We start from the raw sequence: 54168 nt of genomic DNA, 5'->3' as shown, positions 1-54168 counted from the left end.
CGACTAAGATCAAAAGCTAAAGCCAAAGCCAAAGCCAAAGCAGAGCAGAGCAGAGCAGCAGCCTCCTTCCACATTCAGGCCCTAAGCAGCTTCATAGCCTTGTCGGGTCTGTTCGATCTCTTTGATCAGCCCATCAATACGCGCCAGCCGCGCACGGTTGTCATGATCCCAAGGATGAAACCCAGGCTTGAAGTAGTGCAACCACGGCCGCAGCATCCGTGGGAAAACGCCTTTTGGGCCGTACAGAAATTTAAGCATGCGCCACGAACCTTTCCAGAATCCGACGGACTTGCGGTCAGCAATCAGCAGCCGTACATGGAAGTCCAGCACCACCAGCCAGAAGAATACCGTGGTGGTGAGCATGGTGCCGGTGCGCAGCAAGTAGCGCTTGGGCCCAGGCTTGATCACGGTGTTCCACACGTCAAAGGCGACGGCCTTGTGTTCGGTTTCTTCCAGGGCGTGCCAGTACCACATCTGTTGGTAGCCCTTGAGTGAGTCGCCGAAGCGCGTGGGGTCGCTCAGCAGGATCTCGGCCAGCATCGCCGTGTAATGCTCGAGGGCAATGGTGATCGCCAGGTTGAACGACGGCGCGAAGTGTTTCTTTTGCAGGTCGAGGATGAACTTGAGCCGGCGGTCCAGGGTGTGTGCCGGTAGTCCCGCGGCTTGCAGCAGATCGTTGTAGGCCACGTGTTCACGGCTGTGCATGGCCTCCTGGCCGATAAAGCCCTGGATCTCTTTCTTCAACGCGGGATCGTCGATGCGGTTGCGGTAGTGCCGCACGCTGTCCATGAAAAACAATTCGCCCTGGGGAAACAGCAGCGACAACGCGTTGAAGAAATGCGTAATGAACGGGCCTTGTTCGTGCCAGTCGGTGATGCGCTCGGCGGGCAGGGCAAAACGGATATCGCGACGGATAGGCAACATAGTGCGTGCTCCTGTTCAGGGACGGGGCTCGTCGTTGGGTTCAAACACCGGCGTGCGTGGCTTGGGTGCCATGCGCTTGCTGGCGAACACCACCAGCGCCTGGTAGGCGGCCGGCAGGCAGCGGGCGAGCAGGTCGAGGAAGTACGCGTCGCGGCCGATCAGCACGCGGCGCTTGTTTTTACGCACGCCTTGCAGGATGACTTTGGCGGCCTGGTCGGCATCGGTGATAAACAGTTTTTCGAAGTCAGCGCGGGCCTGCTGTTCGCTGTGGATCAAAAAGCCCGTCATGTTCGCGTCGATACGGCTGCTGCGGCAGATATCGGTACGAATACCGCCGGGGTGCACGCACGTGGCCGACACACCGCAGCGCTGCATATCCAGTTCCTGGCGCAAGGACTCGGTGAAGCCGCGCACGGCAAACTTGGTGGCGTTGTAACCGCTCATGCCGGGTTGGGCGAACAGGCCGAATACGCTGGAGGTGTTGATTACATGGCCGTCACCGGAGGCTTTCAAATAGGGCAGGAACGCCTTGGTGCCATAGACCACACCCCAGAAGTTGATGCCGACAATCCATTCCAGATCGGCGTAGTCCACGCCTTCGACCGTGCTCGACAGCGCCACGCCGGCATTGTTGAACACCAGATTGACCTGGCCGTGATCGGCGGCGCAGCGTGCGGCCCAGGCGTCCATGGCCTGGCGGTCGGAGACGTCCAGCACTTGGGTGGTGACCGTGACCGGCGACAGGGTCGACGTCTTGATCAGCGCCAGGGTCTGCTCCAGGCCCTGGCTGTTCTTGTCCGCCAATGCCAGGTGGCAACCCTCCCGCGCCAACGCCAGGGCCAAGGCACGGCCCATGCCGGACGCCGCGCCGGTGATTGCCGCCACGCGGCCGTTGAATGACTTCATGACAGGCTGCCTTCTGCAGAGGGGAGGGACGTCGCAAGCGACTCGGCGGGTGCATTGACCGGCAGCAGGTTGGCCACGTAGTCCTTGAGCGCAAACTGCCGGGTGACTTGCTTGAAGCGCCAGGTCGAACCCGGCCACAGCGTGGTGTTCTTGCCGGTGCGCGGGTCGAGGTACCAGCTCTGGCAACCGCCGGTGTTCCAGATGGTGCGCTTGAGCTTGTCTTGCAACTGCTGGTTGTAGGTGTGCTCGACCGCCGGCTTGACATCGACGGTTGCGATTCGATGGCGCTGCATCTGCTTGAGCGCATCGAGGATGTAGGTCACTTGCGCCTCGATCATCAGGATCATCGAGTTATGCCCCAGGCCGGTGTTGGGCCCGACGATCAGGAACAGGTTGGGATATCCCGGCACCGTGGTGCCCTTGTAGGCATGGGCGCCGTCACGCCAGGTGTCCATCAGGTCCACGCCACCACGGCCGATGATGCAGTCGCGGGGCAGGGGGTCGGTGGCCTGGAACCCGGTGCCGAAGATCAGGCAGTCGGCCGGGTGCTTGATGCCGTCGGCCGTGACCACACCGTCGGCTTCCACACGCGACACAGGGTTGGTCACCACGTCGACATTGCTGCGGGCCAGCGCCGGGTAGTAGTCATTGGAGATCAGCACGCGCTTGCAGCCGATGGTGTAGTTGGGCGTGAGGGTCTTGCGCAGGGACGGGCGGGCCACTTGTTTATGCAAATGCCGCTGGGCGATTTTCTGCACCATTTTCATCAGCCGTGGGTGCAGGGCAAACCCCACCACACGACCTTCCAGCGCCCAGTAAAACGCTCCGCGCAGCAAGCGCTGGGTAAACGGTAGATGGTTGAACAGCCAGCGCTCCGTAGACGAAATCGCTCGGTCGGGCTTGGGCATAATCCACGGCGGGGTGCGCTGGAACAGGTCCAGATGGGCTACCTGTGGCGCAATCTTCGGCACGAACTGGATGGCGCTGGCCCCCGTGCCAATCACCGCCACCCGCTTGCCTTTGAGGGAATACCCGTGGTTCCACTGTTGGGAGTGAAAGCGCTCGCCCTTGAAGCTGTCCAGGCCCGGAATATCCGGCAGAGCGGGGCGCGAAAGACCTCCCATCCCCGACACCAGCACCCGTGCGCTGACCTGGCGGCCATTGCTGAACGTCAGCTGCCAACGTTGCAGCGGCTCATCGAACACTGCCCGTACCAAGCCCATGCCGAAGCGCAGGTAGGGCGCCAGCTTGAAGCGCTCGGCGCATTGCTCCAGGTAGGCACGGATTTCCGCTTGCGGCGCGAACTGGCGCGTCCAGTCGGGGTTCGGTGCAAAGGAAAACGAATACACATGGGACTGCACATCGCAGGCGCACCCCGGGTAGTGGTTGTCCCGCCAGGTGCCGCCAAGGCTGTCGGCCTGTTCGGCGATAAAGAAGTCGGTGAGCCCGGCCTCCTTGAGCTTGATGGCCATGCACAAGCCGGCAAAGCCTGAGCCGATGATGGCGATATCGATTGAATCACTCTGGACATTCATAGGCGAATTCCCGTGCTCCTGTTTTTGTTGTGTCTTTTAGATAGAACACCATTGCAAAGGAAAAATGAATTAATTATTTTAAAAAAGATTTTAAATAATCTACCTGAAAATATCGCCTACGCTAGTCACTGGCTCCTCATGTGCGACTTGTCCGACGGACGAGCAAGTCAACACACGTAGTTTAGGTCCAGGGGTGGACGATGGCTGAGGTCTGGACCAATACCGGTCGGGCCGACAGCAGCAGGGAAGCAGAGGACCGAGCTATGGCTGTCGAATGGGTTGTCGCTGCGGGTGTGTTTGTAGGCGTGAGCGCGGTGTTATGGGCCTTCAGTGCCTGGATGACACAGCGCATCGAAACGGCTGTTCCGATCAACGGGCGCTTTCTGGAGGTCGATGGCGAGCGCTTTCATTATGTAGAAGAAGGCAAAGGCCCACCGCTGGTGATGATTCACGGGCTGATGGGCAGCAATCGCAACCTGACCTATGGTTTGTCCGGGCCGTTGAGTGAACACTTTCGGGTGATCACGATTGATCGGCCGGGCTCGGGTTACTCCACACGCCATGCTGGCACGGCGGCGGGTCTGCCGAGTCAGGCGCGCCAGATCGCCGGGCTGATCAAGGCTCTGGATCTGGATCGGCCACTGGTCCTGGGGCATTCCCTCGGTGGGGCGATTGCCCTGGCGTTGGCCCTTGACCATCCCGATTCGGTGTCCGGTTTGGTGCTGGTGGCACCGCTGACCCATCCCCAACGCATGTTGCCGCTGGTGTTCCTGTCATTGGCGGTGCGCCCAGGGTGGTTGCGCCGTTGGGTGGCTCACACGTTGACCATGCCCATTGGGCTGTTGACCAAGGGGGCGGTGGTCAAGGGCGTCTTCGCCCCCGACACGCCGCCAGCAGACTTCGCCACGCGCGGCGGTGGCTTGCTCGGCATGCGCCCCGACAACTTCTATGCAGCCTCCACGGAAATCAACCAGGTCAACGATCACCTGCCGGACATGGTCAAGCGCTACCCGCAACTGACCTTGCCCATCGGGCTGATCTATGGCGCGCGCGATCACGTGCTGGATTTTCGCAAGCATGGCCAGGCGCTGGCCGACCGGGTGCCAGGCTTGAAGCTGCAATTGGTGGAAGGGCGCGGGCATATGCTGCCGATCACCGCCACAGCGCGTGTGATGGAGGTGGTGCAGCAGGTCGCCAAGCGTGCCCGGGTGCCGGAAAACGCTGCGGTGTTGCCTCTGCCCGTTGCCGTTGCAAGCAAATAATTGTGCGACACACAGTGCGGTTCAGCGGCGTCGATGCTTGCTTTAGACACCTGACCAAACGGCTGAAAAACAGACTGTCCGGTCACGTGAGAAAGTCTTTAAAAAACTAGTTGACGACCTAACGATTCCGCGTTATTTATTTAAAAAAATATTTCAATAAATGTTTTGAAATGCTTTTTGAAATGCCTAAGAGCGAATAAAAATGAAAAAAACGTCTTTTATCGCATGGTTGATTTCCTGGGGCATCCAACGCTCCTCGAACCTGTTTTCTCTGTCCCTTTCCACTCGCCTCGTTCGGAGGCTGCCATGAACCAGACTCTGGCAGCTCCGGGTGTATGGACCGACGGCAAACGCCACCTGTGGTGGTTGGGCATCCTGCCACTGGCTACCCCTCTATTGTCCGGCGCCCTCGCCATCACCACCGGCATCCAGCAACTGTGGTGGGTGGGTGTACTGGTGATCTTCGGCCTTATCCCACTGATCGACGGCTTGCTCGGTGAAGACGTGAGCAACCCACCGGAATCCGCCGTCAGCAACCTGGAGTCCCAGCGCTACTACCGCTGGATCGTCTACACCGGCGTGCTGTTCGTGATCTCCTCGGTGGTGATCACCGGTTGGCTCGCCGCAGGGGGCATAGACTGGATCATTCAGGGTGGCCTGGTACAAGCCGCCGCTCATCTCGACCCGTCCAGCTGGTTGTCCCACGCCGCCAGCTACATCACGGCCCGCACTCAGCTGCATGGCGAACCGAGCTGGTTCACATACCTGGGCATGGCCATGGCCACCGGTGCCGCCACTGGCATTGCGATCAACACCGCCCATGAGCTGGGCCACAAACCCAACCCGTTGGAAGTGTTCCTCGCCAAGGTCACCCTGGCACCGACCTTCTACGGGCACTTCTACACCGAACATAACCGTGGTCACCACGTGCGCGTCGCCACACCGGAAGATCCGGCCAGCTCGCGTCTGGGGGAAAGCTTCTGGGCCTTCCTGCCGCGTTCGGTGTGGTTCAGTGCGCGTTCGGCCTGGAACCTGGAGCGCGAACGTCTGCGCAAACTCGGTCTGCCGGCCTGGCACTGGAAGAACAGCGTACTCAGCGCGTGGATGTATAGCGTGGTGCTGTGGGGCGCGATGATCGCCTGGTTGGGGGCGGCAGTGATTCCGTTCCTGATTATCCAGGGCATCTACGGCTTCTCATTGCTGGAAGTGGTGAACTACGTCGAACACTACGGCCTTAAACGCCAGAAGTTGCCCAATGGCCGGTATGAACGTTGCTCGCCACGTCATTCCTGGAACAGCAATCGGATTGTCACCAATATCTTCCTGTTCCAACTGCAACGGCACTCCGATCACCATGCCAACCCAACGCGCAGTTATCAGTCGTTGCGCCACTTTGATGAGTCGCCGCAACTTCCCTACGGCTACGCAAGCATGATTGTCTGGGCCTATGTGCCGTACTTGTGGCGACGTCGCATGGACCACCGTGTATTGAATCACTACGCCGGGGATATCACCCTGACCAATCTTCAACCGTCACAACGCTTGAAGTATCTGGAGAAATACAGCGGCAGTGCCAAGCCGTTCTGATTTGAACTAACACGTTGGTTGGCGTACTCGGGGTCTGTGTATCGCGCAGGTTTTTATCGCCCCGAGTTTGCCCAGAAAGTTGCACGAAAGTGGTTTGACCCAAACAACAATAATTTCAAGGGAAGGACGTACACCATGCAAACACCTGCCAAGTTCACCACCCATATCGTATTGGCTGCACTGGGTCTTATTGCCTACCACCAGGCCCAGGCCGCGCGCATCGAACCGGCCGGCAGCGCCTTCACGGCCCAAGGCCCCATCAGCTTTTCCAAGGGCGCGTTGATCAGCGCTGACTGCACCATCAAGGTCGCCGGCAAGGTGGCGGCGGATGGTTCGTCGGTGAATGTCGACAAAGTCGAGTTTGACGGCGGCCTCAAGTGCAGCCGTGTCGAAGCCACCAACTTGCCGTGGATCCTGGTCGCTAAAGACACCAAGAGCGGTTCCATGTCGAAGATCAGCGTAGATGTACACGCCTTCGGCCTGGGCGGTAAGTGCGGCCCTTCAACGGCTGACGGTACTTGGGATAACGCCACCGGCAAGTTGGAAGCGGCGAATGTACCGATTGGCGAAGACTGCAAGATCAAGACGGTGTCGATCAAGATGCCGCCTAACTTCAAAGTTGTTGAGTAAGTAGCAGATGTTGTTGTGGTAATTGAATTTGAGATTTGGCTGGAAAGGGATGTTCTGCTTGTTTCACCGTGACTTCTCGATCATGGCCATTACCCCTGGCGAAAAGACTTCGCCTTAACATGTGAGGAAAAACAATGAAAAGCCTTAAAACCCTCGTTTGTGCAACCTCGTTCGCTCTTTGCTTTGGCGCCGTTTCGATGGCGAATGCTGCAACTATCGCACCTGCCGGTGCAGGGTTCAGCACGGCCGGTTCTATCACTGTGACGTCGCCTGCGTCTTTGAACCTGCCCGTCACTTGCAACATTGTATTCACCGGGACTGTCGCGGCTGACGGCTCTGGCGCGTCGATCACTGGCGCTACCGTCAGCGGTTCCAACGCACTCTGCGGTGTACCTGTTCTGCAGGGCCTGCCTTGGGCGCTCAACGTGGCCAGCGGTGGTCCTAACGACTTCACCGGCACTGTTTCGGGCGTGAAATTCAAAATCCTGTCTGACTGTACCGCCACCCCTGTGACCATCGCTGTGGGCTGGAACAACAGCACCAACACGCTGAGCGTACCCAGTGCACAAACCGTGGGTTCCTGCAAAATCACTGCTCTGACCGCAGTGCCAAACCCAGCCTTCACCGTAACTCCATAAGCGGCTTCAAGCGCTTGACGTGATGATCACACGTTGCAAAACCAAGTGCCTCCCGTGAGGCACTTGTCGTGGCAGGCCTGGTTGGGACGACTGACCATGGTGAATAAAAACAATAAGGAGTGGACCATGACTAATAAAAAGCAGCAGGGGCGCACGTTACTGAGTCTGGCGATTCTCAGCGGTCTCATGACGGCTGCTGGGCACGCGCAAGCTGGCGGTTTTGCCACCCCGACCTTTGGTGCCCCAGGCTGGGGGCGAGCGTTCGGCGGGGGATCGCTGTTCCAGAATGACCCGTCCGCGGCTTACAACAACCCGGCCGGCATGGCCTTTATCGACCGTACGATTTCCCAGTTCACCGTCGACTACGCGCGCATCAATATCAAATACAAAGGTACTGCCAAAGACTACGCCGGCAATGATCCTGTCAGTGTCGATCCAACGACCTTGAATTCCACGCCGCGTACCGGGGATGGCGGGCAGGGCGGCTTCACTGCTTGGTTGCCGACCGGCTTCCTGGTCATGCCGATCAACGACCGTTTCGCCTTTGGCCTGAGCCAGGTGGTGCCGATGGGTGCGCGTACCACTTGGGATGAAGACTGGATCGGTCGGGATTTTGCGGTCGACACACGCATTGAAACGGTGGGCGTCACCGGCTCGTTGTCGTTCAAAGTCAATGATGAATTCTCGGTGGGTGCCGGTGCGATTGTTCAGCACACCAAGGGTTTCGTGAGCCAGAACATCGATTTGTACGCCGCTGCCGCACTGTCTCCAACCATTGGTATCCCGTTCCCTTCCGGCGTAGGCAGTTCGTTGATGCGGGTCAAGGTCGACAATACCTCCGTCGGCTGGTTTGCCGGTGTCGTGTGGAAACCTACCGAGTTCGATACCCTGGGCCTGAACTACCACGCAAAAATCAAGAACAAGCTCGAAGGCAAATACAGCATCTACGCCGACGAGGCCAACAAGGCGCTGATCGACGGTGGCCTGCCTGCGCTCGCGTACCCAGGGTTGAACCTCAACTCCAATGGTGCCAACGCTTCCACACAGCTTGATATTCCCGCCAACGCCTCCGTCGACTGGGTACACCAGTTCAACGATCGCCTGACCCTGGGCGCCAGTGTTACCTGGACTCAATGGTCGTCTTTCAAGGCGCTGACGTTGAAATCCGACGGCTCGCAGATTGTTTCGATTCCTTACAACTACAAGGATGCCTGGATGGTGTCGTTGGGCGGCGACTACAAGTTTACCGACGACTTCACGTTCCGCGCCGGTGTTGCAACTGACCAGACGCCTACGCGCAACTCCACGCGTGACCCACGTATCCCGGACGGTGATCGGATCTTCGCCTCCCTCGGCTTCGGCTATAACATCCGTGCCATTCCTGGGTTGAGCATTGATGGTGCCTATTCGCGGCAGTTTGTCGAAAAGGCCAAGCTGCGTACGCACAACCAGGATCGCCTGGGTGGGGCAACGCTGGATGGCAAGGCCGATGCCAAGGGCGAAGTGGTGAGCTTGTCCGCCACGTACGCGTTCTGATTCACCGTTTGGCCGTCGACGGGTCGCCTGCGCGACCTGTTTCGGTCGTGATTTGAGAGTGGAAACGGCTGACCTGCTCAGCCAATTTTTTCGCCTACTGATTAAATAAAAATTTCAAAACAAAATTTGAATTTGCGTTCCCAAGTTTGTAGTGTGGCTTAGGCCGTACCCTGAATCGAGTCGAGGTATCCCATGGTTATCTGGTTATTGGCGGGTTTCGCAGCAGCGATTGCCCTGGCGTATCGACAAGCCGCTGCCACCCTGTGGTTGGGCGTTGGCCTGGTGTGGCTGGCAGCGGGTTACCTGTTTAATGTGGTAGCCGCTGTCGGTGTCACGGTCGCCGCAGTGCTGGTGATTGCGCCGGCGTTATTGATGACCCTCAAGCCCTTGCGCCGGGCCGTGTTGACCAGCAAGGCCCTGGGCCTGTTTCGTACGATCATGCCGGCGATGTCCGACACCGAGCGTGCCGCAATCGAGTCGGGCACCGTGTGGTGGGACGCCGAGCTGTTCAGCGGCAAACCCGACTGGGAGCGCCTGTTGCAAGCGGCCCCGGCCAGTCTTAGTGCCGAAGAACAAGCCTTCCTCGACAACGAGGTGGAAACCCTGTGCGACATCGCCAACGACTGGGAAACCACCCAGGTCTGGCAGGACATGTCCCCCGAAGGCTGGCAGTACACCAAGGACGCCGGCTTCCTCGGCATGATCATTCCCAAGCAGTACGGCGGCAAAGGTTTCTCCCACTATGCGCATTCGCAGGTGGTGATGAAGCTGTCGACGCGCTGCTCGGCGGCGGCGATTTCGGTGATGGTGCCCAACTCCCTGGGCCCGGCCGAGTTGCTGTTGCATTACGGCACCGATGCCCAGCGTAACTACTACCTGCCGCGCCTGGCGCGGGGCGAAGATATCCCGTGTTTTGCCCTCACCAGCCCGTATGCCGGCTCCGATGCCGGGGCGATTCCGGACCTGGGCATCGTCTGCAAGGGCACCCACGAAGGCGAGGAAGTGCTGGGGTTCCGCGTGACCTGGGACAAGCGCTATATCACCCTCGGACCGATTGCCACGGTGCTCGGCCTGGCCTTTCGCGCCGAAGACCCGGAAGGGCTGCTGGGCCCGGCCGGTTCGCTGGGGATCACCTGCGCGTTGATTCCCACCTCCCACCCCGGCGTGAACAGCGGCCGTCGGCACTGGCCACTCAATGCGGTGTTCCAGAACGGCCCGACCACCGGCAAGGATGTGTTTATCCCGCTGGAATGGGTGATCGGTGGCCGCGAGCAAGTCGGCAATGGCTGGCGCATGTTGATGGAATGTCTGGCAGCGGGGCGGGCGATTTCCCTGCCGTCGGCCAACGTCGGCCTGGGCAAGGTCGCGGTACGCGGCACCACCGCCTATGCCGCGATGCGCAAACAGTTCGGCCTGCCTATCGGCAAGTTCGAAGGCGTGCAGGCGCCGTTGGCGCGCATGGCCGGGCATTTGTATGCCTGCGACGCGGTGCGCAAGGTCTCGGTGGCATCGCTGGATGCGGGCGAGAAACCTTCGGTGATTTCGGCCATCGCCAAGTACCACGTCACCGAGCGTGCGCGGATCATCGTCAACGACGGCATGGACATTGTTGCCGGCAAAGGCATCTGCATGGGGCCGAACAACTTCCTGGCGCGTGCCTACCAGCAGAGCCCTATCGCCATCACGGTGGAAGGCGCGAACATCATGACGCGCTGCCTGATCATCTTTGGCCAGGGCTTGATCCGGTGCCATCCCTACGTGTTCCGCGAGATGGAAGCGGCGCGCAACCCGGATCGGCGCAAGGCGCTGGAAGCCTTCGACAGCGCAATGTTCGGGCATATCAGCTTTGTGCTGGCCAACACCGTACGCGCCGCCGTGCATTCGCTGACCGGCGGACGCCTGATTTCCGCACCGGCCAAGACCGACCCGGCGCTGGCGTCCTACTACCGCCAGGCCAATCGGCTGTCGGTGGTGCTGGCGCTGATCTCGGATATTTCCATGGGCGTGCTGGGCGGTGCCCTCAAGCGCAAGGAAAGTATCACCGGGCGCTTGGGGGATATTCTGTCGCAGCTGTACATCCTGTCCTGCGTGCTCAAGCGTTTTGAGGACGACGGTCGGCCCCAGGCGGATTTGCCGCTGGTGCACTGGTCGGCCCAGGACGCCTTGCTGCGCGCTCATGAAGCGCTGGCCGAGGTACTGGAAAACTACCCGTCCAAAGCCGCAGCGGCGGTGGTGCGCGGCTTGACGTTCCCGTTCGGCATTCCACTGCGCAAACCGTCGGACCGCTTGTTGGCCCAAGTGGCCGATGTGGTGCAAACCCCTGGCGAAACCCGCGACCGGTTGCTGGCCAATTCCTATATCCCACGCCCGGAAATCGACAAATTGGCCTATGGCGAACTGGGTTTCCGCCTGTTGCCGCAGGTGGAGGTGATCGACGCACGGCTCAAGTCCGCCGTGAAGCAAGGCCTGATCGAGCCGATGCCGATTTCTGCCACGGCGTTTACCGCCTGGCGCATCAAGGCGCGGGCGCTGGACTTGATCAGCAACGACGAAGACGCCTTGCTCGCGCGCTATGTGGAATACGCCGACCACGGTATCCAGGTGGATGACTTCCCGCAGGACTTCGGTTTGCTGGAGGCGTTGCAGCAGCGTAAGCAAGCGCTGGAACCGCCGGCCAAGCGCAAAGCCAACCAAGGTGAAAACGCCTCGGTCAACTAGGCAAAACAGGGTCAATGTGGGAAGGGGCTTGCCCCCGATGAGGGAGTGTCAGTTGATAGATCCATGGCTGACACACCGCTATCGGGAGCAAGCCCCCTCCCACAGGGATCGGGTTTACAGGTCAATACAGTGTTGTGAGTGAGTTTATGAGTGACAGCTACCTTTCGTTCGTCAATTCCCCTTTGGGCCGCCGCCTGGCCCAGGCCATCGGCTTGCCCCAACCCTTGCCGTTGCAACGCCATCGCAGCGGCCAGCAAGGCCTGGTCAACCCGGTCATTCTGGCCGGGGCAGGGCGCCTGGCTGCGCAGGTGCAACAGATCTTCCAGGCCACTGACACGGTCAGCGCCACGGCGGCTACCCTGAAAGCGCCGTCCACCGTGAAAGTCCAGGGCGCGGTATTCGACGCCAGCGCCATAGCCGATCTGAAACAGTTGGACGAGCTCTACGAATTCTTCCACGCCAACGCCAAACGCCTCGGCCAACACAGCCGCGTGGTGGTGATCGGCACCGCACCTGAACATTGCCAGGACTTGCCCCAGGCCATCGCCCAGCGCGCCCTTGAAGGCCTGGTGCGCTCCCTGGCCAAGGAGCTGCGCCGGGCGATCACCGTGCAATTGATCTACGTCGCACCGGGTGCGGAAGAGGCGTTGGACAGCAGCCTGCGTTTCTTCCTGTCGCGCCGTTCGGCCTATGTGTCGGGGCAGGTGGTGCGCCTGGAAAAACCGGTGGACGGCCACGTCACGGTCAACTGGGACAAGCCGTTTGCCGGGCGTCGTGCATTGGTCACCGGCGCCTCCCGTGGCATCGGCCTGGCAATTGCCCAAGTGTTGGCGCGTGACGGTGCCCATGTGGTGTGCGTGGACGTGCCCCAGGCTCAGGAATCGCTGCAACAAGCGGCCGCCAGTGTGGGCGGCTCGGCGTTGCCTTTGGACATCACGGCCACGGATGCGGCGGCGCAATTACAAGCGCATGTCAGCCAATACGGTGCCTTCGACGTGGTGGTGCACAACGCCGGGATCACCCGTGACAAAACCATCGCCAAGATGACCGAAGCGGCCTGGCGCAGTGTGTTGGCGGTCAACCTGGAAGCGCCGTTGCAACTGAGCAGCGCGTTGCTGGAAAGCCAGGGCCTGAACCCCGGTGGGCGCATCGTGTGTGTGTCGTCGATTTCCGGTATCGCCGGCAACCTCGGGCAAAGCAACTACGCCACCTCCAAGGCGGGGGTGATTGGCCTGGTGCAAGGCCTGGCGCCGCGTGCGGCAGCGCAGCAGGTGACGGTCAACGCGGTGGCGCCAGGGTTTATCGAAACCCAGATGACCGCCAAGATCCCGCTGATGATCCGCGAAGCAGGGCGACGCATGAACTCGTTGTCCCAGGGCGGCCAGCCCATCGATGTGGCCGAGACCATCGCGTGGTTGGCGCACCCGGCATCCGGCGGCGTCAATGGCCAAACCGTACGCGTCTGCGGGCAAAGCCTGCTGGGAGCTTGAGCCATGGACTACGTCACGCAGATCATCGATCCACCCCCTTCACGCACCCAGCTCTTGATGGATGGCGTGCGCGCCTTGCGCAAACCCAAGCTCGACGGCGCACCGGTTTTACCCAAGGAACGCCTGGTGCGCTCGGCGGTGGAACTGTCCGCCGCTGGTATCGCCAGCTATGGCCGTGCCTGCGGTTTTCGCCGCGAACAGGGCGTACCGTTGTCTTACCCGCATGTGCTGGCGTTCCCATTGCACCTGATGTTGCTGACGCGCCCGAGCTTTCCGTACCCGGCCAGTGGCATGGTGCACTTGGCCAACCGCATCCGTCAGCACCAGCGTTTGCAGGAAGGCCAGGCCCTGCGCATGGAGGTGTTTTGCGAGCGCTGGGTGGCTCACCCGAAAGGCCAGGCCTTGAGCATTGCCACGCGCGCCTACAGCGCGGGCACCCTGGTGTGGGAAAGCGACAGTCTGTACCTGCGCCGCGACGTCAAGGATCCGGTTGGCGAGCCGTGGGATGGCGCGTTGCCGTTACAGGAAGACGGCCTGTTGCGCACCCAACGCTGGGTCTTGCCCGCCGATCTGGGCCGGCGTTTTGCCAAGGTATCGGGGGATTTCAACCCGATCCACACCTCGGTGATCGGCGCAAAGATCTTCGGCTTTCGCCGGGCTATCGCCCACGGCATGTGGACCCTCGGCCGTGCGCTCGCCGCCCAACAACCCCCCGGCGGGTTGGACCAGGCCGAAGCCCATTGCGACTTCAAGCTGCCGATCTTCTTGCCCGGCCAGGTTGCCCTGTGGAACCACCCTGTGAGCGGCCCGCGCCGCGAATTCGAAGTGCGCAATTTCGCCGGTGATAAACCGCATATGCGCGGCCTCTTTGTCTGGAATGAGAACCGTCGATGAGTGACTACAGCTTCAACCCGGCCCCGGTGCGCCGCGTGGCGATTATCGGCGGCAATCGCATCCCGTTTGCCCGCTCCAACACGGTGTACGCCCACGACAGCAACCAGGATTTGCTGGTGGCCGCGCTGCAAGGCCTGGTGGACCGCTACAACCTGCACGGCCAGCGCCTGGGCGAATTTGCCGCCGGCGCGGTGATAAAGCATTCGCGGGATTTCAACCTGGCGCGTGAGTCATTGCTGTCCACGACCTTGTCGCCGGACATCCCGGCCTACGATGTGCAACAAGCCTGCGGCACCGGCCTGGAAGCCGCGTTACTGGTGGCGAACAAGATCGCCCTGGGCCAGATCGACGTGGGCATTGCCGGCGGTTCCGACACCACCTCCGACGCGCCCATCGGCATCAATGAATCCCTGCGCCACACCTTGCTCGCGGCCAATCGCGCCAAGGGCCTGGGCGACAAGCTCAAGACGCTGCTTAAAGTGCGCCCGTCGATGTTCTTCAAGCCGTTGCTGCCGCGTAATGGCGAGCCGCGCACCGGCCTGTCCATGGGCGAGCATTGCGAAGAAATGGCCAAGCGCTGGCAGATCAAGCGCCTGGCCCAGGATGAACTCACCCTCACTAGCCACCAACGACTGGACGCGGCCTACAAGCGCGGCTTCTTCGATGACCTGATCAGCCCCCATCGCGGCCTGGCGCGGGACAACAACCTGCGTGCCGATGCCAGCCTGGAAAAACTCGCCAGCCTGTCCCCGGCCTACGACCGCCAGAACGGCACCCTCACGGCAGGCAACTCCACGCCGCTGACCGATGGCGCCTCGGTGGTGCTGCTGGCCAGTGAAGAATGGGCAACCGCCAACGGCTGGCCGGTGCTGGCCTATTTGCGCACCGGCGAAACGGCGGCGGTGAACTTTGTCGACGGCACCGAAGGCTTGCTGATGGCGCCGGCCTACGCGGTGCCGCGCATGCTCAAGCGCGAAGGGCTGAGCTTCGGGGACTTTGACTTCTTCGAGATTCACGAAGCCTTTGCGGCCCAGGTGCTGTGCACCCTCAAGGCCTGGGAAGACCCCGAATACTGCCGCGAACGCCTAGGCTTGGACGCACCGCTGGGCCCCATCGACCGCGCCAAGATGAACGTCAACGGCGGCTCGCTGGGCTGCGGTCACCCCTTCGCCGCCACCGGTGGCCGGCAGTTGGCGGCGTTGGCCAAGATCATCCATGAGAACGGCGGCGGACGCGGCTTGATCTCGATCTGCGCGGCGGGCGGGCTGGGCATTACCGCCATCGTCGAAAAGTAGCTCTATCAAAAACAACAACAAGGAGACTGCCATGAACGCTGTAAGCCTGGAACAAACCGAACGGATCTGGTTGAACGCTTACCTGCCCGGCGTCCCGGCGGACATTGATGCCGGCATCGAGGACTACCCGTCGCTGCGAGAGGTGTTCCTCGAACACCTGGAAAAATTCCACGAACGGGTGGCCTACGTCAGCATCGGCACCGAAATGACCTATGCCGACTGGCAGGTGCAGGGCTATGCCTTCGCCGCCTGGCTGCAAGGCCAGGGCGTGAAGAAGGGCGACCGCGTGGCGCTGATGATGCCCAACTGCTTGCAGTACCCGATCTGCCTGCTGGGCACGATCCTGGCGGGCGCGGTGGTGGTCAACGTCAACCCGCTGTACACCGCCCACGAGCTCAAGCATTTGCTCAAGGACAGTGGCGCCGAAACCGTGGTGATCTTCGAAAACTTCGCCCACACCCTGGAAAAGGTCGTGGTCGGCAGCAGCGTCAAGCGCGTGGTGGTGGCGGCCATCGGTGACTTGCTCGGCACCTTCAAGGGCGCAGCGATGAACTTCATCCTGCGCAGCGTGCAAAAGCAGGTGCCCAAATTCAACCTGCCGGGCTCGCTGCGTTTCAACCAAGTGCTCAAGCAGGGCCGTGGGCTCAACCACTTCCCGGTGGGGATGCACCTGGATGACCTGGCCTTCCTGCAATACACCGGCGGCACCACCGGCGATGCCAAGGGCGTGATGCTCAGCCATCGCAATATCATCGCCAACCTGCTGCAAGCCAAGGCCTGGGTCGGTGACCAACTGGACCAGGACAAGCAGGAAACCAACGTGACCTTGCTGCCGCTGTACCACATCTTCTCGCTGACGGTGAACTGCCTGATGTTCATGTGCCTGGGCGGGCGCAACATCCTGATCGCCAACCCACGGGACGTGAAACGGGTGCAGATGATCCTGCGCAAGGAACGCTTCAACGGCATCGCCGGAGTCAACACGTTGTTCAACGGCTTGCTGGAGAACAAGGAATTCTGTGGGCGGGACTTTTCCGATTTACGCATGGTGATCGCCGGCGGCATGGCGACCCACACGGCGGTGGCCAAGCGCTGGAAGGAAGTCACCGGGCTGCCGATCATCGAAGGCTACGGGCTTACGGAATGTTCGCCGGTGGTGAGCATCAGCCCGATCAACATCGCGCGCATGCGTGAGATGGAATTCACCGGCAGCATCGGCGTGCCATTGCCGTCGACCTGGGTGCGGTTTATCCGTGAAGACGGCGAGTTGGCCGACATCGGCGAGCAGGGCGAACTGCAAGTGCGCGGCCCGCAGGTGATGCAAGGTTACTGGAAGCGCCCGGAGGCCACGGCCGAAGTGCTGGATGGCGAAGGCTGGTTGTCCACCGGCGATATCGGCGTGATGGATGAGCGCGGCTACATCCGCCTGGTGGACCGCAAGAAAGACATGATCCTGGTGTCGGGCTTTAATGTGTACCCGAATGAAATCGAAGACGTGGTGGCAATGCACCCCGGCGTCGGCGAAGTGGCGGCGATTGGCGTGGAAGATGCGGTGACAGGGGAGAAGGTCAAGATCATCGTGGTGCGCAAGGACCCGAACCTGACGCAGGAGCAGATTCTGGCGCATTGCCGGGAATACCTGACGGGGTACAAGTTGCCGCGGTATGTGGAGTTCCGTACGGATGAGTTGCCCAAGACCACGGTGGGCAAAGTCCTGCGCCGGGCCTTGCGCTAAGCGGCGGCGTGGAGTTCTGTATGAGCGGAACTCGTCATAATGCCAGCCAGGGTATGAGCCGAAAGAGCTGATCTGACTGGCTTTATGACTTGCTCAGCACCGCGCTCTATCACATAAATATGGAATACGAATGCTGAGCTATGGCGAGGTAGTCTGCGGTGTCAACGTATGCCTGGCGATGAGAATCGCCAATAGAGCCAAAATGAAGGCTACCCAGGCCATTGAAGTTATGCCTCCCTCAAATGCTCGCACAGCGCTATGCATTACCTGATTGGCCTGATCTTCAGCTACAGTTGTTGACACTGAGTAGGCACCTGCCAATGTTTCACTGCCCAGGCGTATTTGAAGCGGTGTCAGAAAATCCGGTAACTGCAACGTCCCGCGGTAGTACGCGGTGACAACTCCGCCGAGTACAGTGGTTCCGAGAACGACGCCCACTTCATAGCCGGTCTCGCTGATGGCTGATGCCGCTCCGGCTCTATTAGGGGGGGTAGCAGATAAAATCACATCGTTGGATACCGTTGTGATGGCTCCGACGCCGATATTCAGCAACGCGAACGCGACTATCAACACAATCAGACTGCTGTCGAGGCTGGCGACCAACAAAAAGGCCGCAGCAGTAAAGGAAAGCAGTGTCGGAATGAGGATACTAATCGAAACTCGCTGGGCGACTGGCACTATCAGGATGCTGATAGCAATCGCCATGATTTGGCCCGGTATCAGAGCCAGGCTGGCATTAAGAGGGGACATGCTTAGGACGATTTGCAGGTATTGAGTTGAAGAAAATACAAAGCCGATGAGAAAGGCCAAGCTCATCAGGTTGATAGTCACCGCCCCGCTGAACGCTTTGTTGCGAAACAGGGTTAGGTCCATCAGCGGTATCGGCAAGGACATTTGACGGCGCACGAATTGCCTACCGATGATGATAGCAATGCCTAAGCCTGCTAGTACCAATGTGTCTGGACCGTCACTGGCGAGGTGCTTGATGCAATATACCAAGGCTCCGAGGGCAATTACGGATTGCAAGATACTGATGAAATCCATTGGCCCCGGCGCATCTGGCTCAGACTCGGGTAACAGCACTGGTCCGAGGATCAATATTGGAATCAGCACGGGCACTGCCAGAAGAAAGATCGAGCTCCATTTGAAAAACTCTAGCAGTATGCCCCCAATCAAAGGTCCAATCGCTGAACCGACCGTTAAAGTTGTCGCCCAGATGGCCACGGCTAAGCGCCGCTCCTCCCTATCTACGAAGATTGATCGGATCAACGCCAAAGTAGAAGGCATGAGCATAGCCCCGAACCCACCCATGAAAGCACGCCCCGCGATCAGTTGTGTGGCATTACTGGAGTAAGCAGTAATGAAGGATGCAGCCGTAAACCCTAATGAGCCGATCAGCAGCAGTTTTCTATGACCTTTACGATCACCCAGACTACCCATGGAGATGAGCAATCCCGCCAGTACCAACGAATACGCATCAATTATCCACAATTGCTGGCTAGCGCTGGGATGCAGCGCTTCAGCTATTTTTGGCAATGCGAAGCTTAATACTGTGTTATCCACAGTCACTAGCAGGACCGGTAGCATCAATATTGTTAGAGCCAACCACCGCTTGGCGTGGGGTTGGTGTTTTGAATCGTCAGACGTTACTGACATCACCGGCTCCTTTTTAAAAAATAATGGGTATACATCGGGGGTTATACGCAGAGCTGTCTTACTGTTTTGTTTGTAAGCTCGGTTTTTCAGTTCAGTAAGGAAAACAGATGCTGGCAGTCCACTGCACCCGAATTCAACCGTTTGCCTAATGTGTTTGAAACAGACTGTAAGTCGTTTTTAAAACTCTCGTAATCGTGTGCGGCGACGGTTTGCTGCAGCCGCTCAAGGCTTTTCAAAAGCACTTTGTGCTGCGTGCTAGCCTGTTCATTTTCCAGCTGGATATCCCAATAGATCTCTGGCGGGTTAACGAGTATCCGCGCAAGCAGTGCCATCATCGTACGCATCGGAGGTGGCATGACTTCCGCCACCAAGTCTAAGTCTATGGAGGATTTGGTCAGCGCAATACCGAAAGCGAGAATGGCTGCATGTGGCAACGTCTGACACAGCGCCATTAGTTCGTCATGGGCGGTTGGCGTCATTCGTCGGATCTTCATCCCCGCATCCAATAAGTTTTGCTCAATGAAGGATTGAGTGGCATCCATGTTTTCTACGCAGATCACCACCGTGCGGCCTTGTACGGACAACTTTGGTGAAAACATGGGGTTGATCCCGACAAATTGCTGATGCGGTGCTACTGCCCTTAGGGCCTTGTAGAATGGCCCTTGCACCGAGCAAGTAGGAATGAATACCACTTCTGAAGAGACGTACGCGGTGACCCAGGCAATTGAACGTACCGCCACATTCTCAGGCAGGGCGAAAACAACTGCTATCGCATCTCGAAAAACATCGTCCGTGTTGCTGAAGGGTTGGGTCACATCGATATTGTGATATTCGCACTCGAACTGCGCAGGACCGCAATCCACGACGCGCACGCAATATCCATACTGTTTGAGGATGCGGCTTATCAGGGATCCGATGAGGCCAGCGCCTCCCAATACGACTATTGTGTTGTTATTCATTTATCTTTCCCTGCGCAAAAACTGTAATAGGGCACGCTGGCTTTGACCAAGGTCTCTTCAAACTCTTCATGAGGGTCTGAGTGCGCGACGATTGCGCCACCGATGCCGAACTCAGCTTGTTGCTTATGCAGCACTGCAGTGCGGATGACGATGCTTAGCTCCGCACTGCCGCTAAACGAGATCCACCCAAGCGCTCCGGAATAAACACCGCGTGCACAGGTCTCGAGGCCATCGATGATTTCCATCGTGCGTTTTTTTGGGGCCCCTGTCATTGACCCCCCTGGAAAGCAAATCTTGATCGCTTCGATGGTCGGGATATCGTTGCGTAAATGCCCACGTACCGTAGATACAAGTTGGTGTACTGAGGAAAAGCTTTCCACCGCGAAAATATGCGGCACATGTACGCTGCCGGGGCGGCAAACTCGGTTCAAGTCGTGACGTACCAGATCCACAATCATCAGATTCTCCGCGCGGTCTTTGCTTGAAGCTTCCAAGTCGCCACGCAAGCGTTGATCTTCTGCTGGGTCCTTACTCCGTGCACGAGTTCCTTTGATGGGACGGGACTCAATCAGGCCTGCTTCGTCAATCCTCAAAAAGGTTTCGGGTGAGGCGCTTAGGACAGAAAGATTGTCGAAACGAAGGAAGGCACCATAAGGTACGGGGCTGGCTTCGCGCATTCTGCGATAGGCCGTTAGTGGCTCTCCGATGTAATTCATCCTCGCTCGGTTGGTCAGGCATATTTCGTAAGACTCACCGTCGTTAATGTATTGCAGCGACCGCTCGACCTTGTGGATGTAATCGTCGGAACTGTCCTCAAGTGACAGTTTGAGTTCATCTACTGCGCCCGGAACGAAGCGCTGCTCAGATTTGGCCTTTTGCGTCACTGGTTCCGAGGCCGGTAAGTTGGGCCACTGCAGCGACTGGCCGGTCGGGCTTATAAGGCATTCGTAAACAACTTGGTTGTGGTGGTCGAAGACAAAAAAATGCGGAGAAAATATAAAACTGGCGTCTGGATGGTCGGAGCGAAAGACCTTACGCCCACCCGTCAATGCCTTGAGTTCATAGCCCATATAACCTACAAAACCGCCCTTGAATTCAAAAGGCAGGTATTGCGGTACTGCTACGTGGACTGATTCTACGATTTGCCCAAACAGCGAGAAAAAGTCACCTGCCAGAGTTCTGCGACCTTTTGGTCCCTCAAGTGTGAGACGTTCGCTGTTAACGTCATAGGCTAGGCGAATAGAGCCTTGCGCTTGACCACTACCCATTATTGAGTAGCGGGAGTTAGGTCTTTCCGACTTTTCGCTGTCTAGCCAGAAGCTATAGTGATCATTGGCATAGAGTTGTGCGAACAAAGCTAATGGATCGTGTCCTCCAGGGTGTATGCGATATGACAATTGCATATTGAGTGTGCCGCCGACGGCCACATATTGCTCTTTTACTGCCTGAGATCCATCAAAATCTTCCAGAGACCGCGAGCGTTTTCCAACATTGTGTTTGAGTGCCATGCGAATGAAATTGCTCAGCAGCGCATGCCCATACTCAGAGTCAATGGACTCAGGGTGAAACTGGACGCCCCAAATAGGGCGGCTATTGTGCTCAATTGCCATGACTACACCATCTTCAGTCCACGCGGTGCAGCGGAGCTCCTGAGGCAAGTGGATACATGCCAGTGAGTGATAGCGAACTACTTCAAAATGTTCGGGAAGGTCGCGAAAAAGGCCGCTGCCGGAATGAGTGATGGTGCTGCGGTACCCGTGTACCGGCTTGGGGGCATGCCCGACTCGTCCGCCAAGAAATTGGGCTATACCCTGATGCCCCAGGCAAATGCCGAGCAAGGGTACGGGGGATTGGAGAACGACTTTCCCGCACACGCCGAAGTCCATGTATTTACCCGGATGACCTGGGCCAGGAGAAAGCACTACGGCATCGTATTGTTCAATCTTCAGCTCGTCGTAGGCTGTCGTGTTGCTGACTATGTCAATACAGAAACCGGTGACCTCGTATAGGTACTGAGCAATGTTGTGGGTAAAAGAATCGAAGTTATCAATCAATAATACCTTCATGAGTTCTTCTCGTTATTTCTGAGTTTCTGGATCAAATGCTCTTCCTGTACACAAGTCTCCTCAATGATCAGCTTGAATATCGACTCTACGTAGTCGGACCTTAAACCCACTTTTGCAGACTTATCCTTGAGTTGATCTAACACTTGGATAATACGTTGTGGCTGCATCATCGGTATATCATGAGCTGCCTTGAGCTCGGCGATTTCCATGCAAACGTTCATACGTTTACAAAGAAGGTCGACCAAATGATTGTTGATCTGGTCCAGTTGGTCACGCTTAGGTCGTAAGATGGTGGACGGAACCGTCTGAGAGATCTGCCTACGTTGCGTCATGTTCACTCCTTTGATTTTTTTGCCGTTATATGCGGAGGCCCAATGTGTCTGGTAATGGATGTGTGATTTCTATACGCCTGCGCGGATGACTAAATCCAAGGAGGCGGCTAACTGCTGAATGTCATGTTTGCTGTGGGTGGCCGAGAAGGCGAAACGCAACATGGCTTTACCTTTGGCAATGATCGGAAAAAAGACAGGGAATGCCAGTACGCCGTTGGCCCGCAGAATCCGGCATGCCGTTAATCCGTCTTCTTCCGTCTCGAAAAATGCGCCCCTCACTGGTGATTGAATGCCAGCGTTAAGCAGGCGGTTGTGTGTCAGTGAATCAAACAAGCGCACGTTGTCCCAAAGGCGGTGTTGCAGACAATCAATCTCGTTACTGAGGTGGATCTTCGCTGCCGCAACGTTGGCCGCTAGCATCGGCACCATGATGGAGTGGCCAAAAACCTGCGGGTTAGCGAGCATCTGAATTGACGGAATATCCCGAGGGTCACTCACAACCACAAATCCGCCAGCCCCGCCGAAGGCTTTGGAAAGAGAGCCGGCCAGAAGCATGTGGGGCGGCAATTGATTGTCTACGGTCGAAAGGGCATAGCCAGTGCCATTACGTCCAGTGATGGATATACCGTGCGCATCATCCACATAGAGGTACCCTCCAGCTTTCTCAAGTTGGCGGTAGAGATGCGCGATAGGTACGACACCGCTCATCGAACCGATACCATCGATCAGTAGAATTGGTGTTTCCTGATTTTCGGCACATTTTTTCAGTGCAGTGTTCATCGATTCTGGATCTGTCGATTGAACTCGGGATACCTCTCCAAACTGCTGAAGTATGCCCCGCAGTACCTGCAGAGATGCGTGAGCGGTTTTGTCCATCAACCAATGCGCACGCTTCCTGATTGGATAGCCCTTGAGCGAATTGCTTCCCAGCAGCGGCAGCACTCCTAGGTGCACACTGCTGGTTGAGGTGAAAACGCTGACGCCTGAGCCTCTGTATATTTCGCTGAGAAGTGATTCCAGTTGCGGTAAATATACTGGGCGCATAGCACTACGCGACGAGGACAGGTGTAGTCCCATAGTTTTGAGGGCTTGGTGTGCTGCCTTGATGAGTCGCGGATGGGTTTCAAGTCCCATATACGAACAGGAAACGAACTCGGTAAAAGTACCGCCTTCTTTTAAGGTGATGCGTTTATTTTCACGACTAACAATGGTGAAACCGGTGAGGCCTTCTATACAGGCGGTTTCCAAAGCGCTGGTGGTGTTGTCGCGGCGGATTGTCATCCAATCCTGTTTGGTTGTTGTGTCCATTGCGCAAAAACTCCTATCGAACATTATTCAATAAGCGGCCAACGGTCATGACTGAGCGGCCGGTAATGTCAGATGCGTCCCGGTCGATGACAGTCCGAACCTCAGTCAATTGGTATTTTTCGAACAAGTCGCGAATGGCGTTTGCCTGATCTTCGCCATGTTCGATAACCAGCCATCCATCAGGTGTCAGCAACATGATCGCCAATGCGGTTATCTGCCGCGTTAGATCTAGTCCGTCAGTACCTGAGTAGACGGCCGTTGTGGGATGATGCTCGCTCCATTCGGGTTGCAACTGGATGTGTTGGGGGACGTAGGGTGGGTTAGCGACAATGAGGCCCACTTTGTGACTTAAGTGCGCAAACGCGTTCTTGTCGCGAACGTCCGCTTGTAATGCATCGATATGCATTTGTTTTGTAGATAACCGGTTGATATTGCGCTTAAGGTAGCTAAAAGCGACCTCTTCAAATTCCACGCAGGTGACATTGAGGTCTGGCCTGCGTCGAGCGATTGCCAATCCGATTGCGCCGCTGCCAGCGCAAAGATCCAGGACGCGAGTTCCCGTCGCAAGCTCCGTGCCGTCCAACCATTTATGAATTACTATACTGTGAGGGCGAGGGATAAAGACGCCGCTACCAATAACCAGCTGCAACTCATCAAACTCTACAGTGCCTAGGATATGTCCTAAGGGAATACGACTGCAGCGCTCACTCACTGCTAATGTGAATTCATTCAGGGCGCGTTGTTTGTCTGAACGAACGATAAAACGATCGACTAGGCTATTCAGGTCTCCCTCCGGGTCCCAGATGTCTGCCGCTTCTAGCTGTGCGCGCGCCAGGATTATAGCTTCCTCTTCATATTTGCCCAGACTCATGACCACTCCTTGTAATACTGCGTCAATTTTACTCGCATAGATTCATATAGATAAGAAAAGGCGATCAGTTCCGGAGGAGGAGTGAACAAGGGATGTAGCTCATCAATCAATTGCTGGTAATTGGTCGATAGTCCTTTATCGATAATGGGAAACCAGTAAGCTTTCAGATCCCACCGATATTCATAGCCGGTCGCGAACATTTGCTTCACTGTTTCTTCGACTGTCAATTCACGCGCCAATCCTGTAAGTGGAGCGCGTACCGGATTGAACGTGCTCAAATCCAAGCCGCCAGTCTTACTATCCGTTAAAGAGTCCGCAATATAAGCTGCCAGCAAAGGCGACTGGTGCAAACCATCACGGTAGGTGCCGGTTACCAACCAAAGTTTCTGCTTGCCGCATTCGCCGATCAGTGGAAAGCCATCGGCCGAAATCGGACGATTGCCCACTTGAATCGAAATAATTTCGGCACTGTGTAGATCAATGTTTAACTGGTCGACGGCGCAATCGAGCAAAAACTGCACATCGGAGATTAGCGCGTAATTTTTGGGGCGTTCTGAAAGGATATTGGTAGCGCCGAGATACAATATGTTTTCGCCTCGTGGCACGCAATGAAGGCCACACGCAAACGCACGGTTAGGTGTCCGGATTACAGATTTGGGCATCTCCATGCCATCAGGCAGCTTTACCAGAATTGAAACGCCATAGCCGCTGAACAGAGGAGGGATTTTTTTTACAAGAGTGTTGAACTCATGGAGAAGCTCCAGCGATTGAACGCCAGCGGCCACGACAACTTTTTTCCCTAGCAGCCTCTCGCCGCTGATCAGTTCGACCCCTATTGCAACTCCGCCTTCGGACAATACTCGACTGGCATTTTCATTTATCAGAGTGCCATTGGTGGATAGTAGGGCTGCGTCAAGTTTTTCCAACAGCAAATTGGCGTTCACAGAGTGTTCGTTGGGAATGAATATGCCCCGCAGTGGGCGTACCAGATGGTTAGGGGATAGCCACTTTATCGCTCTTGGATCAATAGTCTCGTACGGCTCCCCATAGTTTTGAAGACTTCGCTCGATGGTTTCGTAGTTAACAGTATCTAACTCATCCATTCCAGCAGTGTTGAGAACTACATGCGTGCCGCTAGCGGTGAATATTGAGGTGCGGATGCCCGATGCATCTGCCAAACGCTCGGCCCAAGTGGGCCAAAGTTTCCGGGCCTGTAAATCCATGTCTAGCTTGAGTCGGCCATGATCACTAGCCAACAGTCCGCTGGTGACCTCGCCAAAACAGCCATTCATCGCGCCAGCCGCTTTGGAGGCTGCGTTAGTGTGGCCAGTCTCGCCAACCCTACAAACGTTTAAGCCCCTTGAGCTTAGTTCATACGCGATAGAGGCGCCAATCGCTCCCGCGCCGACCACGATTACATCGAACTCCATGTTCTAGATCCTCGATTATTAGTTTTCTATTATTATATTAAGGTGAAACCTGTTTCTGCGTAGGAATACACTGCGCTTTTTATAATTTGCAATGTCGTAAAGCTATTGGGTAATTGTTTCGTGCTGTTTCGGTGTTACTAATCTACATATTTGAAAATCACGCTCAGAACTTTCCGTAGGAATTTGATTTGATTCAGTGCTTGTTGCACACAGTTGATAGTTTGGGTCGGCCTCCGGAGGCTGCGGTACTACATCGCTGAGTAGTTAACTTCTGGTTTGCACGGTGTTTATAGATGCAGGCTTGAAAGTACGCCGCTGGGCTGAATAGCAATGCACAATGAAAAAAGGCGATCCTTCAAGGATCGCCTTTTATTTGGTTTGGTGTGCTTACAGCTTTGGGAACTGGCTTGCTCGCGAAGGGGGCGTGTCAGGCACCTTTTTTTAACTGACACACCTTTTTCGCGGGCAAGCCCGCTCCCACAATTTAGACCGTGCTCACGTTCACCCAACGTTCCTCTCGGGCCGCCACACGAATCGCCGTCGCCAACTGCTCCACCGCCCACGCCCCTTCAAAGTCGGTACCGTCGCCCCCCTGGCCGGCCAACGCCAGAACCAACTCCTGCACCTCCAGCGTCTTCAACTCGTTGTACCCCAACTGATGCCCCGCCGCTGGGCTGAACGCTGCGTACCCCGGCAGGGCCGGGCCGGCCAACAAGCGCTGGAATCCGTCCTGGCCCACACGGCACAGTTGCAGCTCATTCAAGCGCTCCTGGTCGAACGCCAGCGTGCCTTTGGTGCCGCTGATCTCGAAGCTCAAGTGGTTCTTGTAGCCATGCTTGAGCCAGCTGCTGCTCACCGTACCCCGTGCGCCATTGGCGAAGCGCAGCAGGGCATGTACTTGATCGTCCACGGCGATGGTTTTGCGCTCGCTGCTGCCTTTGACGGCCGGACGCTGGGCATGCACGGTCTGCGTATCGGCGCACACGCTGACCACATCCCCCACCAGATAGCGGGCCATCGACAGCAAGTGGCTGCCCAGGTCGGCGAGGGCGCCGCCGGCGTGTTCCACTTCGCAGCGCCAGGACCACGGTGATGCCGGGTCGGCCATGAAGTCTTCGCTGAATTCCCCCTGGAAACTGATGATCTCGCCCAGTTCGCCGTTGGCGATCATCTGTTTGGCCAGCACGATCATCGGGTTGTGCTGGTAGTTGTAGCCCACCCGCGTCACCACACCGGCGGCACTCGCGGCGCGGCGCATGGCGTCGGCTTGTTCAAGGCTGACGGCCAGGGGTTTTTCGCAGTACACCGCCTTGCCCGCCGCGATGGCGGCCATGGCCATGGGGTAGTGCAAGTGGTTGGGGGTGGTGATGGCGACCACGTCGACGTTCGGGTCATTGATCAGTGCCTGCCAGTCGCCGTGGGCCTGGGCAAAACCCCAGTCCTTGGCGCAGCGCTGGGCGCGTTCGGTGTCGGCGTCGGCCAGGGCGGCCAGCTTGAGGTGTACCGGCAGTTCAAATACCGCACGGGCGTTGTTGAACGCCAAGGCATGGGCGCGGCCCATGAAGCCTGTGCCGATCAAGCCGATTCCGAGTTCACGCATAGCCGTGGTCCTTTGCATTATTGTTTTCAGAGGCGCTATTAATGGAATAAAAATTCTCGTATTTCAATAGACGGAATAAAAATTCATTGTTGCGCCGACGATCAACCTGGCTGATGCCGCTATATTCAGGCCTGAAGGAAAAGGCCCCAGTTAACAAAAGATAACGTAGCGCCGATTGTCAGACGATTCGAAAGCCCCGTAGGATGGCCGCTGATGTCTCCAGGCGCTCTAGATTGCAGGTTTCAGGGCCCTAACAATAATAACTAGGAGAAAGGTCTATGAGTGAGCCTGTCATGGGTAGGGTTGTTTGCCGCCCACGCGCCGCACGCAGGGTCGCGTTGCTGGCCGCAGCGCTCTCGCTGTTTGGCGCAGTCGTGTTACCGACGGTCGTCCAGGCCGCCAGCGATACCCCCTTCGCAATTGAATCCCCCAAGGCCGCCAAAGGCCTGATGATCGACGTGGTTCACGCCGGCAAACGCCTGGTGGCGGTGGGTGATCGCGGGCATATCCTGTATTCCGATGACCAGGGTGTGACCTGGACCCAAGCCAAAGTGCCGACCCGGCAGTTGCTCACGGCGGTGTATTTCATCGATGACAAACAAGGCTGGGCGGTCGGTCATGACGCACAAATCCTCGCCAGCGCCGACGGCGGCGCCACCTGGACTGAGCAATACCAGGACCTCAAGCGCGAAGCCCCATTGCTCGACATCTGGTTCAACAACACCAGCCACGGCCTGGCCGTTGGCGCCTACGGTGCGCTGATCGAAACCACCGACGGCGGCAAGACCTGGGAAGACGTCAGCGACCGCCTCGACAACGAAGACCAGTACCACCTCAACGCTATCGCCTACATCAAGGACGCCGGCCTGTTTATCGTCGGCGAGCAGGGCAGCATGTTCCGCTCCAGCGATGACGGGCAGACCTGGGAAAAACTCGAAGGCCCCTACGAGGGCTCGCTGTTTGGCGTGATCGGCACCGCCCAACCGCAAACGCTGCTGGCCTACGGCTTGCGCGGCAACCTGTACCGCTCGACCGACTTTGGCAGCACCTGGGAGCAGGTCGAATTGAACGCGGCGCGGGGAGCGCTGGAGTTCGGTTTGTCCGGCGCGACCTTGCTCGATGACGGCGCCATCGTCGTCGTGGGCAACGGCGGCAGCGTGGTGGTCAGCCATGACGACGGGCTCACGTTCAGCGTGTTCAACCGCCCGGATCGCATTTCGCTGTCATCCGTCACCGCGGCAGGCAATGGCAACTTGATTCTGGCCGGGCAGGGGGGCGTTCGTGTGGCGACGCCCACCGGCGCCGAACCGACAAAACAATAAGAAGGCGGGGACAGAATGAGCAGTCATCACAACGATAAAGCGACCCTTCTTGAGCGCCTGATCTTCAACAACCGCCCGGCAGTCATCGTGATCTGCCTGTTGGTGAGCATTTTCCTGTTCTGGCAGGCGACGTTGATTCGCCCGTCCACCAGCTTTGAAAAGATGATCCCCCTGAAACACCCCTTCATCGAAAAGATGATGGAACACCGTAATGACCTGGCGAACCTGGGCAACACGGTGCGCATCTCGGTGGAGGCCAAGGACGGCGACATCTTCACGAAGGAATACATGGAGACCCTGCGCCAGATCAACGACGAGGTGTTCTACATCTCCGGCGTCGACCGTTCGGGCCTCAAGTCGCTGTGGAGCCCCAGCGTACGCTGGACCGAAGTCACCGAAGAAGGCTTTGCCGGCGGTGAAGTGATCCCGCAAAGCTACAACGGCTCACCGCAAAGCCTCGATCAACTGCGCAACAACGTGCTTAAGTCCGGCCAGGTCGGGCGCCTGGTGGCCAACGATTTCAAGTCGAGCATCGTCGATATCCCATTGTTGGAGTCCTACCCGGACCCGCAGGATCAGGGCAAGTTGCTGGCCCTGGACTACCGCAAGTTCTCCCATGAACTCGAAGACAAGATCCGCGACAAGTTCGAAGCGCAGAACCCCAACGTCAAGATCCACATCGTCGGGTTCGCCAAGAAGGTCGGTGACCTGATCGACGGCCTGGTAATGGTGGTGATGTTCTTCGGCATCGCCTTCGTCATCACCCTGATCCTGCTGCTGTGGTTCACCCACTGCCTGCGCAGCACCATTGCGGTGTTGAGCACCACGTTGGTGGCGGTGATCTGGCAACTCGGGCTGATGCACTTTTTCGGCTTTGGTCTCGATCCGTATTCGATGCTGGTGCCGTTCCTGATCTTTGCCATTGGCATTTCCCACGGCGTACAGAAGATCAACGGTATCGCCCTGCAATCCAGTGAGGCCGATAACGCACTGACCGCTGCGCGGCGCACGTTCCGCCAACTGTTCCTACCAGGCATGATTGCGATCCTTGCGGATGCCGTGGGCTTTATCACGCTACTGATCATCGACATCGGCGTGATCCGCGAACTGGCCATCGGTGCGTCCATCGGTGTGGCGGTGATCGTGTTCACCAACTTGATCCTGTTGCCGGTGGCGATTTCCTACGTGGGCATCAGCAAGCGGGCCATCGCCAAGAGCAAGAAAGACGCGAACCGCGAGCATTCGTTCTGGCGCCTGCTGTCGAACTTTGCCAGCCCGAAAGTTGCGCCGGTGTCGATCTTCCTGGCCCTGGTCGCCTTTGGTGGCGGCCTCTGGTACAGCCAGAACCTCAAGATCGGCGACCTTGACCAAGGCGCGCCGGAACTGCGTCCGGACTCGCGCTACAACAAGGACAACAACTTCATTATCAGCAACTACTCCACCAGCTCCGATGTGTTGGTGGTGATGGTCAAGACCAACGCCGAAGGCTGCTCGCGTTATGAGGCCATGGCGCCGATTGACCAGCTGATGTGGAAGATGCAGAACACCGAGGGCGTGCAGTCGGCGATCTCGCTGGTGACCGTGTCCAAGCAGATGATCAAGGGCATGAACGAGGGCAACCTGAAATGGGAAACCCTGTCGCGTAACCCGGACGTGCTGAACAACTCCATTGCCCGTGCCGATGGCCTGTACAACAACAATTGTTCGCTGGCGCCGGTGCTGGTGTTCCTCAACGACCACAAGGCCGAGACCCTCGACCGTGCAGTGCATGCGGTGCAGGACTTTGCCAAGGAGAACAACCGGGAGGGCCTGGAGTTCATCCTCGCGGCCGGCAACGCCGGGATCGAAGCGGCCACCAACGAGGTGATCAAAGAGTCTGAGCTGACCATCCTGATCCTGGTGTACCTGTGCGTGGCCACCATGTGCATGATCACCTTCCGCTCGTGGGCGGCGACCCTGTGCATCGTGTTGCCACTGGTGCTGACCTCGGTACTGGGCAACGCATTGATGGCGTTCATGGGCATTGGCGTCAAGGTCGCGACCTTGCCGGTGGTGGCGCTGGGCGTGGGGATTGGCGTGGACTACGGCATCTACATCTACAGCCGCCTCGAAAGCTTCCTGCGCGCCGGTTTGCCGCTGCAAGAGGCGTATTACCAGACGCTCAAGTCCACCGGTAAAGCCGTGCTGTTCACCGGTTTGTGCCTGGCGATCGGGGTGTGCACCTGGATCTTCTCGGCCATCAAGTTCCAGGCCGACATGGGCTTGATGCTGACCTTCATGCTGCTGTGGAACATGTTCGGCGCGCTGTGGCTGCTGCCGGCGCTGGCGCGGTTCCTGATCAAACCGGAGAAGTTGGCGGGGCAGAAGGGCAACTCACTGTTCGCGCATTGATCGATTTAGACCATTGCCGCGAGGCACGGCGGGGGAATTGACCTATCATGTGTCTTTTCCCCCGCAGTGACTTCACATCATGACCGATGCATCACCCAACCTGAGCAACGCCCTGAACGACAGCGACATGCTGATCATCAACGGGCTGCACGCCTTCGACTTCACTTTTGACCAGCACCTGCTGATCGAAAGCATGGATGGCCGGGAACTCAAGCGTTGGAAGTTCAGTCCAGAACAATTGAATGCCGCCACCTTTGACGACAGCTTGCAGAGCTGGCTCTTGCGTAACGAAGACGGCGAACACCGTCTAGTCTGTTTGAGCGCGATCAAGGGCGACAATAACAACGACGAGGACGAAGCGGATGATGATGCGTAAATTCTGGCCCCTGCTGATGGCCGGCAGTGTCGGCGCGATGTCGGTGCAGGCTGCACCGGTCGATACCCATGAACTGTTGGTCGGCAGCTACACCGCCGGCACCAGCGAAGGCATCTACCGCCTGCAATTCAATAGCCAAACCGGCAAGTTCGAAGGCCAGCCGGTGCTGGCGGCCAAGGCGGCCAACCCGTCCTGGCTGACGCTCTCCAAAGACCAGAAGCACCTGTATGTGGTCAACGAGAACGGCCCCGGCCAGAAAGACCCGGTGGGCCGCGTCAGCAGCTACAGCATCGACCCGCAGAATCATCAGCTCACCCTGATCAACCAGGTGCAGAGCCTGGGCAACGAGCCGACTCACTCGAGCCTCGCCGCTGATGGGCGTTACTTGTTTGTCGCCAACTACTCGGTGCTGGAAGACCCGGGCGGCAGCCTGGCGGTATTGCCGGTGGATGCCTCGGGCAAACTGTCGCCACCGGTGCAGTTGAGCGCACATCCGGCCAGCCGCGTGAACCCGGAGCGCCAGGCGTCCAACCACGTGCATTCGGTGGTGTCGTCGCCGGATGGCAAGTACGTGTTTGTGCAGGACCTGGGGGCGGACAAGGTGTTTGCCTACCACTACGACCCCAAGGCCAACCACGAACTGCCATTGACGGCGGCCAACCCTGCCTCGGTGCAACTGCCACCCGGCAGCGGTCCACGGCACTTGCTGTTCAGCGCCGATGGCAAGCATGCCTGGCTGACCACCGAGATGAGCGCCCAGGTCGCGGTGTATGACTACCACGATGGCAAGCTCAGCCAGACCCAACTGGTGGACTTCGCTGCCGGCCAACCGGTATCTGACAAGGCTGGCGCGGCGCTGCATGCGTCCAGCGATGGCAAGTTCCTGTACGTGAGCAACCGTGGCACGGCCAACCAGATGCTGGTGTTCAGCATCGACCCGGCCACCGCGCACCTCAAGGAACTGCAACGCCGTTCGGTGGAAGGTGACCACCCACGGGAGTTCAGCCTGGACCCGAGCGGCAAGTTCCTGCTGATCGCCAACCAGAAAAGCAATGAAATCGTGGTGGTCGAACGTGACCCCAAGACCGGCCTGCTCGGTAAAACCGTGCAGAAACTGGCCATCGATGCCCCCAGCGACCTCAAGTTCCTGGTGCGTCAATAAGCCACAGGCCCCGCAGTGCGGGGCCTGACCCTTTCTATTAATTCCATTAATAGCGGCTACTGTTTCAAAGCATTTCTAAGGATTAACCCTCGGGCGTAAGTTTGGTTCCAAGGCCTTCCCCGGCCACTCAATCAAACGAACACAAGGGTTACCGACATGAACTTGAATCTCTTCTCCATCATCGCCGCTTCCGCTGTTTCCGCCACCGTGGCCCTGCCAGCCGCTGCCAGCGTGGACGTTGCCGGTAAAAAATCCAGCACCAGTGCCTACACCCAGAAATACCTGCAACAGAGTGCCAACTTTTATGCAGCCCTGGATCACAAGGCCCAGCACTGATCCGGAGCTCAATGAGATCCAAATGTGGGAGGGGGCTTGCCCCCGATGAGGGAGTGTCAGTTGACACATCCATGGCTGACACACCGCTATCGGGGGCAAGCCCCCTCCCACATTGGATCTGTGTTGTTCTTAGGGTTTTGCCATTACTGCAATGAACAGCGGCGACTCCAAGAAGCGCTCCAACCAAGCCTGCAACCGCTGATACGACGTACCGGCGAACCACACTCGATCCACATGGGCAAACTGACGCACAAACGGCGCCAGTGCAGCATCCGCCAGGGTCAGGTGGTTTGCCAGCAGGTAATCCCGCTCGGCCAACAACCCCTCCAGCTTTTGCAAAAACACCTCACCCTCGGCCCGATAGTGCTCCATCGGCTGCTCCGGATAGCGTTCGGCGTACTTGTATCGATTCAAGTGATGTTTGAAGCCGTGATCGTTCTCGGCAATCAACGCCAGCACCGCGGGGTCACCTTGCAGCAACCAATCGTCCGGATCGTGCTGGGCCAACGCCCACTGCATGATCTCCAGGCTTTCCTCAATCACTCGCCCCTCAACACTCAGCACTGGCACCGTGCCCTTGGGCGACAGCGCCAGCATCTCGGCTGGCTTGGCCTTGAGGCTCACTTCGACGATATGCACTGGCACGCCTGAATAGCGCAACGCCAGCCGTGCGCGCATTGCATACGGGCAGCGCCGGAACGAATAGAGCAGCGCTTCGCTCACTTGACCTCCAACGTACTCAAGCCATTGCCCTGGCGCTTGACCTGGATCTGTACCGGGATGCGCTCGTGCATTTCCTGCACGTGGGAAATCACCGCCACCTTACGGCCCTGGGCCTGCAAACCGTCCAGGGCGTCCATGGCCAATTGCAGCGACTCCGGATCCAGGCTGCCGAAACCTTCGTCGATAAACAGCGATTCGATCTTCAACGTGCTGGAGGCCATCGACGCCAGGCCCAAGGCCAATGCCAGCGACACCAGGAACGTCTCGCCGCCGGACAGCGAATGCACCGAGCGCAGTTCGTCGCCCATCTCCGTGTCCATGACCAGCAGCCCCAGCATGCTGCCGCCGCGCTTGAGGCGGTAGCGCCGCACCAGTTGGCGCAATTGCACGTTGGCGTGGTGCACCAGCAGGTCGAGGTTGTAGGCCTGGGCGATCTTGCGGAAGGTGTCACCGGTGGCCGAACCGATCAGCGCATTGAGACGCGCCCAGCGCTGCCACTCGTCGTAGGCCTTGGTGATCTGCTCGGCGAGGGCATGGTTGGCGTCCTGGCGGCGCTGGTCTTCGGACTGGCGTGCGCGCAGTTCGGCAACGTGTTTTTCGCCGTCGGCCAATTGCTGGTTGAGCGTGGCCAGAGTGCTGTCCAATGCCTCGGCTTCGAGGTTGCCATTGTGCAAGGCCTGGTGCTCGGCCAGGCGTTGCTCACGTTCTTGCAGCAGGACCTTGGCTTGTTCGACGGCCTTCTCGCTGTGTTGCAGTTGCTGGCGCAGCGCGCTGATCTGCGTGTCATCGAAGGCCAGCAGGCGGGTGAGGCCGTCATCGTCCAATTCGGGATGCAGGGCGCGCCACTCACGGATGCGTGTGTCGAGGCTCAGTTGCTCGGTGTGCAGCGCGTGCTGGCGCTCCTGCCGGGCCTTGAGGTCAGCTGCCAGCTGGATCAGCGCATTGCGCGTGTCCTGCAACTGCTGGCTGGCATCGACCTCGCTTTGGCGGGATTGAGTCACCGCCTGATCGAGGTGTTGCTGCCACTGTTCGGCGCTGGTGTGTTCGCCGAGCAAGGCGCTGAGTTTGTCCTGGGCGGCCTGTTGCTGGGTCGCCAGTTCGCTGACTTGCACACGCAACGCGTCCAGTTGCTGCTGGCGATGCTGCTGGTGGGTCTGCTGTTTCTCGATGGCTTGCTGGCGCTCCTGTTGCTCGGCCAGTTCGTCACGTTGATACCCCAGTTGCTCAAGACGCTGGCTGACCTGTTGGTCCAATAGCAGGAAGGTCGCCGCCGCTTCGTGGCGCAAGCCGTCGAGGGTCTCGGCGGGCAACAGGCTGGCGAAGGCATTGAGTTCTTCGTCCAGGCGCTCGCGGTCGTTGGACAGTTCGCGTTGCTGGTCCACCAGCAATTGCCGCGCCTGCTGGCTGGCGTCCTGGGCGGCTTGCAGTTGTTGCTGCAAGCGCCCGGCGTTTTGTTGCAGGTTGAGCAGGGCGCCCTGGCGTTGTTCGTCCTGGGTGATGCTCTGGGTCAGTTGGCCGAGCTGCTGGGCCAGCCAGTCGCTGCGCTTGGCCGCTTCCTGATTGAACAAGGAGGCGGACAGCGGATGTGCATCGAGGCTCGGGGCCAGCGCCTGCTGTTGCGCGGCCAGTTGTTCCTGCTGTTGCAGGAACTCCTTTTGCTGGGCAATCAGTCCGCCGACTTCACCCCGCAGCTCGGTGAGTTTTTCCTTGAGGGTGTCGACGGCTTTCTGCACCGTCGCCTCTTCGGTGTCGTCATGGCGACCAAGGCTTTGCAGCAAGGCCTCGGGCTGGTGATACGGGTGTTCATGGCTGCCGCACACCGGACATGGTTGATCGTCCTGTAACTGTTCACGCAACTCTTCGACGCTCGCGCTGCGGGCCAAACGCTGGCGTTCCAGCAGTTGCTTGGTCACCGTCAGGGTTTGTTCGGCGACGGCCAGTTCGGCCTTGGTTTGCAGACCGGTCTGGTTGAGTGTGTCCCGTTGCCGCTGGGCATCGGCCAGCTTTTGCGTGAGGGCGGCGGCGTGTTGATCGAGTTGGCGCTGGTTGTCCCACAGGCGCGTCAGGTCTTCGAAGGCGCGTTGCTGCTTGCGATTGTCTTGCAGCAGACTCGCCAGCAACTGGATCTGCTCGGCGACGGCATGGGGTTCGGCGCCGGCTTCCTGGTACAGCAAATCCAGGGCGTCGCGTTGCTGGGTGAAACGTTCGGCGGCAGCGGTGGAGCGTTCCTCCAACTGCGGCAGTTCGGCCTGGCCTTTGTTCAGGCGATTGCCGATCAGCATCAGCTGTTGCAGGCGCTCGCGGTAAACAGTCCAGGCATCACTCAACGGGGCGAGGGCGGCGCTGCGTTCAAGGCTGGTGGCCAAGCGTTGCAAGCGTTCGGCGACCTGGGTTTGTTTTTCCAGCAAGCCATTGAGCAGGGCCTGGCCTTCGGTGCACGCGTTGGCGTGTTGTGTTTGGTCCTCGGTGCGCTTGGCCAGATCCTTGGTCAAGTGGGCGAGGGTGCTTTGCTCGTCGAACGCCTGGCGCAGCAAAGGCGCGGCCTCACTTTGCTGTTTCAGCGCTTCGGCCAGGGCGGTGTGTGCACTGGCTTGCTGTTGCTGGGCCTGTTCCTGGCGAGTGTTCAGCGCAGCTTGTTGCTCAATGTGCTGTTGAATCTGCTCGGCCAAGGGCGACAGAAGACTGATCAGTTCTGCCTGGCGGGCGAAGTGGTGACGTTGCGGCGCCAACTGTTCCAGGCGGCTCACGTCCTGGCGTTGCGGGCCCTGGCTGTCCCAGTCGGCTTGGGCACGCTGGAGTTGTTCGGTGGCGCTGAGCTGGCGCTCTTGCCATTCGCGCAGTTCCTTTAGCCAGGTGTGCTGCAACTCCAATTGCTTGAGTTGGGCTTGTTGTGTCTTGAGCTGTTGCTGGGCTTCGTTGAATTGTTGGTCCAGTTCAACGCGTGCCTCCGGGGCCAGGGGGACGACGCCGGTGGCCTGGTCTTGCAGCTGTTTGTGCGCGTCCTTGGCGTCCTTGGCCTTGTCGAACGCACGGCGGCCGAGCTGGGTGTACAGCGCGGTGTCGGTGAGCTTTTCCAGCAGCTCGCTGCGTTCGTTGTCGTTGGCCTTGAGGAAGGCGCTGAACTCGCTCTGGGCCAGCAGCACCGCACGGGTGAACTGTTCGAAGTTCAAGCCGAGGGCCAGTTCCAGCTGGGTCTTGTATTCGGTTTTCTGGCTGGCCAGCAGTTGATCGCTGTCGAGGTCGATCAGGCTTTGCCGACTGTTCTGCAACTTGCCGCTGGCCTTGTCGCGGGCGCGGTTGGCTTCCCAGCGTGCGCGGTAGCGACGGCCGCTGACGCCGACAAAGTCCACTTCGGCATAACCGCCGCCGGTGCCACGGCGCAGCAAGGTACGCGGGTCACCGATGGAAATATCGCTGTCGGCGTCAGGCATTTTCGCTTGGCCGGTATCGCCCAGGCGCGGCACGGCCCCGAACAGCGCCAGGCACAAGGCGTCCAGCAGGGTACTTTTACCGGCGCCGGTAGGGCCGGTGATCGCGAACAGACCGGCGCTGGCCAAAGGCTCGGCAGTAAAGTCGATTTCGAACGGGCCGGCCAGGGAGGCGAGGTTTTTCAGGCGGATGGCGAGGATCTTCATGGCTGTTCGTCCTCCTGTTGCACTTCCTGGAGCAGCACGGCGAAGTCCTTCAAGGTCTGTTCATCCACTTCGCTGCCGTAGCTGTCCTGCCAGGCGCGGCTGAACAGTTCTTGGGGGGTGAGCTGGTCGAGTTCGATGAGGCGCTCGTCATTGTCGTCTTCACGGCTGCCGGTGCCTGCGTATTCGGCCGCGATGCGCACCAGGCGCACGGCCTTGCCTTGCAGGGCGGCTTCGATCTGCTGGCGCAGGTCGGGTTGCGGTTCGTCGAGACGCACGCGCACTTCCAGCCAGGGGTGGCGCTGGGTTTCGGCGAGCAGGTCGACGTCCGGCAGTTCGGCCAGCGCGGCGAGGATATCGGCCAGGGGCGCGGCCTCCAGGCGTTGCAGGTCGACCGAGCGCGGAATCAGCAGCGGCTCGATACCGACCAGCCGTTCGCCCTGGAACAGCACGTCGAGCACCTGGTGCTTGTAGCCGATCTCGGAAAACGACAGCGGAATGGGCGAGCCGCTGTAGCGAATGCGCTCTTCGCCATTGACCTTTTGCGGTTTGTGCAAATGGCCGAGGGCGACATAGGCGACACTTCGGTCGAACAGGCTGGCGGGCAGCGCCTCGGCATTGCCGATGATCAGGCTGCGCTCGGAGTCTTCCGACACCGAGCCGCCGGCCATATGCGCATGGCTGATGGCAATCAGCGCCTGGCCGCGTTTACGTTTGGCGTTAGCGGCTGCGATCAGTTGCTCATGCACCTGGCCGATACCCCGCAGGTAATCGTCGCCCAACTGGGCACCGGTGACTTCCGCCGGGCGTAAAAACGGCAGCGCCAGGCACCAACCGGCGATCTTGCCTTTGGCATCCGGCAGCGGGATCAGCAGGCGTTCGGCATCCAACTGGCCGTCGTCCAGCCACAGCACGCGGCCCAGGGCATGGGTGTGCAAACGGCGCATCAACGGTGCGGGCAGCTCAATGCGTGAACCGGAATCGTGGTTGCCGGCGATCATCACAATGGTCAGCTTGGGGTTTTGTTCGTGGGCGCTGATGATGAAGTCATACAGCCGCTCCTGGGCCTTGAGCGGCGGGTTGACCGTGTCGAAGATATCGCCGGCGATCAGCAACACATCCGGGGCGTGTTCCTTTAATTGGCCCAGCAGCCAGTGGAGGAAACCGGCGTGTTCGTAATCGCGTTCCTGGCCATGCAGGTTTTGGCCGAGGTGCCAGTCGGAGGTGTGAAACAGACGCAAGGCGAACTCCGTGGAGAAGATGAAAAGGAGGGGAGTTTACCCGGAATGGACACACATAGCCCCAGGCGACGCAGATCAAAATGTGGGAGGGGCGGTGCGACGATTCGACTTGCCCCCGATAGCAGTGTGTCAGCGAGTACATCTATAACTGACCCACCGCCATCGGGGGCAAGCCCCCTCCCACAGGGTTTTATAGTGCTTGTGAGCGTGCGTTATGCCTGGGGTTGCAGGCAGTCCAGGGCGCGGCTGGACAAGGTGCTGGCCATGTCGATCAGGTGGGCGGTGGTGAGGGCTTTGTCACGCTGGGTGCCGGCTGGGTTTGGAGCCATTCTTTTGCCGATCTCACACGTCAAAAGGTGGCAGCTATGTGCGGGGTGAGATACCGGATTAGTAGGAGCACTCGGCCAGACCGAAGTCTGCCCGCGTACAGCCGCCCTATGTGGGAGGGGGCTTGCCCCCGATAGCGGTGTGTCAGCAAGTGAATTTATAACTGACCCGCCGCCATCGGGGGCAAGTCGAATCGTCGCACCGCCCCTCCCACAGGGTTTTGTGGTGTGTGGGAAGTAGCGTTATTTGGGATACAGCGGCGGCAGGCTGGTGGTGTCGGTGGCCGGGTCGAGTTCGCGTTCGGCCATGGGGATGGATTTGACCGCCCGCCACAGGTCTTCGCCCAGCCAGTATTGGCCGGTTTCGCTGTACAGCGCGCCGTTCAGCTCATCCAGTGCATCGGACAAGGGGATATACCGCGCGGCCATGTCCGCGAGGGTTTCCGGCTGTTGCCGCGCCCAGGCGTCGAGGGCCTGGCGGGTGGCCTGGGGGTCGTTGGCCTGGGTGGCGCGCTTGAGGTCGTCGAGCAACGTACGCGGGCTCGGGCCGGTTTGGGCGGCGCGCAGCACGGCGGGTTGCCAGCGTGCACGCCACCACAGGCCGAACCCCAGCAATGTGGTGCAGGCCAGGAGTAGGGTGCTCAGTTGCCACAGCCACAGGCGGCTGTCGTCGGGGGCGGTGATGACGGTCGGCGTGGCGGGGGTGTCCACCACCAGGCTCGGGTTGGTCACTACTTGCAGGGTGCGGGCCGGGAGGCTGGTGCGTTCCAGGTGGTCCTCGTGGGTGTTCCACCACACCACTTCCACGGCAGGCAGTTCCACCGCACCGGCGCGGTTGGGCACCAGGGCTTCGCGGTCTTCACGGCTGCCGGTGAGGCCGCGGTCATTGGTTTGGTTGCCCAGTACGGGTTGGTCCGGGTAGCGGCGCAGGCCGTTGATTTCCGCGCTAGGCAAGGCCGGCAGTTGCGCGCTGGAGAGGCCTTCGGCCTTGACCGTGAGGCTGCGGGTCAGGGAATCGCCGACCTGCACATGCTCAGGCTCCGGGTTCCAGCTTTCGGTAAGGGTCAGGCTGCGCGCCGGCAGCCACGCGGCGTCGGCGGGATACACCGCCGGCTTGGGCTTGACGGTCAACGGCAGTTGCGCCGAACTCACGTGGATCAATTTGCCGGGCTTGGTGCCTTGCAGGGTGTTGTCCTGGGCCGGACGGGGTTCCACCAGTGTCGCGCTGAAGGTTTGCGCGGGGATCTCCAGGGTGCCGCTGTGCTGCGGGTAAATCGCGTAGCGAGTTTCGATCACGCCGTGGCGAATGCTGTTGATCACCTTCTCGTAGGTGCGCGATTCGCCCAGTTGCTCGACCCGCGCATCGGCAATCTGCAACGGCGTGAGGCTGCTGTCGTCATACAGCGACACCGAGTGGTACACCCGCACGGTCAACAGCGCCTGGGCCTGCACGTACACGCCGGTCTGGTCGAGGTTGGCTTCGATAAACACCGGTGCCAGTTCCGCGTTGGTGTTCTGGCTGGTGGTCTCGACCACTTGCAGGCTGATGGGTTGGGTCTTGTAGTCACCCACTTGCAGGGGGGGGATGACGACCGTGCCGTTTTCCTTGGGCAGCAGGGTGATGATCCAGCGTGTGGTCGCGTGGTTATCGCCGCCCAGAGTGGTGAGCTGGTTGATCTGCCGGGTGCCGCTGACTTCGAATTGCGCGTCCAGCGGTGACAGGTCCGGCTTGCCGAACAGTGTCACGTCGTTGGATTCCACCGTCAGCTCTACCGTTTCCCCGGAATTGAGGCGGCTGCGGTCAACGCTGGCGACCAGGTTCGCCGCCTGGGCGTGACCGGCCGACAACGCGAGCAAGAGCAGTAAAGTGGTGCGGCGGCTCATCGAGTCTTGTCCTGATGTTGTTGCTGTTCGTACCAGAATTTGCGGCGCAGCAGTTCGCCGGGGTTGTCCGGGATCTCCCGCAGCCATTGTTCCAGGGCCTGGCGGTGTTCGCCGTCGAGGCTGGCATCGCTGGGGCGCAGGGGCGGGGTAGTGGTTTGCTCGTCTCCCAGTTCACTGCCCGGTACGTCATTGCTGCCGTTTGGCGAGGTCGCACCTGTTTGAGCAGTGCCGGTGTCGGCCTGGCCTTGTCCTTGGGACGATTGCTCACCTGCCTGGGTGCTTTGCCCGCTGGCGCCCGGTTGCGCAGTTTGGCCGGGTTGGGTGGTTTCGTCATCCTCGTTTTTTGCCGGTGTGTCCGGCTCGGACTGGGCCTGCTCCTGCTCTTGTAGCAAGGTTTCCAGCAGGGCCTTGTTTTTCAGGGCCGGTTGCAAGTCTGGCTGGGCCTCCAAGGCCTGTTCGTAGGCATCAATGGCCGCCTCCAGCTCACCTGATTTGGCCAGGGCGTTACCCCGGTTGTAGTGAGCATAGGCGTCATCACCCTCGGCGAAGCGCTTGATGGCTTCGGCGTAGTTGCCCGCTTCGTAAAGCGCTACACCTTGCCATTGCGGGTCCTGGAAGTGCTCGGCGGCTTCGGCGGGGCGTTTTTGCTTGAGCAGGTACTGGCCCTGTTGATCGGGGCGCAGCCACAAGTCCTGGAATTCAAAGGCATAGCTGGATTGTGGCGCGCCCAGCAGCAACAACGGCAAGCAAAACAGCCAGCCCCGGCGACCCGCGCATGCGGCAAGCAATAATAAGGGCAGCAGCAGCCAGTAGCCTTGGTCGGCCCAGGTATCCAGGTGCAGCAGTTGCCCGTCGTTGCGCATGGATTGCGGGGGATCCAGCACACCGAGCTGGCGCAGGTCCTTGTCGTCCAGGCGCGCGGCACGGTAGCGACCGCCCATTTCACTGGCGAAGGCCTTGAGCGTCGGGCTGTCGAGGCGCGGCACCAGGATCGCGCCTTGCTCGTCCTTGAGAAACTCGCCGCTTTCCTGGGTCACTGGCGTGCCTTCACGGCTGCCGATACCGAGGATCGACAAGGCCGGTGATTGCGCACTTTGGAGCAACAGGCGAATGCCCTGGCGTTCCTGCTTGGACAGGGAAGAGCCGATCAACAGCAGGCGGCCTTGACCGAGGCCGCCTTGCTTGAGCAAGCCCAGGGCTTTCTCCACCGCCAGGTCGGCGCGATGGCCGGGCTCGGGCATGATCGACGGGCGCAGCGCTTCCAACAGGTTGCGGCTGGTGCCCAAATCATCCGAGAGCGGCACCAGGGTGTGGGCGCTGCCGGCATACACGACGATGGCGGTTTGCGCGTCACTGCGTGCTTGCAGCAAGTCATACAACTTGCGCCGCGCTTGCTCCAGGCGATTGGGCGGGCTGTCGGTGGCGAGCATTTCCGGCGTCAGCTCCAGCAGTACCACCAGCGGGTCGGAGGGCTTTTGGCTGGACTGCTCGACCCGTTGCCAGCTCGGACCCAACAGGGCGAGCACGGCCAGCAGCCAGGCGATCCCCAGCACCACCCACGGCGATTTGCTTTCGCGGCCATTGCCACCACTGAGCAACACGGCATGGAAGGCTGGCGGCAGGATCACCTGCCAGCGTCCGGCGCGTTTTTGCCGGTGCCACAGCTGCCACAGCAACCAGCCCAGCAGGGGCAGCAGCAACAACCACCAGGGACGGAACCAATGCGGCCACAGGTCGATCATCGACGCCTCCGCAAACGCAGGCGTTGCAGGCGCTGGCGCCATTCGGGGTGCTGTTGCAGGAAGATGCCCTTGCTGGTCCATTTGTCGAAGGTGCGTTGCAGCGCGTTATTCGGCCAGCGTTCCTGGATCACCAGCAGCATGCTCAAAATCAGCGCCAGGGCCAGTGGCGCGCTGTACAACGCCTGAGCTGGCCGTGCGCGGGTGGGTTGCTGCTCGACCGGCTCAAGTTTGTCGAGGGTTTGCTTGATGGTTTGCAGCTCTTCACCGTCGCGTGCACGGAAGTATTGCCCGCCGGTGGCCTCGGCAATTGCCTTGAGCGCCGGCTCGTCCAGGTCCAGGCTCGGGTTGACACCCAGTATGCCCAGGGAGCCGGTTTGTTCCGGGTCGGCGCCGATGCCGATCGGGTAGATCTTCACGCCTTCTTCGGCGGCCAGGCGCGCAGCAGTGAGTGGGTCGATCTGCCCGGCATTGTTGGCGCCATCGGTCACCAGGATAAGCACGCGGCTTTGCGCCGGACGCTGACGCAGGCGCTTGAGGGCCAGGCCGATGGCGTCGCCGATGGCGGTATTCTTGCCGGCGATGCCGATGCGCGCCTCGTCCAGCCAGGTGCGCACAGTGCGGCGGTCGAAGGTCAGCGGGGCTTGCAAGTAGGCCTGGCTGCCGAAGAGGATCAGGCCGACGCGGTCGCCTTCGCGGCTTTCGAGGAAGTCGCCGAGCAGGTGCTGCACCAGGCTCAGGCGGCTGACGTCTTCGTCTTGCCAGTGCATGTCGGGGAAGTCCATGGAGCCGGACACGTCCACGGCCACCAGCAAATCACGGCCACTGGCGGCAATCGGCAACGGTTCGCCCAGCCATTCGGGGCGTGCGGCGGCGGTCAACAGCAGCAGCCACAGCACCACGAAGGGCGCTTGCTGGCGCCAACCCGGCAGGTTGACGCGGGCACGGCGGCGCGCCAGGCCCTCGAGCTCATTGAGGTAGCTGACTTTCAGCGCCGGCTCGCCGCTATCGGCGGCTGGCAGCAGCAGGCGCATCAGCCAGGGCAACGGCAGCAGGGCGAAGATCCACGGCCAGGCGAACTCAAACATGTTTGCGAATCCAGGTGTCGACGGCTTGGGTCAGGCCGGCGATGGCCTTGTCGTCGAGTTTGCATTCGGGTTTGTAGGCGCCTTCCACCAGCACCATCCAGCGCGTGAGGCCGGCGGCGGGGCAGCGGTTATCGAGGAACGCCAGCCATTTGCGACCGTTGAGGGTGTGGCTCTGGCTGTAGGGGTAGTCGTTGCGGCACAGGCGTTTGAGCAGGCCGTTGAGTTGCTGCAGCCAGGCACCGGCAGGCGCGCCGTCATAGGGCTTGGGCATCAGCGCCAGTTCCGCCAGGGCGGCGATGCGCAGCGGGTCCAGCGGTTGCTCGGCGCGGGCCAATGGGCGGCGTACGGGCAAGAAACGGCGCAGTGACCACAGGCCCCAACCCAGCAGCGGGATCAGCAGCAACAACAGCCACCAGCCGGGCGCAGGTGGCCAGAAGCCGATGGCGGGCGGGGCGATCAGCGGTTGCAGTTGATCGAGGCTGCTCATTGCTTTTTAACCGGGCGTTGCGGGTTGAGGTACTCGCGCAGTTGCTCGACCATTTCGCTCTGGGTACTCAAGGGCATCAGCAATACCCGCAGTTTCTGCGCGAGCAATTCCCAGCGGGCGATGCGCGCTTCGGCCTGGGCTTTGTAGGCCTGGCGTAAATCGTAGTTCAAGGTGTCCAGTTCGAGTTGCGCACCACGTTCGGCAAAGCGCAGCAGCCCGGCGGCAGGCAGGGCGTGGTCGAGAGGGTCCGAGACAGGCAACAGCAGCAGGTCGCAGTGGCGTGACAGCAGGCTCAGTTGCTGTTCGGCGCCTTCGGTCAGTGCGCGTTCGTCGCAGATCACAATCACCAGGCTGCCGGGGCGCAGCACTTCGCGGCCACGGCGCAGGGCCATGCCGAGGGCGTCAGCTTCCGGGCGGCTTTCGGTGTTCAGGCTCTGGTTGACCCGTACCAGGCGGTTGAGCAATTGCAGCAGGCTTTGCTTGCTGCGTCGGGGTTTGATCTCGTAGTGCTCGCTGTCGCCGAATACCAGGCCGCCGACGCGGTCGTTATGCCCCAGCGCGGCCCAGCCAATCAGGCTCGCCGCCTGGGCCGCCAGTACCGACTTGAACATTTGCCCCGAGCCGAAAAACAGCCGGCAGCTTTGCTCGACCATGATGAAGATCGGCCGTTCGCGTTCTTCATGGAACAGTTTGGTGTGGGGTTCCTGGGTGCGAGCGGTCACGCGCCAGTCGATGGTGCGCACGTCGTCACCGGCCTGGTATACGCGCACCTGGTCGAAGTCCACACCGCGCCCGCGCAGCTTGGAGTGGTGCAGGCCGATCAGCGGGCTGCGCTGGCTGGGCGTGGAAAACAACTGCACTTCACGCACGCGATGGCGCATCTCGATCAATTCGCTGAGGCTGACGCGGATGCCATCGCTTGCGTTCATGGGGCTCAAGCGACGGCAACGACGTCGAGAATGCGCTGCACCACACGGTCCTGGTCGATGCCGGCGGCTTCTGCTTCGAACGACAGGATGATGCGATGGCGCAGCACGTCGAACAGCACCGCCTGGATGTCTTCCGGGCTTACAAAGTCGCGACCGGCCAACCAGGCATGGGCGCGGGCACAGCGGTCGAGGGCGATGGAGCCGCGCGGGCTCGCGCCATAGGCGATCCACTCGGCCATTTCCGGGTCGAACTTGGCCGGCGTGCGCGTGGCCATGACCAGTTGCACCAGGTATTCCTCCACGGCGTCGGCCATGTACAGGCCGAGGATTTCCTTGCGCGCGGCGAAGATCGCTTGCTGGCTGACGCGGCGCTCGGGCTTGGTTTCGCCGTTGAGCGCTTCACCACGGGCCTGTTGCAGGATGCGCCGCTCGACGGCAGCGTCCGGGAAGCCGATTTTGACGTGCATCAGGAACCGGTCGAGCTGGGCTTCGGGCAGCGGGTAGGTGCCTTCCTGCTCGATGGGGTTTTGCGTGGCCATCACCAGGAACAGGGGCGACAGGTCGTAAGTGCTGCGCCCCACGCTGACCTGGCGCTCGGCCATCGCTTCCAGCAGCGCCGATTGCACCTTGGCCGGGGCACGGTTGATTTCGTCCGCCAGCACCAGGTTGTGGAAGATCGGCCCTTGTTGGAAGACGAAGCTGCCGGTTTCCGGACGATAGATCTCGGTGCCGGTGATATCGGCGGGCAACAGGTCGGGGGTGAACTGGATGCGATGGAACTGCGCCTCGATGCCTTCGGCCAGCTCTTTGATGGCTTTGGTCTTGGCCAGCCCCGGCGCGCCTTCCACCAGCATATGGCCGTCGGCGAGCAGGGCGATCAGCAGGCGATCGATGAGTTTTTCCTGGCCGAGAATCTGCGAAGAAAGAAAGGTTCGCAGCGCGAGCAGCGCTTCACGATGTTCCATCGATGACGGTTCCTGGAAAGATAAGCGCGGGCATCGTGGGAAATGCCTGGACTGGGGCGCCTACTTTAATGCATCGAGGGGGCTGGCGACTAACGGCTTTTCGCGCAAAGTGCCGGGACTTGCACCCGGTCAGCCTTTGCGCGAGGGAGGATGGGGCGATTTGCCGCGACTACGGGCACGCGACACCGAGCTGCCATTCCTTGCCCCATTGGGCTGAGTTGATGTCGGGTGGCTTGTTGATATTCCAGAAGTTCTGTTTGTAGACCTTGCCGTTGTAGGCCACTTGCTCGGCGTAAGTCGAATAGGTTTTGGTGGCGCTCCATGGGGGGATATTGCCGCAGTTGCCGGGCGCCGGGGCTGTGATATTGACCAACTGGCTGGCGGTTGCCGTGCGGTTGGTGGCATCAGTGACCCTCAACGTAATGCTGCGCGGGCCAGCCGTCGCCGGGGCAGTAAAGCTTGGCGCAACCTGTGCCGAGGATGCCGGGGTAAAGTCCGGCGCTGTCCATGCATAGCGCAGGTCGTTGCCCGCAGAGGTGCTGGCGGACAGGGCCAGTGACTTGCCGATCTCTACGGTATTGGCGCCGGTAATCCTGGCTTCGGGCGGCGGCGTTGCCTGGCGTGGGCGGATGGTGATGACTTCGGTGGGGGTTTGCAGGGTGTCGACGCCGTCGCTGACGCGCACATTGACCGTCGCTCGCACCTCGCTGGTCACCGGTGCAGCGGTTAACGTCACTGCGGGGGTATTGCCGGCGGAGCCAAGTAAAGATGCTGAGCGTGCCCATGCATAGCTCAATGGCTTGCCGGTCGAACTGCGGGCCTCGACCCGAACCGGCACCGGGTCACCGGCGACGACGGTATCCGGTGCGGCCAGGGTGGCGGTGATCGGTGGGGCCTTGACTGTGATGTGTTCGGTCAGGACGGTGCGGTGTTTACCGTCAAAGATTTCAACGGTGATCGGCGTTGGGGTGTCACTGTCCACGGTTTTTGCGCTGAACGTCATCTGTGGATCAGTGCCTGTCTGGGGCGTGAATGCTTGCGCGTCCCAGCGATAAGTCAGCGGCTTGTTGGACGGTGACTCTGCGTAGACCCGAGCACTGAATGTACTTCCCGACCCCGTCGTGTCGGGGATTGCCAGGCGCCCGGTGGGTGGTTGACCCACATGGTCGGCGAGCAATTTGTTGATCGCCGCTTTCAAGTCGGGCTGGACGCCGATCTCGGTGCTATTGCCGTTGATTTGTGGATAGCCCGTCTTGACCAGGATCTCGCGCAGCGCCTTGGGCGGGATGGGGCCAAGGCCATGGGCAAATGCCACGCCCTGCAGGGCAGCGACAACGCCCGCAATGATCGGGTTGGCTGCGGAGGTGCCGCTGAATGTCTGGGTATAGGCAGTGCTCGGGTTTTGTGGGGTATAGCTTGTGCTTGTGACGTCATTGCCCCAACTGAATAGATCAACACGGCTGCCATATTCTGAAAACCCAGCCCTCAGCCCCGTCTTCGGGTCGACGGCCCCTGCGTAGATGCCGCCCGAGTCGAATACATTGCGATTGTAGAAGTCCTTGAAGTAAGGGGCGTCTAAATCGATGTTTCCGTTGGCCGCGGCGATCACCACATGAATGCCTTTTTCCTCCGTCATATAAGCAATGGTGTCGCGTACAACTGGGTTGGATTCAACCGGCAGGAAGCAGTCATTTGCACATCCTATTTGCGGGATTGCGCCGCTGCGATAATGCACGCCAATTTGTACCACGTTGCCCGGCTTTAAAAGCCCGGCTAACTGGATCAGGCGGTCTTGTCCCCAGTCCATGAAGCCGAGTTCTGTCTCCGGCACGATCCCGGTCGTACCAAAGCCATTTTCCCGCGAAGCGATTATGCCCGCGCTTGCCGTGTCATGAGAACCGACCGTCGCCGGGTTAGTCGGGTGCTGGATTTCCAGGTAGGGCTGTATAAGGTCGCGGTGGCTGTAGGACCAGTGATCGATTTCCGAGGAGATCACCTGCATGCCCTGACCTTTGCCACCGGGTATGTTCCAGGCCTCAACGGCGTTGACGCCACCGATCTTGTAGGGGGCGACGGGTGCCTGGCTGAGGAGATAATGTTGCCGACCCGTATAGTCAGGGATGTTTCGCGCTGACGGCTGCCCTATCGCTATGCCGTTGTCGCCATGCATGCCATCGACGATGGGTTCAAATTGAACGTCTTCAACGCCGGGGTCGGCTTTAAGTTGCGCGGCTAATGCCTGAGCCTGTGCCAGGCTCATCGAGCGGGTATCGACGGTGTAGTAACGATCCAGCCGATGGCGTTGCAGTGCCTGCAAGTCCATTGGGCTACGCGTCATTGAAGCAGGGATCAACGGCTGCAGGCCTGGCGCCAACCGCTTGAGGTTGGTGAGCGGGGTGATGTTGTTCGACGGGTTATTTTGCCCCTCGGGTTTGAGTAGCACCGTCAGGGTCGTGTAGCCAGGCGGCGCAGACAGGGCAGGTAGAGGAAATAAAACCACCCATAAAAACGCGATGCTCAAGGAATGGCTCATCGGTTTCATGTTGATACCTGGGTAATTGATCTTACGGCTGGTTTTTCAATCATCAGCAAAGGCGCAATTACCCATTCTGCATACTGTTAGAAATAACAGTACGGACGAACGGTCGATGTTCAGGCCCGACTATAAGTACCGGTGCCCTTGAGGATGTTTTGCAGGGTCTCCTCGACTTCGGCCAAGTCTGACGCGGCGGTGTTGTGCGTGATCTCCAAATGATCCTTGCCACCCAACGCGTCGGCATCCCCGGCGGCCAGTTCCACGCTCAGGGTCGTGTCGCTCAGGGTGATCTTCAGGCCATCGAGGGTCGAGGGCTCGTAGTCCCAGGTCAGTTCGACTTCGTCTTCATCCGGGTAACGGGTGAGCATGAACATCTCGCCGTTCTTGCCGTGGCAGCAGAGCATGGCCATGTTGTCTTCTTCGTCGTCGCACGGGGTGACCATCAGGGCGTCGGTTTTCAGTTGCAGCATGGGGAGTCCTGTCTTGGAGAGGGTGAAACGCGACAATTGTGCCACTGTGACGAATTTTATGCTTCATTCTCTGTCAGAGGCGGTGCATGACCTTGCACCCTGAATCGGTCATTTTTAGCACTCGCGGGAGAGAAAATAGCTGGTTTACGTACTTGAAAATACGGGTTGCCCAAGTTGCAACCCTACGCCTGCGTACCGATGACCGAATATGTCGCAGCACCGCAAGCAGCTGGCTTCCCACACTCGTTAAGCTGCCCAGCGCTACCATCAATAACAAGCCCAAGCGGAGTACCACAGATGGCGTTCTTCACCGCAGCCAGCAAGGCCGACTTCCAGCATCAACTGCAAGCGGCACTGGCGCAGCACATCAGTGAACAGGCACTGCCACAAGTGGCGCTGTTCGCTGAACAATTCTTCGGCATCATTTCCCTGGACGAGCTGACCCAGCGTCGCCTCTCCGACCTGGCCGGTTGCACCCTCTCTGCGTGGCGCCTGCTTGAGCGCTTTGACCACACCCAACCGCAAGTGCGGGTCTACAACCCCGATTACGAACGTCATGGCTGGCAGTCGACCCACACCGCCGTCGAAGTGCTGCACCATGACCTGCCGTTCCTGGTGGACTCGGTCCGCACCGAGCTGAACCGTCGCGGCTACAGCATCCACACCCTGCAAACCACCGTGCTCAGCGTCCGCCGTGGCGCCAAGGGCGAGCTGCTGGAGATCCTGCCCAAAGGCACCCAGGGCGAAGGTATCCTGCAAGAATCGCTGATGTACCTGGAAATCGACCGTTGCGCCAACGCCGCCGAACTGAACGTGCTGAGCAAAGAGCTGGAGCAGGTGCTGGGCGAAGTGCGCGTGGCCGTGGCCGACTTCGAGCCGATGAAAGCCAAGGTCCAGGACCTGCTGGCGGGTATCGATGCGAGCAAATTTGCCATCGACGGCGAAGAAAAAGCCGAGATCAAGAACTTCCTGGAATGGCTGGTGGGCAACCACTTCACCTTCCTCGGCTATGAAGAATTCGTGGTCCGTGACGATAACGAAGGCGGTCATATCGAATATGACGCCAAGTCGTTCCTCGGCCTGACCAAACTGCTGCGCGCCGGCCTGACGGCCGACGACCTGCGTATCGAAGATTACGCCGTGGCGTACCTGCGTGAACCGACCGTGTTGTCGTTTGCCAAGGCTGCGCACCCGAGCCGCGTACACCGCCCGGCTTACCCGGACTATGTGTCGATCCGTGAGATCAGCGCCGACGGCAAGGTCATCAAGGAGCATCGCTTCATGGGTCTGTACACCTCGTCGGTGTACGGCGAGAGCGTGCGCGTGATTCCTTACATCCGCCGCAAGGTGGCCGAGATCGAACGTCGCTCGGGCTTCCAGGCCAAGGCGCACTTGGGCAAGGAGCTTGCCCAGGTTGTTGAAGTGCTGCCTCGCGACGATCTGTTCCAGACCCCGGTGGACGAGCTGTTCAGCACCGTGATGTCTATCGTGCAGATCCAGGAACGCAACAAGATCCGCGTGTTCCTGCGCAAAGACCCGTACGGTCGTTTCTGCTACTGCCTGGCCTACGTGCCGCGTGACATCTATTCCACCGAAGTGCGCCAGAAGATCCAGCAAGTGCTGATGGATCGCCTGAAAGCCTCGGACTGTGAATTCTGGACGTTCTTCTCCGAGTCCGTGCTGGCCCGTGTGCAGTTGATTTTGCGGGTCGACCCGAAAAACCGCATCGATATCGACCCATTGCAACTGGAAAAAGAAGTGGTGCAGGCCTGCCGCAGCTGGCAGGACGACTACTCCAGCCTTGTGATTGAAAGCTTCGGCGAAGCCCAGGGCACCAATGTGCTGGCCGACTTCCCGAAAGGCTTCCCAGCGGGTTACCGCGAGCGTTTTGCTGCGCATTCGGCCGTGGTTGACATGCAACACCTCAACAGCCTGAGCGAAGCCAACCCGCTGGTGATGAGCTTTTACCAGCCGCTGGGCCAGGTCTCCGGCCAGCGTGAGCTGCATTGCAAGCTCTACCACGCTGACACCCCGCTGGCGCTGTCCGACGTGCTGCCGATCCTGGAAAACCTCGGCCTGCGTGTGCTCGGTGAGTTCCCGTACCGCCTGCGTCACGCCAATGGCCGAGAGTTCTGGATCCATGACTTTGCGTTCATCGCCGCCGAAGGCGTGAACCTGGATATCCAGCAGCTCAACGACACCCTGCAGGACGCGTTTGTGCACATCGTGCATGGCGACGCCGAAAACGATGCGTTCAACCGCCTCGTGCTGACTGCTGGCCTGCCGTGGCGCGATGTGGCGCTGCTGCGTGCCTACGCCCGCTACCTGAAACAGATCCGCCTGGGCTTCGACCTGGGCTACATCGCCAGCACCCTGAACAACCACACCGACATCGCCCGAGAGTTGACCCGGTTGTTCAAGACTCGCTTCTACCTGGCGCGCAAGCTCACCGCCGACGACCTGGAAGACAAGCAGCAACGCCTGGAGCAAGCGATTCTTACTGCGCTGGACGATGTTCAGGTGCTCAACGAAGACCGCATCCTGCGTCGCTACCTGGACCTGATCAAGGCCACCCTGCGCACCAACTTCTACCAGACCGACGCCAACGGCCAGAACAAGTCGTACTTCAGCTTCAAGTTCGATCCGCGTGCGATCCCTGAGCTGCCCAAGCCGGTGCCGAAGTTTGAAATCTTCGTGTACTCGCCGCGTGTCGAAGGCGTGCACCTGCGTTTCGGCAACGTGGCCCGTGGTGGCCTGCGTTGGTCCGACCGTGAAGAAGACTTCCGTACCGAAGTGCTTGGACTGGTGAAAGCCCAGCAAGTGAAGAACTCGGTCATCGTACCGGTGGGTGCGAAGGGCGGCTTCCTGCCGCGTCGCCTGCCACTGGGCGGCACCCGCGACGAGATTGCGGCCGAGGGCATCGCTTGCTACCGCATCTTCATTTCCGGTCTGTTGGACATCACCGACAACCTGAAAGACGGCGCCCTGGTGCCACCGGCCAACGTCGTGCGGCATGACGACGATGACCCGTACCTGGTGGTGGCCGCGGACAAGGGCACTGCGACCTTCTCCGACATCGCCAACGGTATCGCCATCGACTACGGCTTCTGGCTGGGCGATGCGTTCGCCTCCGGTGGTTCCGCCGGTTACGACCACAAGAAAATGGGCATCACCGCCAAGGGCGCGTGGGTCGGTGTGCAGCGTCACTTCCGTGAGCGCGGCATCAATGTGCAGGAAGACAGCATCACCGTGGTCGGCGTCGGCGATATGGCCGGTGACGTGTTCGGTAACGGCCTGTTGATGTCCGACAAGCTGCAATTGGTCGCGGCGTTCAACCACCTGCATATCTTTATCGATCCAAACCCGAACCCGGCCACCAGCTTCGTCGAGCGCCAGCGCATGTTCGAGTTGCCGCGTTCGGCCTGGACCGACTACGACACCAGCATCATGTCCGAAGGCGGCGGTATCTTCTCGCGCAGCGCGAAGAGCATTGCCATCTCGCCACAGATGAAAGAACGCTTCGACATCTCGGCCGACAAGCTGACCCCGACTGAACTGCTGAACGCCTTGCTCAAGGCGCCGGTTGACCTGTTGTGGAACGGCGGTATCGGTACTTACGTCAAGGCCAGCAGCGAGAGCCATGCCGACGTGGGCGACAAGGCCAACGACGCGTTGCGCGTCAACGGCAACGAGCTGCGCTGCAAGGTGGTGGGCGAGGGCGGTAACCTCGGCATGACCCAACTGGGGCGTGTGGAGTTCGGCCTCAATGGCGGCGGCTCCAACACCGACTTTATCGACAACGCCGGTGGCGTGGACTGCTCCGACCACGAAGTGAACATCAAGATCCTGCTCAACGAAGTGGTGCAGGCCGGTGACATGACCGACAAGCAACGCAACCAGTTGCTGGCGAGCATGACCGACGAAGTCGGCAACCTGGTGTTGGGCAACAACTACAAGCAAACCCAGGCCCTGTCCCTGGCGGCGCGCCGTGCCTACGAGCGTGCGGCCGAGTACAAGCGCCTGATGAGCGATCTGGAAGGCCGTGGCAAGCTGGACCGCGCCATCGAGTACCTGCCGACCGAGGAGCAGCTCACCGAGCGCGCCGCGACCGGCAAGGGCCTGACCCGTCCGGAGCTGTCGGTGCTGATCTCCTACAGCAAGATCGACCTCAAGGAAGCGTTGCTCAAGTCCCTGGTGCCGGATGACGACTACCTGACCCGTGACATGGAGACCGCGTTCCCACCGAGTCTGGTGGCCAAGTTCGGCGAGGCGATGCGTCGTCACCGCCTCAAGCGCGAGATCGTCAGCACCCAGATCGCCAACGATCTGGTCAACCACATGGGCATCACCTTCGTTCAACGACTCAAAGAGTCCACCGGCATGAGCCCGGCGAACGTGGCGGGCGCCTACGTGATCGTGCGCGACATCTTCCACCTCCCGCACTGGTTCCGTCAGATTGAAGCCCTAGACCACCAGGTTTCCGCTGACGTGCAGTTGGAGCTGATGGACGAGCTGATGCGCCTGGGCCGCCGTGCTACACGCTGGTTCCTGCGCAGCCGTCGCAACGAGCAGGACGCCGGTCGCGACACCGCACACTTCGGTCCGCACCTGGCGGCGCTGGGCCTCAAGCTCGACGAACTGCTGGAAGGCCCGACCCGCGAAGGCTGGCAGAACCGCTACGGCAAATACACCGAAGCCGGTGTGCCGGAGTTGTTGGCGCGCATGGTGGCAGGTACGACTCACCTGTACACCTTGCTGCCGATCATCGAAGCCGCCGACGTCACCGGGCATGACGCCGCCGAAGTGGCCAAGGCCTACTTCGCCGTCGGCAGCGCCCTGGACTTGCCGTGGTACCTGCAGCAGATCAGTGATCTGCCAGTGGCCAACAACTGGCAGGCCCAGGCCCGTGAAGCATTCCGCGACGATGTGGACTGGCAGCAGCGTGCGATCACCATCTCCGTCCTGCAAATGGCCGACGCGCCACAAGACATGGAAGCCCGCGTGGCCCTGTGGCTTGAGCAGCACAAGGACATGGCCGATCGTTGGGTGGCGATGATGGTGGAAATTCGTGCTGCCGTCGGCACGGACTACGCCATGTATGCAGTGGCCAACCGGGAGTTGCTGGATTTGGCGTTGAGTGGGCAGTCGGTGCTGTAACGACAGCTTTTGGCGTTAAAACAACAAGCCCC

At 59.7% G+C, this 54168-nt stretch carries 38 protein-coding genes; 16 read left to right on the top strand and 22 right to left on the bottom strand.

Annotated elements, in window-relative coordinates; genetic code table 11:
* Positions 1–81 precede the first annotated feature (81 nt).
* Genes DYL61_RS22215 through DYL61_RS22205 form a run of 3 tightly spaced genes read right to left on the bottom strand, consistent with a single transcriptional unit; the run spans position 82 to position 3365 of the window.
* On the bottom strand, positions 82–924 hold the full coding sequence (locus DYL61_RS22215; protein ID WP_135310111.1) for a metal-dependent hydrolase: 843 nt from the start codon (positions 922–924) through the stop codon (positions 82–84).
* Positions 925–939: 15 nt separating this feature from the next.
* Positions 940–1830, bottom strand: a complete 891-nt coding sequence (locus tag DYL61_RS22210; RefSeq protein ID WP_135310110.1) for an SDR family NAD(P)-dependent oxidoreductase — start codon at positions 1828–1830, stop codon at positions 940–942.
* Positions 1827–3365, bottom strand: a complete 1539-nt coding sequence (locus DYL61_RS22205; RefSeq protein ID WP_135310109.1) for a flavin-containing monooxygenase — start codon at positions 3363–3365, stop codon at positions 1827–1829. Before DYL61_RS22205 ends, DYL61_RS22210 begins: the two co-directional genes overlap by 4 nt.
* A 263-nt stretch (positions 3366–3628) precedes the next feature.
* On the opposite strand from DYL61_RS22205, the gene DYL61_RS22200 reads away from it, so the two are divergent.
* The 10 genes from DYL61_RS22200 (at position 3629) to DYL61_RS22150 (ending at position 17150) form a co-directional block, all read left to right on the top strand.
* On the top strand, positions 3629–4627 hold the full coding sequence (locus DYL61_RS22200) for an alpha/beta fold hydrolase (protein WP_238704602.1): 999 nt from the start codon (positions 3629–3631) through the stop codon (positions 4625–4627).
* Between the two features lie 306 nt (positions 4628–4933).
* Positions 4934–6214: an alkane 1-monooxygenase gene (locus DYL61_RS22195; protein WP_135310107.1), complete on the top strand. Its 1281-nt coding sequence runs from the start codon at positions 4934–4936 to the stop codon at positions 6212–6214.
* A 135-nt stretch (positions 6215–6349) separates the two neighbouring features.
* Positions 6350–6844, top strand: coding sequence for an alkane oxidation protein activator PraA (gene praA / locus DYL61_RS22190; protein ID WP_135310106.1), 495 nt, complete (start codon positions 6350–6352; stop codon positions 6842–6844).
* Positions 6845–6978: 134 nt separating this feature from the next.
* Positions 6979–7482, top strand: coding sequence for an alkane oxidation protein activator PraB (gene praB / locus DYL61_RS22180; RefSeq protein ID WP_167497990.1), 504 nt, complete (start codon positions 6979–6981; stop codon positions 7480–7482).
* 126 nt (positions 7483–7608) lie between these two features.
* Positions 7609–9018, top strand: coding sequence for an outer membrane protein transport protein (locus tag DYL61_RS22175; protein ID WP_135310104.1), 1410 nt, complete (start codon positions 7609–7611; stop codon positions 9016–9018).
* 192 nt (positions 9019–9210) lie between these two features.
* On the top strand, positions 9211–11736 hold the full coding sequence (locus tag DYL61_RS22170) for an acyl-CoA dehydrogenase (protein ID WP_135310103.1): 2526 nt from the start codon (positions 9211–9213) through the stop codon (positions 11734–11736).
* A 146-nt stretch (positions 11737–11882) separates the two neighbouring features.
* On the top strand, positions 11883–13226 hold the full coding sequence (locus tag DYL61_RS22165) for a 3-oxoacyl-ACP reductase (RefSeq protein WP_135310102.1): 1344 nt from the start codon (positions 11883–11885) through the stop codon (positions 13224–13226).
* A 3-nt stretch (positions 13227–13229) separates the two neighbouring features.
* Positions 13230–14120, top strand: coding sequence for a MaoC/PaaZ C-terminal domain-containing protein (locus DYL61_RS22160; RefSeq protein ID WP_135310101.1), 891 nt, complete (start codon positions 13230–13232; stop codon positions 14118–14120).
* Positions 14117–15415 carry an acetyl-CoA C-acetyltransferase gene (locus DYL61_RS22155; RefSeq protein ID WP_135310100.1) on the top strand — a complete coding sequence of 433 codons (1299 nt, stop codon included), beginning with the start codon at positions 14117–14119 and terminating at the stop codon, positions 15413–15415. Before DYL61_RS22160 ends, DYL61_RS22155 begins: the two co-directional genes overlap by 4 nt.
* A gap of 31 nt (positions 15416–15446) precedes the next feature.
* Positions 15447–17150: an AMP-binding protein gene (locus DYL61_RS22150; RefSeq protein WP_135310099.1), complete on the top strand. Its 1704-nt coding sequence runs from the start codon at positions 15447–15449 to the stop codon at positions 17148–17150.
* A gap of 138 nt (positions 17151–17288) precedes the next feature.
* On the opposite strand, the gene DYL61_RS22145 is transcribed toward DYL61_RS22150, so the two are convergent.
* The 8 genes from DYL61_RS22145 to DYL61_RS22110 all read right to left on the bottom strand — a co-directional run bounded on the left by DYL61_RS22145 (position 17289) and on the right by DYL61_RS22110 (position 27372).
* On the bottom strand, positions 17289–18806 hold the full coding sequence (locus tag DYL61_RS22145; RefSeq protein ID WP_135310098.1) for an MFS transporter: 1518 nt from the start codon (positions 18804–18806) through the stop codon (positions 17289–17291).
* Between the two features lie 86 nt (positions 18807–18892).
* A complete protein-coding gene (locus DYL61_RS22140; RefSeq protein WP_135310097.1) occupies positions 18893–19765 on the bottom strand; it encodes a prephenate dehydrogenase dimerization domain-containing protein in 873 nt (290 codons plus the stop codon).
* On the bottom strand, positions 19762–21831 hold the full coding sequence (gene pabB / locus DYL61_RS22135) for an aminodeoxychorismate synthase component I (protein ID WP_135310096.1): 2070 nt from the start codon (positions 21829–21831) through the stop codon (positions 19762–19764). Before pabB ends, DYL61_RS22140 begins: the two co-directional genes overlap by 4 nt.
* Positions 21828–22163 (bottom strand): chorismate mutase, encoded by a 336-nt coding sequence (locus DYL61_RS22130; protein ID WP_167497989.1) that lies wholly within the window; start codon positions 22161–22163, stop codon positions 21828–21830. The genes pabB and DYL61_RS22130 overlap by 4 nt, the downstream gene beginning before the upstream one ends.
* Positions 22164–22232: 69 nt before the next feature.
* Positions 22233–23471: an aminotransferase class I/II-fold pyridoxal phosphate-dependent enzyme gene (locus DYL61_RS22125; RefSeq protein WP_135310094.1), complete on the bottom strand. Its 1239-nt coding sequence runs from the start codon at positions 23469–23471 to the stop codon at positions 22233–22235.
* A 13-nt stretch (positions 23472–23484) separates the two neighbouring features.
* Positions 23485–24342 carry a HemK/PrmC family methyltransferase gene (locus tag DYL61_RS22120; protein ID WP_135310093.1) on the bottom strand — a complete coding sequence of 286 codons (858 nt, stop codon included), beginning with the start codon at positions 24340–24342 and terminating at the stop codon, positions 23485–23487.
* Positions 24339–25772 carry an NAD(P)/FAD-dependent oxidoreductase gene (locus DYL61_RS22115; RefSeq protein ID WP_135310092.1) on the bottom strand — a complete coding sequence of 478 codons (1434 nt, stop codon included), beginning with the start codon at positions 25770–25772 and terminating at the stop codon, positions 24339–24341. Before DYL61_RS22115 ends, DYL61_RS22120 begins: the two co-directional genes overlap by 4 nt.
* Before the next feature lie 484 nt (positions 25773–26256).
* Positions 26257–27372, bottom strand: coding sequence for a Gfo/Idh/MocA family protein (locus DYL61_RS22110; protein ID WP_135310091.1), 1116 nt, complete (start codon positions 27370–27372; stop codon positions 26257–26259).
* Positions 27373–27665: 293 nt separating this feature from the next.
* Here DYL61_RS22110 and DYL61_RS22105 point away from each other — a divergent pair, with 293 nt between their 5' ends.
* The 5 genes from DYL61_RS22105 (at position 27666) to DYL61_RS22085 (ending at position 32959) form a co-directional block, all read left to right on the top strand.
* Positions 27666–28694: a WD40/YVTN/BNR-like repeat-containing protein gene (locus DYL61_RS22105; RefSeq protein ID WP_193559452.1), complete on the top strand. Its 1029-nt coding sequence runs from the start codon at positions 27666–27668 to the stop codon at positions 28692–28694.
* Between the two features lie 15 nt (positions 28695–28709).
* Entirely contained in the window at positions 28710–31085 is a 2376-nt protein-coding gene (locus DYL61_RS22100; protein WP_135310089.1) for an efflux RND transporter permease subunit, read from the top strand.
* Positions 31086–31164: 79 nt separating this feature from the next.
* The gene (locus DYL61_RS22095; protein ID WP_135310088.1) at positions 31165–31461 is read left to right on the top strand and encodes a DUF5629 family protein; all 297 of its coding nucleotides are present in this window, start codon (positions 31165–31167) and stop codon (positions 31459–31461) included.
* Positions 31448–32623: a lactonase family protein gene (locus tag DYL61_RS22090; protein ID WP_135310087.1), complete on the top strand. Its 1176-nt coding sequence runs from the start codon at positions 31448–31450 to the stop codon at positions 32621–32623. Before DYL61_RS22095 ends, DYL61_RS22090 begins: the two co-directional genes overlap by 14 nt.
* A gap of 156 nt (positions 32624–32779) precedes the next feature.
* On the top strand, positions 32780–32959 hold the full coding sequence (locus tag DYL61_RS22085; RefSeq protein WP_135310086.1) for a hypothetical protein: 180 nt from the start codon (positions 32780–32782) through the stop codon (positions 32957–32959).
* Positions 32960–33088: 129 nt separating this feature from the next.
* Here DYL61_RS22085 and DYL61_RS22080 read toward each other — a convergent pair whose 3' ends face one another.
* The 11 genes from DYL61_RS22080 to DYL61_RS22025 form a co-directional block, all read right to left on the bottom strand.
* Positions 33089–33682, bottom strand: coding sequence for a glutathione S-transferase (locus DYL61_RS22080; RefSeq protein WP_135310085.1), 594 nt, complete (start codon positions 33680–33682; stop codon positions 33089–33091).
* The gene (locus tag DYL61_RS22075; RefSeq protein WP_135310084.1) at positions 33679–37317 is read right to left on the bottom strand and encodes an AAA family ATPase; all 3639 of its coding nucleotides are present in this window, start codon (positions 37315–37317) and stop codon (positions 33679–33681) included. The genes DYL61_RS22080 and DYL61_RS22075 overlap by 4 nt, the downstream gene beginning before the upstream one ends.
* Positions 37314–38555, bottom strand: a complete 1242-nt coding sequence (locus tag DYL61_RS22070; RefSeq protein ID WP_135310083.1) for an exonuclease SbcCD subunit D C-terminal domain-containing protein — start codon at positions 38553–38555, stop codon at positions 37314–37316. The genes DYL61_RS22075 and DYL61_RS22070 overlap by 4 nt, the downstream gene beginning before the upstream one ends.
* A 569-nt stretch (positions 38556–39124) precedes the next feature.
* Complete coding sequence (locus DYL61_RS22060; protein ID WP_135310082.1) at positions 39125–40765, bottom strand: BatD family protein; 1641 nt, start codon at positions 40763–40765, stop codon at positions 39125–39127.
* A complete protein-coding gene (locus DYL61_RS22055) occupies positions 40762–42507 on the bottom strand; it encodes a tetratricopeptide repeat protein (RefSeq protein ID WP_135310081.1) in 1746 nt (581 codons plus the stop codon). Before DYL61_RS22055 ends, DYL61_RS22060 begins: the two co-directional genes overlap by 4 nt.
* Complete coding sequence (locus DYL61_RS22050) at positions 42504–43592, bottom strand: vWA domain-containing protein (RefSeq protein ID WP_135310080.1); 1089 nt, start codon at positions 43590–43592, stop codon at positions 42504–42506. Before DYL61_RS22050 ends, DYL61_RS22055 begins: the two co-directional genes overlap by 4 nt.
* Positions 43585–44079, bottom strand: coding sequence for a DUF4381 domain-containing protein (locus DYL61_RS22045; protein WP_105698904.1), 495 nt, complete (start codon positions 44077–44079; stop codon positions 43585–43587). Before DYL61_RS22045 ends, DYL61_RS22050 begins: the two co-directional genes overlap by 8 nt.
* Positions 44076–45008, bottom strand: a complete 933-nt coding sequence (locus DYL61_RS22040) for a DUF58 domain-containing protein (RefSeq protein WP_105698905.1) — start codon at positions 45006–45008, stop codon at positions 44076–44078. Before DYL61_RS22040 ends, DYL61_RS22045 begins: the two co-directional genes overlap by 4 nt.
* Positions 45009–45013: 5 nt before the next feature.
* Positions 45014–45973 carry an AAA family ATPase gene (locus DYL61_RS22035; protein WP_135310079.1) on the bottom strand — a complete coding sequence of 320 codons (960 nt, stop codon included), beginning with the start codon at positions 45971–45973 and terminating at the stop codon, positions 45014–45016.
* A gap of 169 nt (positions 45974–46142) precedes the next feature.
* On the bottom strand, positions 46143–48515 hold the full coding sequence (locus DYL61_RS22030; RefSeq protein WP_135310078.1) for a S8 family peptidase: 2373 nt from the start codon (positions 48513–48515) through the stop codon (positions 46143–46145).
* A gap of 110 nt (positions 48516–48625) precedes the next feature.
* Entirely contained in the window at positions 48626–48979 is a 354-nt protein-coding gene (locus tag DYL61_RS22025; RefSeq protein ID WP_135310077.1) for a hypothetical protein, read from the bottom strand.
* 297 nt (positions 48980–49276) lie between these two features.
* On the opposite strand from DYL61_RS22025, the gene DYL61_RS22020 reads away from it, so the two are divergent.
* Positions 49277–54136, top strand: a complete 4860-nt coding sequence (locus tag DYL61_RS22020; RefSeq protein ID WP_135310076.1) for an NAD-glutamate dehydrogenase — start codon at positions 49277–49279, stop codon at positions 54134–54136.
* Positions 54137–54168 lie beyond the last annotated feature (32 nt).

It is taken from the genome of Pseudomonas nabeulensis (genome assembly GCF_004682045.1).
GTDB classification, from domain to species: Bacteria; Pseudomonadota; Gammaproteobacteria; order Pseudomonadales; family Pseudomonadaceae; genus Aquipseudomonas; species Aquipseudomonas nabeulensis.
The sequence above is the reverse complement of the archived record's forward strand: the minus strand, read 5'-3'. Positions and strand labels throughout refer to the sequence as shown.

Bases quoted from the DNA above. Each gene is read 5' to 3' on its own strand.
- DYL61_RS22215 (WP_135310111.1), bottom strand. From the start codon at position 924: ATGTTGCCTATCCGTCGCGATATCCGTTTTGCCCTGCCCGCCGAGCGC.
- DYL61_RS22210 (WP_135310110.1), bottom strand. From the start codon at position 1,830: ATGAAGTCATTCAACGGCCGCGTGGCGGCAATCACCGGCGCGGCGTCC.
- DYL61_RS22205 (WP_135310109.1), bottom strand. From the start codon at position 3,365: ATGAATGTCCAGAGTGATTCAATCGATATCGCCATCATCGGCTCAGGC.
- DYL61_RS22200 (WP_238704602.1), top strand. From the start codon at position 3,629: ATGGCTGTCGAATGGGTTGTCGCTGCGGGTGTGTTTGTAGGCGTGAGC.
- DYL61_RS22195 (WP_135310107.1), top strand. From the start codon at position 4,934: ATGAACCAGACTCTGGCAGCTCCGGGTGTATGGACCGACGGCAAACGC.
- praA (WP_135310106.1), top strand. From the start codon at position 6,350: ATGCAAACACCTGCCAAGTTCACCACCCATATCGTATTGGCTGCACTG.
- praB (WP_167497990.1), top strand. From the start codon at position 6,979: ATGAAAAGCCTTAAAACCCTCGTTTGTGCAACCTCGTTCGCTCTTTGC.
- DYL61_RS22175 (WP_135310104.1), top strand. From the start codon at position 7,609: ATGACTAATAAAAAGCAGCAGGGGCGCACGTTACTGAGTCTGGCGATT.
- DYL61_RS22170 (WP_135310103.1), top strand. From the start codon at position 9,211: ATGGTTATCTGGTTATTGGCGGGTTTCGCAGCAGCGATTGCCCTGGCG.
- DYL61_RS22165 (WP_135310102.1), top strand. From the start codon at position 11,883: ATGAGTGACAGCTACCTTTCGTTCGTCAATTCCCCTTTGGGCCGCCGC.
- DYL61_RS22160 (WP_135310101.1), top strand. From the start codon at position 13,230: ATGGACTACGTCACGCAGATCATCGATCCACCCCCTTCACGCACCCAG.
- DYL61_RS22155 (WP_135310100.1), top strand. From the start codon at position 14,117: ATGAGTGACTACAGCTTCAACCCGGCCCCGGTGCGCCGCGTGGCGATT.
- DYL61_RS22150 (WP_135310099.1), top strand. From the start codon at position 15,447: ATGAACGCTGTAAGCCTGGAACAAACCGAACGGATCTGGTTGAACGCT.
- DYL61_RS22145 (WP_135310098.1), bottom strand. From the start codon at position 18,806: ATGTCAGTAACGTCTGACGATTCAAAACACCAACCCCACGCCAAGCGG.
- DYL61_RS22140 (WP_135310097.1), bottom strand. From the start codon at position 19,765: ATGAATAACAACACAATAGTCGTATTGGGAGGCGCTGGCCTCATCGGA.
- pabB (WP_135310096.1), bottom strand. From the start codon at position 21,831: ATGAAGGTATTATTGATTGATAACTTCGATTCTTTTACCCACAACATT.
- DYL61_RS22130 (WP_167497989.1), bottom strand. From the start codon at position 22,163: ATGACGCAACGTAGGCAGATCTCTCAGACGGTTCCGTCCACCATCTTA.
- DYL61_RS22125 (WP_135310094.1), bottom strand. From the start codon at position 23,471: ATGGACACAACAACCAAACAGGATTGGATGACAATCCGCCGCGACAAC.
- DYL61_RS22120 (WP_135310093.1), bottom strand. From the start codon at position 24,342: ATGAGTCTGGGCAAATATGAAGAGGAAGCTATAATCCTGGCGCGCGCA.
- DYL61_RS22115 (WP_135310092.1), bottom strand. From the start codon at position 25,772: ATGGAGTTCGATGTAATCGTGGTCGGCGCGGGAGCGATTGGCGCCTCT.
- DYL61_RS22110 (WP_135310091.1), bottom strand. From the start codon at position 27,372: ATGCGTGAACTCGGAATCGGCTTGATCGGCACAGGCTTCATGGGCCGC.
- DYL61_RS22105 (WP_193559452.1), top strand. From the start codon at position 27,666: ATGGGTAGGGTTGTTTGCCGCCCACGCGCCGCACGCAGGGTCGCGTTG.
- DYL61_RS22100 (WP_135310089.1), top strand. From the start codon at position 28,710: ATGAGCAGTCATCACAACGATAAAGCGACCCTTCTTGAGCGCCTGATC.
- DYL61_RS22095 (WP_135310088.1), top strand. From the start codon at position 31,165: ATGACCGATGCATCACCCAACCTGAGCAACGCCCTGAACGACAGCGAC.
- DYL61_RS22090 (WP_135310087.1), top strand. From the start codon at position 31,448: ATGATGATGCGTAAATTCTGGCCCCTGCTGATGGCCGGCAGTGTCGGC.
- DYL61_RS22085 (WP_135310086.1), top strand. From the start codon at position 32,780: ATGAACTTGAATCTCTTCTCCATCATCGCCGCTTCCGCTGTTTCCGCC.
- DYL61_RS22075 (WP_135310084.1), bottom strand. From the start codon at position 37,317: ATGAAGATCCTCGCCATCCGCCTGAAAAACCTCGCCTCCCTGGCCGGC.
- DYL61_RS22060 (WP_135310082.1), bottom strand. From the start codon at position 40,765: ATGAGCCGCCGCACCACTTTACTGCTCTTGCTCGCGTTGTCGGCCGGT.
- DYL61_RS22055 (WP_135310081.1), bottom strand. From the start codon at position 42,507: ATGATCGACCTGTGGCCGCATTGGTTCCGTCCCTGGTGGTTGTTGCTG.
- DYL61_RS22050 (WP_135310080.1), bottom strand. From the start codon at position 43,592: ATGTTTGAGTTCGCCTGGCCGTGGATCTTCGCCCTGCTGCCGTTGCCC.
- DYL61_RS22045 (WP_105698904.1), bottom strand. From the start codon at position 44,079: ATGAGCAGCCTCGATCAACTGCAACCGCTGATCGCCCCGCCCGCCATC.
- DYL61_RS22040 (WP_105698905.1), bottom strand. From the start codon at position 45,008: ATGAACGCAAGCGATGGCATCCGCGTCAGCCTCAGCGAATTGATCGAG.
- DYL61_RS22035 (WP_135310079.1), bottom strand. From the start codon at position 45,973: ATGGAACATCGTGAAGCGCTGCTCGCGCTGCGAACCTTTCTTTCTTCG.
- DYL61_RS22030 (WP_135310078.1), bottom strand. From the start codon at position 48,515: ATGAAACCGATGAGCCATTCCTTGAGCATCGCGTTTTTATGGGTGGTT.
- DYL61_RS22025 (WP_135310077.1), bottom strand. From the start codon at position 48,979: ATGCTGCAACTGAAAACCGACGCCCTGATGGTCACCCCGTGCGACGAC.
- DYL61_RS22020 (WP_135310076.1), top strand. From the start codon at position 49,277: ATGGCGTTCTTCACCGCAGCCAGCAAGGCCGACTTCCAGCATCAACTG.